We start from the raw sequence: 57,671 nt of genomic DNA on the forward strand, positions 1-57,671 counted from the left end.
ATGGCCGTGCTGATCGCCACCCCAAACTGCTTGGCGGCTCGATTGCGGGACATCCCGCCCTCGATCGCGGACACGACACGCTTACGGAGATCCAGAGAATACGGCTTGCCCATCCATGCTGGCCTCCTATCCAGCCAGCATGGTGAATCAGAAACAAGCTGATTTGGGAATCCCAAATCGATTCAACCTAACCTCATCCCGCTTTAGGACCTTGGTCAGCTTCCCGAAAGTCCGCCGAACTTGACCGTCGAGCGCTTCGCTACACGCAAGTCAGCGCATGCCAGACAATGGCAACACGATTGTCAGGTACGAAAACAGCAGAAGCCTCCGGGACGCGGCTCGGCAAGCGATCGGCGGCCTATCCGGTGAGTAAACCCGAGATCAAAGCTGCCGCGCCAAGACCGAGAAACGACAGGATGACCGGCGGATAGAAGACTACCGCTGCTTCGAAACGTAGAAATTTCGGCTGTTCACCCGCGCGGTTTGGGCGTCCGATCAGGATCAAGACGATTGCAGCTACGATCATGACAGTTCCGATCACCACATTCATGCCCGTCTTGCTTTCCCCGCCCCGTCGCAAAGCGCTCGTGAACCACTAACGTGCACGCTGGCTGCTTGCCGTGGAAAGAAGGATCTGTGCGCTATAGTACCGTGTTTCTTCGAAAGATTGAGTTCGGGAAACAGATCAGATCAGTTCAGAGCTCAGGCGCGCCTTGGCAGCTAAACCAAGAACACGCTCGCGGGTCCGACTTCTCGCCGCGTCGACCAGCATCGCGCCTGCCCAGCGGTACACGTTATGCTCCTTGACTTGCTGCCGCATGAGCTTCATTCGCTCGGCCTGTTCCTGGACCGGCATCATCAGTGCGACTTCAATCGCTGACGCCATTTCTTCCGTGTCATAGGGATTGACGATGAGCGCTTCAGACAATTCTCGCGACGCGCCAGTGAAGCTCGACAAGATGAGGACCCCGGCATTGTCCTCTCGCGAGCTGACGAATTCCTTCGCAACGAGGTTCATCCCGTCGTGCAGGCTGCTGACGACGCAGACATCGGCTGCTCTGAACAAGCGAAAGACGTCCGAAGGCTCGTAATGCCGCGCGATCAGGTGAATCACGGGTTGGCGGCCGGGATGCCGTTGATTTATCTCGGCGGCCAGCGCCTCTGCTTCGGCTTGGAGCTTCAAATATGAGGTAAGTTTGCTGCGCGTCGGCGCGGCGACCTGAACGAATGCAAGCCGGTCTCTCCAGGCCCGATTTCGCGATAGGAGCGCATCCACGGCACGCATGCGGTCAAGAATGCCTTTGGTGTAATCGAAGCGTTCGACGCCGACGACGAGCCGGGTGCCCTCCTCGAGCCCGAACTGCGCGACGACGCTGGATCGGCATTCCGATGGAGCCGGCAGCTTCTCCAGCTCTCTCGGCGGCCATTCGATCGAAATTGGATAGGCGCGGATCCTGGTCTCGTGTCCCCCAAGGCTGATCGCCTGCACCTCGCGATCGATCCTGCTTTCCACGAAGCGATCGACACCCTCGATAAAATTGTTGCAGTGGAACTGGGTATGGAATCCGATAATCGTGCTGCCGAGCATTCCCTCGATGATCTCCCGCTTCCATGGGCATATGCCGAAGGTCTCTGCATTCGGCCATGGAATGTGCCAGAACGTGATGATCGTCGCCTTCGGCAAGCGCTCGCGGATCATTCTCGGAACGAGCGCGAAATGATAATCCTGGACCAAAACGACGGGGTCCTCGGAACGCGCCTCCGCAACGACGGCATCGGCAAAGCGCTGGTTGATCTGACGGTACATCTGCCAATCGCTCAGCCTGAATGTCGGCCGCACAAACACGATGTGACACAACGGCCAAAGCCCTTCATTGGCGAAGCCGTAATAGTAACCGTCCTGCTCTTCCTCGGAGATCCATATCCGTCGAAGCGTATAAGCTGGGGCTGCCTCGGGCACGCGGATTCTATCGTTTTCGTCGACAGCCTCTCGATCGGCGCTGCCGCTGCCGTGGGCGATCCACGTGCCGCCGCACGCTCGCATGATCGGCTCCAGCGCCGAGACCAAGCCGCTTGCCGGCCGCTGTACCACGCTCCCCGCTCCCGACGCGTTGTGGATGTACGGCTCCCGATTGGAAACGACGAGAACCTCGGCCCCCGGCAGGACGCTGTTGAGCACCTCTTGAAGCGATTTTGGCGTCCACTCAACTTGGTTCGTAAGCGGGACCTGATCGGCATTGCGCAGCAGCTTGTGAATTTCGCGATCAATCGACGAACCTCTCAGCTCCAGCGCCCCTCCCCCAGCACCTTGGCGCACCTCGTCGACCGCGCGGCGTAAGGCGTCCATCCACCCTCGCATCATCAGAACGGCAAAGATGATCGTGCCGACGGTCAAAACCAGAACGACGCTGGCAAGCGCGGCGAGGAGATATGCCAGCACCTGGCTGGATCGTGCGGCCGCAAAGCTGAGGTCGGTCAGGATGACGAGATAGGATCGCCCCCTGCTGCTTTGAACCGGAAAGGCAGCGACGAGAATCCGCCGTCCGCCGCTGGTTATGCTCGCGAAGCTTTCGCTCTCCGACTTCGCCGATTTTTCGCACGAGAAGTTCGCCGGCATCTCCGGCGTCGGCGCGATCAACGCCCCCTCCGGATCGCAAAATCCGACCGCGAGAATCTTCTTGTCGAGCGCCACCCGCTTGAAAAGATCCGCCAGGCGATCCCAGGCCCGGTCTTCCACTTCACGGCTAAGCAGCGGCCCGATGGCATTGAACACCAGCTTGGACCTAGCCTCGACATCGCTTCGCGACCATTGCTGTACAATCCCTCCCGTGAAGGGAGAGATTCCGAAAGCGACGATTGCGGCTACCGCCAGGCCGAAAATGCCATAGCGGAACAACTGCTTGTACGAAATCGACATCACTCCGGCTTTACCCCGGCCTTCCACCAATGATTGCTCGGCTCTCCGAACGAGCGCAGCTCTTGTGGCACATGGGCGCTGCCCTGCTGGTTTCGCAGCGTGGCGCAGACGACTGCTAAGCCCGCCCGATCGTTAGCCCGGTTTGACGAATTGCTTAGCTGGCTCGGCCCCGCCACGCTCAACGTTGCAGCTGAGGCAAACCGCACGTGCTACTTGCGCTCCTCGGATGGCCAATCGTTCATGCCGATGCGGCGTCCTTTGCTCGCAAGACGGGCAGTACGCCTGCGGAAATGCGTTCCGTGTCGTTTGGCTCGTTGTGCTGATCATGGAATCCCCCCGCACAGTATCTTTCCACGGCCGACGTTGAGCAAGCCGCGGCTCGCGAGATCGGCGGCCATTGGTACGCAACTGTACCATCTTGTTCCGGCGCATGACTCATGGCTCTGAGTCCCCCTTCATTTCCGCTTCTTCGGGAGCGCGTTCTTCCCGGCGATGGAAAGCGCGATCAAGCTGAAGGTGATCAGCCGCGGGATGAAGTATACGGGCTCGCTCGCATTCGTCACTTGCACCACCGCCAGGATGAATCTCGCAACTGCATCTATCGCGAAGGCCGCGGCGAAGAACAGAAAAAGCACGTCGCCGGTCTTACGCCAGAACTTCAGAAAATATACGCTCGCCAGAAGTGACGCGAACGCCGTCGCTCCTGATAAAACGGGATTTAGGTGGTCCATCACTCGGCCTCCCATACCATGCCGATGAGCAACACCGTCATCGCGAAGAGCCCGATCGATAGACGCAAGGTGGAAAGATCGATCTGAGGAAATACGATCTTGTCGACCCACAGAGCGCCGTTTTCCAGGGTCAGGCCCGCGAAGCAGACCGCGCTCCACAGCAGTAGTTTCGACCTGCTACCGGCATATGCCCGAGCGAGCAGCCACACACAGAAGCCGCTCGTGACAGCGCAAAGACTGTAAATCACCGTGGCCATCACTAGTCCTTTCGAATCCTGAAGGCGTCGGAGAACTCCTGGATGCGGCGCGGCTTGCTATGGATAATGTTAGTGATGGGGATCAGGTGACGTGAATAAGCCTTCGCCAGGCTATCCACGACCAGCTTCAACTCCTTTTGAGGTGCAAACGTGTAGCTCTCTTCGTCGCTCCGCAGAAAGCCGTCCCGCTCCAGGGACGCCAAGGCATTGGCCATTTCCCCCTTACCCGCGTAGAGGCGGGCAGCGAGAGTTTCCACGTTCCAGCTCTCACCGATACTTTTGCGGAAGAACAAGAGAGCCTCCAGCTGCGCCACAGAGTGGATGTAGAGGCGCACCAGCTCTCTTACGTCTTCGGGCAGCTCTTCATCGGACATCATCGACCTCAGCCAGCGCCGCGCAACCTGATCGATTCAAACCGGAAGTTCAAGGCTGCGTTCGAATCAACGCAAACAAGGTCGATCACACACTCGAAGGCAACCGAAGAGGCGGCGTCATCTGCGATGACACCGCCTCGGCCAGCCCGCGATGAAAGTGTGACCGCTATCGGTCTCAGTACTTGAATTCAGGCATCTTCTTCAATTGATCCTTGTCGGCATTCAGAACCACGTGATCCGGATACCAGTTGTCAGTGCGATTTGCCGACGTCGCCGCGCTTCCCGTCGTCACCGAGCTGGCGGTGCCGGTCTTGCCGGTAGCATCGTTCGAAGCCGTCTTCGCCGGCTCTTTCGAGAATTTGAGCTGATCGAAGGTTACGGCAACATTGTGCTCGCCCATTCCAAGGAAGCCACCAACGCCGATCACCACGCTGGCAACACGGCCACTGGAATCCAGAATCAAATCGTTGATGTCTCCGATCTTTTCATTGCTGTTGTTGTAGACGTTCACGCCGACGAGCTTCGACGCACGCCATTCGCCTTGCTTGTGCATCGATGCAGTCGAAGCAGTCGATGACTGCATATTGGGCGCCGTAGCTGTCGCACCACTCTGGGGGGCTTGCGCCATGGCTGGTGTGGCCATCAGCATCGCCGATGCGATAATGCAGAGAGTTCTATTCACGACGATTTCTCCTTCTGTTTTCGGATCATCGTCAACTCATGTCGCGATCGGAAGTTTCGTATCGTCGGATTCGCGGTACGCCCGCGCACATTCATCCGACCAGCTTGAGACGGCAGCGCATTTTTTGGCGCAGCATCGCGCGTGTGACGGAGGGGTTGCAAATGATGAACTCGACCATGGCGATGATGTCATCTCTGGTCCGGTGGCAGGAGGGGTTCTCGTAAGCAGCGAGCAGTCGTTGGGCCTCCTCCACGGCAGCCACCAGGACCTCAGCGTCAGTTCGCATCTTGATATCTTGCGACGACATTTCCCGCCTCTCTGCCAACCTACCCTCGAACCCTCGGCACTGTTCGCATGAACCAGACCGCCGCTACGCTACCGAGAATATGCAATGCGCAGGGGCGGCACCGGACACGGGCGGCTGTGAGCCGCGAGAATGATGCTCTGACAATCGCACGACATCGCCTTGAGCTTGGTCGAGTCCATTACAACCAATCCCGCTCTCCGACATCTGACCACGCCTTCGCGCACCATATCTCCGAGAGCAACCGTAACTCCGGCGCGTCTGACCGCGAGCGCATTGGCGATATAGCTGTGCGTAAACGGCACCTCAAGAGACCCGAGCCTATCGCTCGCAACCAGCAGCCAGCGCGCCAAGCGCTGGTGCAGCGAGTGTCTGGCATTGCAAGCCGACAATTGAGAGCTGTGAATCAGCGTCGCCTGCACGTAGCCGAGAAGCAGCTTCTCGATCTCGACGTCTCGCTTGATCAGGGGGATCAGCTGCTCGGAAGGGATACGCAGCGCCTGACCCCGCGCTCGTACGCTGCAGCGATGCGGCGAGACGTGCATGCCGAGGACAAGCGGCACACCGACGAAATCCTTCATCCCGAGGATATGGATCTCGACGGGCAAGCAGTCGCCCGCTCGGGTCGTGACGGAACATCCGCCCGACTCGATGAAATATGCATATCGCAAAGGCATGCCGCGATCGTAGAGAACTTGCCCCTTGTTCAGAGGTACCGTCTCGCAGCTATCGAGCAGGCGGGACCGCGACGAGGCCGACAGCCGTGCCACAAGCTCGTTTCGGCGAACGACGCAGGAAGTGTCATCTTCGCGGGGCTGCCCCACGTTGAGTTTGTCATCGAGTGACAGCCGCGGCGATGATGAATGTTCCATGTCAAGCCAAATTCTAGACCGCAACAATGATTGCCTGTAGCATGGGCTGGATCGAAGCATCCTGGGAGTCAGGGTGACCATCGGGTATGTCGGGAAAAGCCTGACTTGCAACAGAAGCGTCGAGGAAGAGCCGAAACGTGGTTGTTTGGCCGTCTCACTTGAAGCCTGCCGGCTTGGAAAGGCCGGCGTCGAGCGCCCGGCGCGCGGCGCGCCGCCCCCTGATCCTTGTCTTCATTGCCGCAGCCATGCCCTTGGCGCTTTTTGCAGGGTGGGTCGTATTCCTGAATGCTCAGCAGCAACGCCGCGGCTCGCAGACGGCCGCGGTGGAGACGCTGGACAACGTCGTCAACCGCTTGGCTTCCGAAATAAGTCTTCAGCTCGAGATTGCCGAAACTCTTGCAGCGTCCGCGACGCTCGATAAGCCGGATCTCGATGCATTCTATCGCGAGGCTACCCGCATCAACGAAGCGCGCCTGCTATGGCAGACGATCCAGCTCGTCGACCCCGATGGAAATCAGGTGCTCGACGTTAGCCGCCCGCTCGGAGACGGAATGCGCGTCATCGCCGATCGCGATAATTTCGAGCAAATCCTGAAGACGAGGAAAGCGGCGATCGGCGGAATTGGCCCCCGAAGTCCTCTCACTGGCAAGCGTGTGGTTGCGGTCAGGGCCCCGGTCGAACGCGACGGGCAGTTGAAGTTTGTGTTGACCGTGGCTCTAGTACCCGATGCGATCAACCAGATCTTGAAGAGCGCAGGAGCACCGGCAGGTTGGGTGGGCTTCGTCGTCGATGCCAAGGGCAATATCGTGGCCCGGACTTTCGGCGAGCAATCCGAACTCGGGCAATCTGCAAGCGCCACGGTCCGCGAAGCGATCGCCTCCGCGCCGGAAGGAAGTTACGTCAAGATCACACCCGCCGGCGACCAGGTCGATTCGATCTACAAAGTCATTCCAGGAACCAGCGGATGGTCGGTCCATTTTGGAATACCGACGCAGGAACTCAACGGTCCGGTGCAACGCTCTGCGATTTTTCTCGCCGGCGGAGGAGTCCTGAGCTTCGTACTGGCCCTCACGCTGGCGTGGTACACGATTCGCGACATCTCGCTTCGCCGGCGAGAGCAAGAGGCGCAGGCGGCATTGGCGCTCAGTGCCAGTGAGGAGCGACGCAGGCTGACGATCGATGCGGCAGACCTCGGCGTATTCAGTTGGGATTTTACGACCAGAGAAGCGCTCGTATCGCCCCGCGCACGCGAGATGCTCCAGATAGAAGGCTCGCGCTCTGACGGCGACATGAGCCTGCCCATCGACAGGATGCTGAGCAGCATCGATCCTGCTGACCAACAGAAGTTTGAGGCGTCGTTGCTCAGTTGCCGTTCGGGCAACGTCGCGATAGCCGATTTTCGTACCGCTCCCCCTCATGCCAGATGGCTGCGAGCCAGCGGACGTCTCTCCCGGCGCGACGAAAAAAATCTGGACGTGGTATACGGGGTCATCCTGGATATCGATGAGACCAAGCGGGCCGAGCTGGAACGGCAGCAGTTGCTCCGACGTCTTTCGGAGGCGGAGGAGAACGAACGCCGTCGGATCGCAAGAGAGCTCCACGACCAGATCGGCCAGACGGTCACGGGGCTCCTTCTCGGCCTGAAGGGCCTCGAGCCGTTCTTCGGCGCAAGCCAGAGACGCAAGCTCGGCTTGGAAAAGCTCAATTGGTTGCAAGGGCTGGCAAGGGGGATCGGCCGCGATATCCATCAAGTCGCCGCGGATCTGCGGCCGACTGCCCTTGACGATCTCGGCCTCTACAAGGCCCTCGAAGCGTTTTGTGCCGAAATCCAGCGCCGCTTCGGGATGAGTGTCGATTTTCAGCCGCTGGGCAAAAGGGATTGCCTCGGTCAGGATGTCGAAATAGCGGCCTATCGGGCCGTCCAGGAGGCCGTCAACAACGTGGTAAAGCACGCCCGCGCGAGAAACGTCAGTGTAGTGATTGATCGGCGCACAACAGAGCTGAGGATCGTCGTCGAAGACGACGGCAACGGCTTCGACCTGAAGGGGTTCTCCCGTAGTGACGGCCGCCATGCAAAATTGGGCCTGTCCGTCATCGAAGAGCGTCTGACGCTGCTGGGCGGATCGTTGGCGATCGAATCCGAACCCGGACACGGCACCTCGCTGTTCATGAGAATTCCGCTGCCAGCAGAGGAGATGGGCTATGTGCCCGATCCGGATCACGTTGACTGACGATCATCCGCTGGTTCTGGCGGGGATGAAAGCCCTGCTTCAGGACGTGGATGATATCGAGATCGTTGGCGAGGCCACCGATGGACAGGCCGCGCTCGACGTCATTCGACAGACCACACCCGACATTGCCATCTTGGATATCTCGCTTCCAGGCGTCAGCGGGCTGGAAATCGCCCGCACGCTGGCAACTCAATTGCCCCAGGTCCGTCTGCTCGCGCTGACCGTTCACGAGGATCACGCCTACGTCCAACCCATGCTGCAGGCGGGAGCCCGTGGCTATCTGTTGAAGCGCTCGGCGGCCGACGAACTCGAGCGCGCCGTCCGCGCGATAGCCGGTGGCGGACTGTATCTGGACCCCGCAATCGCGGAGAAGGCTCTTCCATCTACGCAGGGCGCCCATTCGTCTTCGGGCGCCGCCGCAACCAGCGAATTGACACCGCGCGAAAGCGAGGTTCTCAGACTGATCGCACAGGGTTTCAGCAACAAGGAGATTGCCAATCAGCTGAGCATCAGCATCAAGACAGTCGAAACCTACAAGGCGAGGGCCGTGGAAAAACTTGGGCTGTTCACGCGGGCCGACATCGTGCGCTATGGCGTCGCATTAGGGTGGCTGGGTCATCCTGCGAAGAGTGCGGATCAAGTCTGAACCACTCCAGCAGAGCATATCGCCCGGATTGACGTCAGGATTTTCCCGACGAAGCGTGCTCATCTCCCGACTGCCCATTCGTGTCGCACAGACTATCCTTTTCGGTGCGATTGAGACCGACCCGGCTCCTGTGATGGGACCAGTCGTCCCGGCTCAGTCCACTGGGAGGCACGTATGAGAAATGTACTGTTCCGAGGCCGCATGGGGCGACGGTTGTTTGCACGCTACGAAAAGTTGCCCAAGCTTGCCGGCCGGCCGCGGTCCCACGTCGATGATACCATGGTCAGAACCGCCGGCATTTGCCTCGCTTGCGTCTACGTTGCCTGCCTGCTGTTCTCGGCCTTTGCTATTGCTTGATTGCAAATCATCGAACCGCCTATCCGCCATAAACGCCGCCGGATCAGCTTTTGAAGTTCGACCAGACAGGAGACTGTCTCATCATGGATACTATGTGGGCGCTGCTCCTGCTCGGCATGTTGGTTGTGGCCCTCGGCGCTCCGGCCCTGAAGGTCGCGGCTCGACGCTTTTCGAGGGCTTTGCAGCGTCAGCTTCCGATGTAAGCACGTTGCCTTCAGGGCACAGCTGACCTTCAACAACATCGACCCGCTTTGTGCGAAGCTCGTCGGTTAAGAGGGCCGCCGCATCGGCGGCCCCCTCTTCGTTCGCGCCTGTCGACGAACACGCACGTGCTTGACGATTCGCCGACCGTGATACCCGCGCTGCCTATGGTCTTCACCCTGCAGAGCCTCCGATGATGGTGATGATCATATTGGTACCAAAGCTGCAGCGTCTTGCTCGCAGCCGTAGCGCCGACCTGAGGTGCCGATCATCGCGTTCGTAGGAACCAGGGACTGTGCTGCTGCAAGCGAAGCTGCAGCCGCGAGACCCTAGGCAAGTTTCTTCATGATTTTCCCTTGTCGTATGCCCACGTTGGCAGTTCAATGTTGATCCAATGGGTGCGGAGTGAATGAGGATGTAGTCAATCGACGTCGCGATCATTCTTCGCGGGCGCCAAACACAACGCGCTGATCCCGACGCGCCAAGTGTGCGATTGTGACGCGCCGAAACTCTCGCAAGAACGACGGAACACCTGTGCTCTCATTGATGGATATCGCCGCCGTTCTGCTGACGCTCTCAGCAGCCTTCGGCTGGCTCAATCACAAATTCCTGCCGCTGTCCCGCAGCGTCGGCCTCCTCGTGATGAGTGTGCTGACATCATTGCTCATGATCGGCCTGGATGCAGCAGTTCCTACGGTTCACCTGCTAGAGCAGCTTTCTGACGGGCTTCGGCAGATCGACTTTGCGGAAGTCGTGGTCAACGGCATGCTTGCATTTCTGCTGTTCGCCGGCGCTCTCCACGTAGATCTCGAGACACTCAGGAGCCGTGCATTTCCGGTGCTTCTTCTGGCTGTTTTTGGCACTTCAATCTCGACGGCCCTTGTCGGACTGATGTTCTGGACCATTTGCGGGTTCATGGACCTACCCGTCTCGCTGGCGTGGGCATTCGTGTTCGGCACCTTGATCAGCCCGACGGACCCTGTCGCCGTCCTCAGCACGCTTCGCAACACCAACGTGCCGAAAGAGCTGCAGATCGAGACGGAGGGCGAGGCATTGTTCAACGATGGGGTCGGGATTGTTCTGTTCACGATAATGCTTCGCTTTGCCGGCCCTGGTGACGGCGCTCAGGTGTCCGCTGCCGATGTCGCTGAGTTGCTGATTCGCGAAGCTGGTGGCGGAATAGCGCTGGGATTGGTGACCGGCTATGTTGCCTATCGCGCCATGCGGCTCATCGACGATTATGCCATTGAGGTCCTAATCTCTCTCGCGCTCGTGACCGGAACCTACGCACTTGCGCTACATCTGCACGTCAGCGGCCCCCTCTCTATGGTCGCCGCAGGTCTGCTCATCGGAGACCGCGGACCGAGATATGCAATGAGCGAGAGGACCCAACGCTATCTCTTCGCGCTCTGGACGCTCATCGACGAGATCCTCAACTCGGTCCTTTTCCTGCTTATCGGACTCGAAACCTTGATATTGCGCTTTGAGGTCCGCAGCTTCGGTCTCGCGGCAGCCACCGTTCCCATGGTTCTCTTCGCCCGGTTTGTCGCCGTGTCAGTCCAGCCGTTTCTGTTTGGATGGACTCAGCTGCTGTCCCTCCGCAACGCTCCCTTTCTCACTTGGGCCGGCGTTCGAGGCGGGATTTCCGTCGCACTGGCGCTTTCGGTGCCGGATAGCCCGGCCAAGGCCGCCATCCTGGCTTCGACCTATGCAGTCGTCTTGTTCAGCATCATCATTCAAGGCTCGACTCTGGGATGGGTCGCGAAGCGGACGGTAGGACAATAGGTCTCGCCTCGAGAGGCCTGAGCGGCGGGGCGACGAGGCTTCATTACGGGGCTCAATCCTCGTAGCTGTCGATGACGGCATCTGCAATCACCCGTTTCGTGAGGACGCCAGCGATATCGCTCACCCGGGGGCGCGAAGCGGAGCGGACAACGATCGCCGCACCGGCCCGATGGCGTTTCAGCCTGGCAAAAACTAAGCTCAAGAGGTCCTGGTCGCGGCAAATGACCATCCTCCGCTCGACGAATTGCTCGACGACGAGAGCCGGATTCGACTGCGACTCCGGCCGTAAGCCGGAACGCGGCGGAATGAGCCCGACAATCCGGCCTTCCCGCTCGACAACGATAGGAAGTGCGTTATCGATATCTTCCGCCGCCATTGCTTGTTCGAGTGTGGTGCCAACCCGGGCCACGATAAAGCGCTTCTCCATTATGTCTTGAGCCTGCTTCACAAGGTAGAGATTGATATGTCGTTCTTTGGGAATGCGATGCCCGCGGTGTCGCAGTTTGGCCGTGTAGATCGTTTCGTTGACGAGAGCCCTCCTGACGGCCGCCGCCAACGCCACTGCAACGATCACAGGAACGATGATTGCATAATCGCGCGTCATTTCGAAAACCATGACGATTGCCGTCATGACGCCACCCGTCCCTGCGCCGACAATCGCCGCCATCCCAACAATCGCAGCAGAGGATGGCGTCAGCCCCGAATGCGGCAGTATCGAACTGCTTGCAGCTGCAAAAGCGGCCCCAAGTGTAGCGCCGAGGTAAAGCGATGGTGAAAAGATTCCGCCCGACGCACCGCAGCCCAGGCTGACCGTCGTCGCGAGCAGCTTCAGCACGAACAGCAACGCCAATAGCCCCGCCGCGGTCATCTTGTGATCCAGTATCTCCTGAATGACCGAATACCCCACCCCGTCGATATACGAGTGTCCGAACGTATGGGTCAGGAGCACCATCATCAGACCAACGGAGGACATGCCAATGACGTTCTGAACATACTCGTTCTTGGACAACCTCGGAAAACCGTCTTCCATGAACATGAGCAGACGGATGAACGCCCAGGCCGCGGCTCCAGAGATCACGCCGAGCATGACGAACGCTATCGCTTCCTGCCCATTGAACGATGCAACCATGCTGAACTGGACATCCGGCACTGCAAAGGCCGGATCCGGACCGATCAGCACGCGCCCGATGGTGGTCGCAGCGCCGGTGGCGACGACCACCGGAAGGAATGTCCGGTTCGACACTTCCGGCAGGAGAATTTCAAGAGCAAACAGCACGCCGCCGAGCGGAGTGTTGAAAGTTGCGGCAATGCCTGCACCGGCACCGGCGGACAGCAGCGTGATCCTTTGCCGGGTTGAGAGACCAATGAGCTGGGCAAAGGCTGAGCCAAGGGCGGAGCCTATCTGTATGATAGGCCCCTCGCGGCCGGCGGCGGCGCCGCTTCCGATCGAAACCGCGGACGCCAACGCTTTTACCAAAGCGACGGAGCCGCGAATTTTTCCGCACTTGTAGAAGATGGCGTCCATCACTTCGGGTACGCCATGACCTTTGGCCTCCGGAGCGAAGCGCCTGACTAGAAAGACGACGATGAGACCGCCGATCACTGGAGCAAAAAAGACATACGCACCGAAAGGACTGGGACCCTCGCTGATGTTTGCGTCGTAAACGATACTCAGCGCGCCCTTGTACGAAAGATTGTGCACGAGGCTGATCAGAGCGCGAAAGCCAACGGCGCCAAGTCCGGTCATGACGCCAATCACCAAGGCAAGACCACAAAGAGCGAGAAGGCTGACCTTGCGCTTCTCCGCAGACGAGTTGACCCGGCCTCCGATCAACACCTTTCTGGCGCCGTAAGTCAGAACTGAAGGCATCTCGTCCCTCTTGCTCACGATACAACGTCATCAACTGCTGGCTCCGAAGAGCCTGGCGACCAGTCGGGTTAATTCGGTCGCAGCGCGGCCGCTGTAGTTCTAAATGCTGATAGTTGGGTCTCTGTGTTGGGCGCGCCTCTGGTGCTCGGGCCAGCGATAGCTGGGGAGCTCCAGCTCGTCGGCGATGTCTCTTCCGATTGCCAATCTTGCCAACCCGGGTACGGAGAAACTCCGGACCACGAGGTTGCGAAAGGTTATCCCCAAAGGCGTCCGCGGCGCCAGCGCTCCGGCAAAGCGTTGGGCGCCACGCTGCTTTCGTTCGATATAGCCCCGCATCAGGGTCTCGTAACGAGCAAAGGCCTCGGTATATCGGTCACCGGCGGCGGCGAGTTCGCCGGCCAACACATAGGCTGAAATCATCGCCAACGCCGACCCCTGGCCTGCCAGCAGCGATACGCAGAAGGCGGCATCGCCGATGAGAGCCACCCGCCCTCGTGACCAATTCGGCATCCGTATCTGACTGACGGCGTCGAAGTAGAGCTCGCCGGGGCGCTCGAGTTCGGCGAGCATCCGATCGCACTCCCAGCCATCTTCGCCATAGATTCTTCGCAGTAACATCTTCTGCGCCTCCGGCGCTTCCGGCAACGTGGTACGATCGGCAGCGAACACGAGAAGAAACAGAGTCCGATCGTCCCGCAGCGTGAAGCGGCCGATCATCCGTCCCGGTTGGCCGTAGATCAAATAGACGTCTTCGTCACGCGGTCGATAACCGCGAGCCTCAAAGGCCGCCACCACATAGCCCAAATGGCGCTCGAACCTCGTCTCTGGTCCAAAGACGAGCTTGCACACCGCCGAATGCAGTCCGTCGGCGCCAATGAGAAGATCGAACCTGCGCTTGCCACCATGCTTCAGCAGGACCTCGACGCAATCGAGTTTCTCTTCAACGAGCGTGATCTCGTCTCCGAAAATGGCTTCAACGCGCCCGTCGATCCGCTCATACAGCAGATGCGAGAGGCGACTGCGCTGAAGGGTGATGTATTGTCCGCCTGTCAATTCGGCGAAGACGGCGGCGCGAAAGCCCGCCAGCTGATGGCCGGCTTCATCCACGATCCTCAACTCGTGGACGTGGTAGCCGTCGCGATTGATTTCCGCAAGCAATCCCATCCGCTCGGCAATGGTGTAGCCCAGCCCCCAGAAGTCGATGACATAGCCCCCGCTGCGCAGAGCAAGTGCCCGCTCAAGGAGCGTTGGTTCAAAGCCCGCCTCCCTCAGCGAATAGGCCAGGGTCGGCCCTGCGACCCCAACGCCTGAGATTAGAACACGCCTCATGCGCTCTCCTTATGACTCAATCAGCCATTTCAACGCTCAGTTGGGCCCCCGGCCGGGCCTGGGGCTCCAAGTTTTGCGTCACGGCAAGAACAAGTGAGGGAGCCACGGAGTAGTATTAGGAAGTAGCCAGCTCAGTCTGAGGGTGGCGCCGGCTTTCGTGGATATTTGACTACTCGCCTGTGCACCAAGGGAGAAGCCGAGTTTGGACCGTGACCAATGCGGTGAGGAGAGCAATGGAAGGCAAATTGACAGCTCACGTCCGACATATTGAGCGCACCCTCCGAGTAAGCGCGATCGGCCTCTTTCTCGCTGCGTCAATCTGGTTGCTCCGTGACATTCTCTTGCTCACGTTCAGCGCCGTCGTCATTGCTTGCGTTTTACGCGGAGCAAGCAACGCGGTGCAGCGCGCATTGCGTCTGGATCATTACACTTCCCTGCTTTGCGTCATTATCATCACTTGTCTCGTTCTCGGTGCACTGCTCTGGTGGCGCGGGAGCGCTATATTCGCTCAAGCCGACGAAATCGGTCAGCAACTGAGAACTCAGCTGGAGAGAGTATGGAGGGAGCTGGAAGATAGCTCATGGGGCTCGATCTTTGCTCAACAGCTACAAATAGCCGGAAAGTCTCTGCGAGCCGGCCTGACTGGCTACGTCCCGGGTGTCATCGGCTCGGTTCTAGGTATCGGCGGCACTCTTGTCGTTGTGGGGGCGACGGCAATATTCCTGGCTGCATCGCCGCAATTGTACCTTGAAGGCGCGTTGCGTCTGCTTCCTGTCACTTGGCGGCCTCGTGGCCGGGAAGTTGCTCGGGAGCTTGGTTCTACGCTCAGGCTTTGGTTTCTCGGGCAATTAATCGACATGGTGATCGTGGGACTTCTTCTTGGCTTGGGTCTTTTCCTTATCGGCTCGCCACTGGCGCTTTCATTGGCTCTGCTCGCCGGGCTGCTGAACTTCGTGCCTTACATCGGAGCGCTCGCTGGCGCCTTACCGGCGATCCTCGTCGCTCTGGCTCAGTCTCCCACCTTAGCGGCATGGGTCGCTCTAATGTTCTTGTCGATCCAGCTCATCGAGGGAAATGTCATCGCACCTTGGATTCAGAAAAGGACGCTCTCTCTCCCGCCGGTACTCACGATACTTTCCCAGACGGTCCTGGGGACGCTTTTTGGTCTGATCGGATTGATCGTGGCCACGCCTTTGATGGCCGTCTTGCTTGTTGCCGTCCGCATGATCTATGTCGAGGCCTTCTTGGAGCGCGAGAGTAAGCAGGTCACCTGATCAAGAACACCTTCAAACCGTGCGAGCGGTATTGTAGTTGGTACGGTGTCGTACACTCCCCAATCTGCCATCGGCGATCGGCGCGACATAGTGTCCGCGGCTCTTGACTCTAGAAACCGAGATCGAAGGCTGAGGTTGAGACCGCACTCTGAAATCACAGGAGCCACAGATGCGGAGACTCACACTTGCCCTTTCTCTCACCGGTTTGATCGCGATCTCTCCACTCTGCAGTACGCAGGCCGCACCATTGACAGCGCTCTCGGCAGCGGCGCGCTCGCCGGAGCACACGTCGGCGGAGCAGGACAATGTCACGCAGGTGCGCTGGCGTGGCGGCTGGGGGATCGGCGCGGGATTATTTGCTGGAGCGTTAATCGGCTCCGCCATTGCTGGCCCCTACTATTATGAGCCGCCATACTACGGCTACGGCTATGCGTACCGCCCATACGGATATGGTGGATACTATCCAGCGTACGCCTATACGCCTTACTGGGGCAGATACGGCTGGGGCCCCCGACCGTACGCCTGGGGACCGCGCCCTTGGCGTTACAGCTACGGCTGGTCCGCTCCGAGCCCGCGGGAATATACGGTCCGGCGCGTACACCCATGGCGTCACAGCTACGGCTGGGCTCCAAGATCCCATCGCCATCATCATCACGGTGTAATCCGCGCGCATCATCGGTGGTAACTCGCCGATCTCGCGGCAAGGTGCCCGGCGCTCAACGCCAGATGTGCGCCGGGCTGGCCGCGCTTCCGAAATATGTTCAATGCCCTCACCGGCCCGGGCCGGCAGTGTTGGAGAGCGCAAAGGCGGCCAAAAGTCGGACGACAACCGGCACTGCCGTAAGTTTTCGGATCGCCTTGGACAGATTCATGTAGCATCGTGTCGACTACCATCGTCGACGATGCGCCAGCTCCAACGGCGTTCTTCGCTACACCGCCTGGCGATTCTCCAGCAAGAAACGCCGCTCCCATCATCGCCCCAACGCCCGAGAGTTCCGCAATAGCGCTCCACAATCCGAAAATACATGCGGCCGATCTTCCGACCGCACGCATACCGAGCGCATTCGACAGCCCTTCAGGACGTTCGAGAGAAACTAGCAGCGAGCATGGCAATGCTGAGCAGCCCAAGGCCGAGTACCGCTGCACCGACCATCAGCGACGAGGCACCTAGCCATCCCCCAAAAGGCCCGTGTGAAAGCTAATGCCATCGACAAACAAGCCCCTAATTTTTCGGAGCTAAATGTAATCGCGAGAATATGCTGCAGCAGACCACAAGAAAGCGGTCGGCGAACTTTCGGCCAAGGGTTCGGTTGCGCTCCGTAACACGTGCGCGGAGTTCACCAATCCTACATTCGCTCTTTGACGCCGGCTTCTATCAGGTACCAATTCACAGGATAACTCGTGAGAAATCCCGCGATCATCGCGATCTGCATCATGAACCAGAACTCTGGCATTGACGGCTCCAGCCTTACACTGAAGACATTCCTGAAGATCACGAACTGCGCAATCGCCATGAAGCCGTACATGCCGACTTGCCATGCGGTCAGGGACAACGTGTCTGCCTTCACGGCTTGAGCAATCCCCGCCATCGGCGACAAGTTGCGCATTGGTTTGATGGTGAAATATTGAAAAGCGACGCCGAGCAAGAAAGCGAAGAGATAGTCTACGATCCAGACCGCAAACATTTTGTCTGAGAACAGGGTTTTCCAACCAGCCCAAATCGCAATGATTGGAAATGCGAGCGCGAGACTTTCAGCGATAATGTCCCCTAGAGCACATCCGGCTCCACAGTGCATGGCACCTTTGGCGACCATGACAGGAAATGGGGTGGCCTTTTTTCCGTTTGATGGCTTGACCTTAGTCGCATCGCGTGCCGCGAGGCGCCCAAACCTGTAGTACAGCCACAAGGTCAGTACGGTGCCGAACAGACCGTTGACCGGCCAGACAAGATTCATGATCCACATCCGCTGCGGATGGCGCATTGTGTCGATCGCGATGAAAATCGCGCATGCAAATCCGAGGACCAAACAACCGAGCGCGAGAACGTGGAGCCAGTGCGGGACCATAACGACATCTCCCTTTGGAGAAGCAAACGACCTCCATTTCAATTCGTTCAATGCAACTGGGCGCCGCAGCAGCATCTCCGCGAACAGTTGAGGGGCATCCGCCTCGGCGGCCGCCCAAAATCGGTTGGCTTTCGCGACATGCGGGTCGGACTGGCCGGGCGGCCTAGCGATCTTGCGTCATCAAAATGCAGGGGTCATTCGAAGGAGTGTAACAGATGATTACTACCACCATGCGCTCATTTCCCTCGCCGCCTCGATGGGATTCGCCGAGGCGGCTGATAAGAACTACGACACGGGCGCGACTGACGCGGAGATTAAAATAGGCAACATCATGCCCTATAGCGGACCAGCCTCTGCCTATGGAATTATCGGGCGTGTTGAAGCTGCCTATTTCCGTAAGGTGAACGACGAGGGTGGCATCAATGGCAGAAAATCGACTTTATCTCGTACGACGACTCCTACAGCCCACCAAAGACGGTTGAGCAGGTGCGCAAGCTAGTCGAAAGCGACGGCGTACTGCTGATCTTCAATTCACTTGGTACGCCGACGAACAGCGCTATCCAACACTACATGAATCAAAAGGAGGTTCCGCAACTCTTCGTAGCAACGGGAGCAACAAAATGGGCAAATCCTGAGCATTTCCCTTGGACCATGGGTTGGCAGCCGAGCTATCAGACTGAGGCCCGCATCTACGCTCGATACATCATGCAGCAAAAGCCTGGCGCGAAGATCGCCGTGCTCTATCAGAACGATGACTACGGCAAGGACTACTTGAAGGGGCTAAGCGACGGTTTGGGAAATAAGTCAGGCATGATCGTTGCGAAGGACAGCTACGAGGTGTCTGAGCCGACGATTTCGTCGCATATCGTCAATCTGAAAGCGAGCGGTGCAGATACGCTTTTTGTGATCGCAACGCCCAAATTCGCCCCGCAGTCGATCAAAGAGGTGCGTCAACTCAAATGGGATCCCTTATTTATTCTGAACAATCTAAGCGCCTCCGTCGGCTCTGTTCTCAAGCCAGCTGGTCTGGAGAATGCCAAGGGCCTCATTTCGGCGGCCTACATGAAAGACGAGACCGATCCGAAATGGTTGAACCAGCCCGACTCGAAGGCTTGGGCCGCATTCCTCGACAAGCACATGCCAGAAGCTAACAAGACGGATGCCGGAGCGACCGTTGGATATAGTTGCGCGTACGCTCGTTCACGTGCTCAAGGCTTGCGGAGACGATCTCACCCGTAAGAACGTCATGAAAAGCAGCAAATCTCAAGAGTTTCGATCCCGGCCTGCTTTTGCGCGGAATAACAATCAGCACCAGCGCGTCCGATTTCGCCCCCGTTCAGCAACTTCAACTCATGAAGTTCAATGGTAAGTCGTGGGAGTTGTTCGGTCCCGTGATGAATGGCAGCACGGGCTCGTAGGCTCTCTCAAAATGGGCGGCCTCCTGTTGTTCTGGAGGGGGTCGCACCGTTCTAACGAAAGGCGTCTGGCAAGTTCGAGACCCGCAGACGGTACATGCAAAGCGACACCGAGGCCGGTGTTTGGTACGACAACCGGCTCTTCCAATTGAGACTTCTTTTTCTCTTTTGGAAGTCGTGGTTGCCGTCAGCTGGCAGGAATGGGCATCAAGCCAGCTCCCTTGCCGTGGAACGCGGTTCGTCAGGCCCAACCAGCAATATGATCTTTACTCTTGCAGGCAACGGCCGATCTGCCGATCATACTCGCGCTGTATCAATCCAGAACACGAACATGCCAGCTGCTCCAGCTGACCCCGGTCGACCAGAGTTATGGCGGCCCGTGTATTGCGGATGATCCCAGCCTGTTCGAATGTTTCGACGCACTCACTGACACTGGCACGACGTATCCCGAGCAATTGAGCTAAGACGGCATGCGTGATCGGCAATTCGCTGGAGTCCATCGCGTTTGCCGCAACGAGAAGCCAGCGGGCAAGTCGCTGCTTCACCGAATGGAGCGAATTGCAGGCCCCCACTTGCGCCGTCTGAAACAAGACAAGGTTGATGTAACGAAGGATCATGCCGCGAAGAACCACAAGGTCGGTAAGGGCTGCGTGGAAAGCGGCCACGGGAATTCGCAGCGCCGTTCCGCCCACCTGAACGACGCGGCGGTGCGGCGGCGTGGGATCGTCCGGCGCCAGCACGGAAGGGGCCCCGATCATGCCCTCGGAGCCGACCAACCACGCCTCGACAAAGCGACTGGACTCGACTTTGGCGGAGACTGACACGAGCCCATTTGCGAGGAAATAGACGTGCTCCATCGGCAACCGCCAATGATGAAGGACCTGACGGGGCTTCAGCTCGATGTCTGTCCCAATCGAGCGAAGCGCAGTCAGCTCCGAGCTTGGAATGCAACGCAACAGCTTGTTCGATGCAGCCACGGTCGGCCCGAGGCCTTTAAGGGCAATCGACCGCAGAGGAAGAGGGCTCTTCGCCTGACCATCCAGCATTGGTGGTGTTTCTCGGCAATCCCGGGGACCGACTGGAACCGCTCCCGGCTCTGGGGAGACTACGCGGTCGGACCGCCGCGGTTCCTCTTTAACACGTACGACTATTTTCCATGTCCATCACCCCGGTTCGAAGCCTTGTCCTCGAATCGAAGAGCGGCGCGGACCAACGCCAGATGGCTCAATCCCTGGGGAAAATTGCCAGCAAGCCGTCGATCCCGGACGTTGAACTCCTCGGCCAAAAGTCCCAAGTCACTGCGGGCTCGCAAGAGATGCTCGAAGGTCCTTTCAGCTTCTGCGCGTCTTCCCTGCATGAGCTGGCATTCCGTAAGCCATCCGCTGCACGCAAGGAATGCACCCTGACGGATTGCGCTTGACGACCGACGGTGGACATAACCCTCGTGGACCAGTTCGCGTTCTATCGCGGCGATCGTCCTTGCGACGCGCTCGTCCGTGACAGGCAAAAATCCCACCAAAGGGAGCTTCAGCAAGCTCGGATCCAGTCCATCAGACCCGTAGTATTCCACAAACGTCCTCCGTCCGGGGGCAAATCCCTTCTCACATATTTCACCATGCATTCGGCTCCGCAGTCCGGTCATCCGCTCAAGGAACGAGTCGTCCGCCGTCTGGTGAAGATCACGGCGGCGAACGAACCGATCCACCGCGGCCCAGGCAGAGACCTTAGAATAGGTGTAGTGCTGTGGCTCCCCTCTCACTTCCCACAGGCCATGGCCCGGCTCATTCCAGACCCGCTCGACGTGAGCAATTACGGAAGCGAGCAGATCGGCTTCACGTTCGGTCGGCGCTACGCCCGCTTTCGCTGCGGCAGCCACGCAATCCAGGAGTTCGCCGTAGATGTCGACCTGTCGCTGCGCCGCGGCGGCGTTTCCAATTCGCACCGGCTTCGCGCCTCTGAACCCCGGCAGCCAGGATGCGGTCCATTCCTCCAAGCGACGCGAGCCGTCGACCCGGTACATGATCCTGATCTTGTCAGGTTCGCCACCTGCAGCGCGGAGAAGCCAATCGCGGAACGCCTTAGCTTCATCGAGATAGCCGGCGTCAAGTAGGGCCGTCGCCGAGAACGCCGCATCGCGCAGCCAGCAATAGCGGTAGTCCCAATTCAGATCCTCGGCCGGGGCCTCGGGAAGCGACGTGGTCGGAGCGGCAATCATGCCGCCTGTCGCGCGAAAGATCATCGCCTTGAGTGTCAGAAGGGAGCGCCTCACGGCCTCGGGCCACCGCGTTTGGATCGAGAACTTCGCAATCCAATTGAGCCAATATTCCTCCGTCTTGCGCAGAGCTGCCGCGGCGGCAAGCGGCGGAGGCGGCGCACCCGTTGCGCTGCCGTATCGGAGACAAAATGCGATCTCCTCCCCTTCACTCACCTCCACTTCCGATACGATGCAGGAGCCCTGCTGCGAGAGCTGTGCCGGTGCATGCAGAACGACAAGATCCGGTCCCACGAAGGCGACGGCCTGTTGTCGATCGATCTCAACTGCAGGTCTCAAGGATCCATAGTCGAATCGTAGATCCAGCTCGCTGCGCAACTTCACCTTTCCCGCAAGGCCCTGAACGATCCGCATCAAGGTGGAAGCATTGTTCTCAATCGGCATGAAATCGATCAGACGGATACGACCTGTCGTCAATTCAAACTCCGTCTCGAGGATGAGCGTATCCGTGCGATAGCGGCGACGCGATGAAGTGCCGGCTTCGACCGGCTCGAGCTTCCAACAACCGTGCGCGTCCGTGCCGAGCAAGGCGGCAAGGCAGGCGTCCGAATCGAAGCGAGGCCAACAAAGCCACTCGATCGAACCGTCGCGATGCACGAGGGCAGCCGTCTGGCCGTCTCCAATCAGGCCATAATCCTCGATGGATTTCGTCGGCACTGGGAATCTCTCATCCAAGTCGCGCACCGCGTTGACGTCGACGATGTCCGCTGCTCGTGCTTCGAGACGCCCGTGCAGCCACCACCGCCAACGCAGCTGTTCCCAACAGCGCCATGACCGGAGCAATCCGCAGCATGCTTGCCGGTCCGGCAAAAGCGCTATCGACCGCCTCCGAAGCGAAGCTCCCCCTGGTGCGATGAAGGCCGCGTACGGGTTGATCGAGGTTGTCCCGCCGGCTTGGATCGATCGGGCGATCCGTCTGTTGGCCGCTGATACAGGTTCGTGCGAGATAGCGATCCAGCAGCCCCGGCAAGATCATGTTGCCTAGAATAACCTTTAGGGTGCTGAAACCGATCCAATACTCCCTCGCCGGCCTTTGAGCTGCACCGTACACAGTATTCGCGATGACCTCGGGCTCGACCACGGGTGCCACCGGCCTCGGCGTCCGCGGCATATGCGCCCTCGCCCAATCGAATTGCGGTGTGTTGACCGCCGGCAGCTGGAGCATCATCAAATCGATCCTGCTCTCCTCGTGCCTCAGCTCGCTTCGCAGCGAATCCGTGAAACCGCGAATGGCGTGCTTGGCCCCGCAATAGGCCGACTGGAGTGGAATGCCGCGGTAGGCCAGCGCCGATCCGATCTGGATGATCGTGCCCCTGTTCGCGGGCCGCATGTGGCGCAGAGCCGCCATCGTTCCGTGCACGAATCCGAGATAGGTGACCTCAGTGACACGGCGGAATTCATCGGGCGTCATGCGCCACACAGGAGAGAACACCGTCACCATCGCGTCGTTGATCCAGACGTCGATCGGACCCAGCGTCGATGCGATGCGGTCCGCGGCCGCAAAGACGGCGCCGGCATCCGCCACATCCAGAGGCATCACAATCGCCCGTCCTCCGACGTCCTCGATCTCGCGCCGCACATCCTCGAGGGCTTCCGCATCTCGGGCGATCAGACCGATGGAGTAACCGGCGCGGCCGAAACGATGGGCGATGGCCCGGCCAACCCCAGCGGATGCCCCTGTGACCACGACAACCGGGCGGGGACGGACCGGCCCCTCATGCAAGCTCGCTTCGCCATTCATTAGGACATCTCCTCACTCCGGTACTGCCGGGTAGGCAATGGTCGACAGCAGCGCCATTGCTGGCTGGCGCGAGTCGAGCCTGGTATGCTGAACGATCACCGGCTCGCTCGCCTCGATAATTGAAGCGTAACTCGTGTCGCGCGGAACCGGAGCGGGGTCGGTCAGATCATTGAAGCGGAGATGCAGAGTGCGCTTGGCCGGCACCTTCACCCGGTAGGGGCCGACCGGAGCCCTGTTCTCGAAGAACAGCGTAATCCGAACGTCCGCGTCGCGATCGCCCGTGTTCAGGAAGCACGCCGCCTCATGCGACACAAGATCGTGCGCGTCGCTGACGCTGTCGCTTGGGATATAGCCTTCCGGGATGGCCCACATTGTGCGACCGATGCTCTGCATTGTCATCGCTCCAGCTTGATCAACGCCAGCCCCGTCACGGGATCGTGCGCCTTCTGAAGATGCGCGGGATTTTCGGTTACGATCACCTCGAGAGTGGGGCGCACCCGAGCCGATCCAAGGTGGCCGGCGAGAGCGGTGCCGTCGCGCCGCCCGACAACGAGATGGATGTGCACGGAAGGTTCGCCCGACGGCGAAACCGCGATATCGCCGACGAGCGAAGCGACCTCCACCTGTTCGTCCACGCGGTTCTCGAGGTATGTCTTTTTCTCCCAATCGAAGTATTTCAGCACCAGCCCGCTGAAGGCTCCGATGCCGGTGATTTGGGCTGCGGAGATCCGCTGCGCCGCCGCAAAGGACTTGAGGCTTTCCATCGCCTCGTCGCCGCTGTCGAGGATGACTGCAAAGGTTCGCTGCGCGCTGTCGTTGAGGAGCTTGTGCCTCATCGGTATCCTCCTAATTCAATCTGATCTCTCCCACTCGGGACAGAGCCCGAATTCGATCCGCCGTGCGGCAAGCAATCGCCTGAATTGTCAGGGACGGATTCGCGCCGCCCACGGTCGGAAACACGGAGCCGTCGCAAATCCAGAGATTAGGGATGTCCCAGCTGCGGCAGTCCGCATTGACGACGCTGTTGTCCGGCCGATCGCCCATCCGGGCCGTACCGTTGAGATGACAGGTGTCGTCCTCCTGCACCCACAAGTCTTTTGCACCGATCGCGCCCAGAGCCCGGCTCATGAAGGCGACGGAGTGATCAATCAGGCGCTTGTCGTTGTCGCACCAGGAGTAGGTCACGCGCGGAATTCTCAGCCCGTATTGATCGACTTCGTCGGCCAACGTGACGCGGTTGCTTTCCTGAGGCAGCATCTCCCCAACAATCTTCAAGCCCACGACGTGGTTATAACGCTTCATCGCCTCGACCAGTCGCGTCCCCCACAAACCATGCGCCGTCGCCTGCGTATTGGCCCATAGCTGCGGAAGGGGGCCCTGGCTCATGTAAGCGTAGCCACCAAAGAAATCCTTGCCCTCATCCTCGTAATTCCAGTGCTCGGTGATGGCGAGGGACGGAGGTCCCTTGTACGAGCGGACCTCCTCGTCCATCTCGCCCCACACCGCCTGGTTTGCCTGTGCCATGAGATTCTTGCCGACAAGTCCGGACCTGTTTGCCAGGCCATCCGGAAACTTGTCGGTCGCCGAATTCAGCAGGAGCCTCGGTGTTTCGATCGCGTAGCCGGCCACCACCACGTTGCGCGCCTTCTGAAAGCGCCACTGGTTCTGGCGGTGATAGTGAACACCGACGGCGAGGCCATTCGCGTCGGTCTCGATCCGGCCGACCATGGCGAGATCCCGGATCTCGGCGCCGGCAGACAGAGCACGCGGAATCCAAGTCACGAGCGCGCTTTGCTTGGCATTCGTCGAACAACCGGTCACGCACAAGCCGCGATAGACGCAAGGATGTGCGAGGCCGCGCGGCGCAGAGAGGGTTGCGAGCGGCGTCTCGGTCCAGCCGATACCAAGGGCGTCGCAGCCGCGCGCGAGCGCGCGGGCAGCAGCATTGAGCGGATGGGCGCGATAAGGATAGCGCGGACGCGGCGGTCCCCAGGGGTAGTTGACAGGGCCGGAGATTTTGAGGGCCTGCTCGACTTCCGTGTAGTAAGCCCACATCTCGCGCCAATCGATCGGCCAATCCGCACCGTAGCCAAGTTTGGTCCTGGCTTTGAACCATTCCGGCCGGAACCGGAGCGATACCATTGCGAAATGCACCGTCGAGCCTCCGACGGCCTTCCCGCTGTTGTTGCTTCCAAGCTGCAAGGGATTGTCACCATCGACAATACGGTCGTCTGTCCAATAAAGCTTGGTCTGCTCGGACTCGTCGGAGGCGAAATCCTCAAGGGGCCGGAAGTAAGGGCCGGCATCGAGGGCCACCACCGAGAATCCGTATTCGGCCAGCTTGCAGGCGAGCGTCGCGCCGCCGGCCCCGGTTCCGACGATCACGAAGTCGACCTTTTCTTGATAGGCGTATTGCTTCATGCTGACCCAGCCGCCGGGCCGGAACACGTCCGGTGCGCGGCCGTCGCGGGCACGGGGACTATGCCGGGGATCATCGGACATTGCGATTGATCCTCAGAGCGTCAGCCTCCCGGCCTGGCTTGGCTTCGGCCGCCTCCCAGGGATCGCGATCATTGAAATCGAGGCGGACGTAGCCGCGCGGGCTGGCGGGGCCGCCCCACCCCACTTCGCTCCAGGCCATCGGATGGGAATAGTAGGCAAGAACGATGTCGCGTAGCAGACGATGTTTGAAGAACGTCCGCGACGGCATGCCCGACCACGCGGGCGACTTCAATTCGTCCGCCTCGCAGCGCCTTAGAAGATCGTCCTGATAGGACCCGGCGATTGCTGCGAAGCCACGGTCGTGGCGGGCTCTGGCCTCGGCATCAAGGGCCCTCAGTCCCCTTCGCCAAGCTTCCCCGTCGCGCGGCAGGCCAGCTGCGCGATAGCCGTCCAAGACGCCCCCCTGCAGCTTCTGATCGAGCAGCGCAGCAACTGGAACAGGCGATCTCGACGCAGGTTGCGGCACGATGCGATCGGCGACAGCCGTGAGGATTTCGAACTCGTCCGCGGTCAGAAATTGCGGCTCGCCAGCTGCTTTCAAACGGGCCGCAATCACCTCCCTGGTCTTGTCGTTCCAGGATGGGCTCCGCCATTTCGCGAGGACGTCATAACCAGGGTATGGGTCGCCTGCAGCCCGCTTGCTCTTCCGCTCAAGCATCGCATGCCTCCTTCATCAGCTCGAGCGCGGCGAGCCCGGCCAATGCGAGACCTGCGAAACTTGGCGGCGCCGGCAGCGGCGGTCCATTGAGAATATTCTGGCTCCAGTTGCGCCAACCGCCCATGTTTCGCGAGATCCCGTATGCGTGAAAGCCGACCCCCGCAAAGCCCATCCCGGTGAGCAACCGCATCCACCATCGCGCGAGGCGGCGTGCCCGTCGTTCGCCGTTCAACGCGGCACCAGCGAGCAGGCCGGCCCCGATGGGCGGAAGAGTGATGGGAAGAGTCATAAAGGGGTTGTGAAAGGCTCCGCGAAAATGGAGCAGCCCAGCTTCTCCAGTCGTCCCGAGCAGCCCCAGTGCCGTGACCGTCGCGATCATCTCGCCGGCCGGCAGGTTGAAGACCCGATGCGGGCGGCGGCGTCCATTGGAGCGCACCCGTTCCGCGCAAAAGCCCAGCAACCCCGAGAGCAGAATGGCCATGGGTGCGCCGAGGGGAGCACCGTAAAAGAGGTTCTGCCAGCTCCACCCACCCACCTTCTTCGTCACGTTATAAACGTGAAAGCCTGTCCCAAGCAGGCCGGTGGCAGCTGCCAACAAGTACGACGTATCACGCGCTTGATGCGCGACCGGGCGCCTGTCTGCCGTGCCGTGCAGGCTCATTGTCAGCGTCAGCCCGGCGACCACGAGCGGGATGAGCATGGCCTTGTTCTTGAACGAACCCCGGTAATGCTCTACGGCGCTGTCGGCGAGCACCGACGCAGCCAAGGTGCCTGCCGCTCGATTGAGCCTTCGAGCCACAAGAACGGTCTCGGCCTCGCGCTGGCCTAAGCGGGAAACCGAACGAGCTGCGCAAAGCAGACCGGCCCGCTCCCGCCTCGCCTCACCCAACACGGCTTGGGAGACGCCACCTGTTCTCCCTCTTCTCAGCTGGTTAGATCGCATAGCGTGCAGCATCCGCATTCTTGAAGATCAGACCATTGCCTGGCCGCGACAGGTCGGGCTGGATGGCGCCATTGCGTGGAGTGGGCGCGCCATCGAAGAGCATTTGCTCGATCCGAACGTGGTCGTGAAACCATTCCAGATGCCGGAGCCGCGGCGCCGCGCAGGCGGCGTGAAGATGCAGAGTGGGTGCGCAATGGCCCGACAGGTCGATGTGGTGCGCGTCGCAAAGCGAAGCAATCTGCAAGAACCCCGTCACGCCGCCACACCGCGAAATATCCGCCTGCTGCACGTCGACGGCACCGGATCCGAGCATCACGCGAACATAGTCGGCTGTATATGCATACTCTCCTGCAGCAACGTCCATGCCCGCCGGGGCACGGGCACGGACCGCACGCAAGCCTTCAAGGTCGTCCGACGACACCGGCTCCTCGAACCATTTGACGCCGTGCTGTCCGAACACGTCGGCAAGTTGAAGCGCCTGCTTCACCGAATAGGCGCCGTTTGCATCGATGAACAGGGCGGCGCGCTCGCCGATCGCGCGGCTGACGACGCGTACCCGGTGCGGATCGAGATCGGGCTCTGAGCCCACTTTCATCTTGACGTGCTCGCAGCCGTCGTCGGAAACCCACCCGCCGAGCTGATCCGCCAGGTCGCTGTCGGAATAAGTCGTGAAGCCTCCGCTTCCATAGATCGGGACGGCCGTACGGTAGCTTCCGAGGAGCTGAACCAGCGGCACATCCAAGAGCCGCGCCTTCAGGTCGTACAGCGCCGTGTCGACGGCAGAGATTGCGGTCGCAGCAAGCCCTTCGCGGCCCAGATTGCGGACGGCGCGCTGCATCGCACTCCAGACTGCCTGAGGCGCCAACGCATCCTTCCCACGGACGATCGAGGTGAGCTTCTCTGCGATGAGCGCGACGATGCTCCGATCGGAATACGTGTACCCGATCCCGGACTTGTCACCGGCTGCAATCTCGACCAGCACCAGTGTTGTTGAATCCCAACTCATGGTCCCGTCCGCTTCGGGTCGATCGGTCGGGACCTCGAAGGCGCGCGCTTTCACCGCCTCGATCGCAACCTCGACCATTATCCTTTCCCCGGCAGTACGGTCGCAAACAATTCCTTGGCGCTGTTCTTGAGAACGCTCCCAAGCTCGGGCTCGGACGGAATCATACTGACGAAGTTTTTGGCATCCTTCAGGGTGATGTGCGGCGGCAAGGGGGGAACGTTGGGATCGGTGTATGCCTCGAGTACGACCGGACGATCGGCCGATAGCGCTTCGTCCCAGGCGGCACCCACACGTTCGGGATCGTCGACGAAGATGCCCTTGAGACCGATCAACTCGGCATAACGACGGTACGGAAAGTCCGGGATGCTCTGAGTCGATAGCGTCTTCCCTGCCCCGAGTTGGATCCGCTCCTCCCAAGTCACTTGATTGAGGTCGCGGTTATTGAGGACGAGGACGATCAGGCGAGGATTTGACCAGGTTTGCCAATACTTCGAGATCGTGATCAGGACGTTCAGTCCGTTCATTTGCATGGCGCCGTCGCCCATGCAGGCGATCACTGTCCTGTCCGGATAAGCCATTTTGCCAGCCAGGGCGTAGGGCGTCCCGGCACCCAGTGAAGCCAGGCCTCCGGACAACGAGGCTTTCATGCCCCGACGCATTTTTAGGTCGCGGGCATACCAATTGGCAACCGAGCCTGAATCTGCGGTGATGATCGCGTTCTCAGGCAGACGGGGCGAGAGCTCCCAGAATACGCGTTGCGGATTGAGCGGCTCCGCCGAATCCATGGCGCGCTTTTCAAGCGTCTGCCACCATTCTTGCACGCCCTCCTCGATTTCACCACGCCATGAAGATTTTTGTTTCTGCTGAAGATGCGGCAGCAGCGTCTGCAGCGCCAAGGAGCTGTCCCCGACGATGTTGACTTCCATGGGGTAACGCAGGCTCAACCTGGCGCCGTCGATATCGATCTGAACGCCGCGCGCCGCGCCCGGCTCCGGCAGAAACTCGCTGTATGGAAACGCAGAACCGACCATCAGGAACGTGTCGCAATTCTTCATAAGGTCCCAACTCGGCTTAGTGCCGAGCAGCCCGATGGAACCGGTTACAAAGGGGAGTTCGTCCGGGAGAGCTGCCTTTCCAAGGAGGGCTTTGGCCACCCCCGCCTGAAGGCGCTCGGCCACCGTGATGACCTCATCGGTCGCGTTCAAGGCGCCTGCGCCAACCAGCATCGCGACCTTCTTGCCGCTGTTCAGTACCTCGGCGGCGGCGCGCACCAGATCCTCGTCCGGTCGCCTTGCCGGCTCGGCATATCCGACACCCGTGTGGATCGCACCATGCGCGAGAGGCGGATCCTGGTAATCCAGTTCCTGAACGTCTTTCGGTAGGATCACGCAGGTAACGGCGCGCTTGTTGTGCGCAATGCGCACGGCCCGGTCGATCAGGTGACGCACCTGCTCGGGCACGCTTGCCTGTGCGACATACTCGGCAACATCCTGAAACAGGACCTGCAGATCGACTTCCTGCTGATAGCTCGCCCCGATTGCGCTTCTCGCCTGCTGCCCAACGAGCGCAACCACGGGAACGTGGTCCATCTTGGCGTCGTACAGACCGTTGAGAAGGTGAATTGCGCCGGGTCCCGAGGTCGCGTAGCAGAGGCCAACCTGCCCGGTAAACTTTGCGTGGGCCGAGGCCATGAAGGCTGCCATCTCTTCGTGGCGAACCTGCACGTAGTCGAACTTGTCTTTCGCGCCTTCAAGGGCGACGTCCAGGCCCCCTACTCCATCCCCCGGATACCCATAAACCCGGCGCAATCCCCATTCGGACAACCGGTGCCAAACGAATTCGCTGACATTCATTGGATTTTCTCGCGGTTCTTTCGCGCTCGACGTTGGAGCAACGGTCAGGCAACCAGAACGTTTCGGAGTTCGGTTGGCCATCACCTACGATGTGCGTACGCTCCCGTACGTCTCGCTTCGGCGGCACCAGACGAACATCGCAGGGCCTGCTTTTGAGAGCCGCGATGTTCGCCAAGGTGCGAGGATCTACTTGGAGTTGGCGCTGCTGTTTGAAGAGCTTGAGCCCGTCGTCCCCTGAGAGTTAGCTGAGGAGCCGGATCCTGTCGTGGTCGCGTTCATCGCTTCGAACACCGACATGCCATGAGGACCAATCGTCATCACCATGGGATTTCCGTCCTTGGTTTTGGCCTGCACGACGAAGGATTCGGCCACGACTTTGATGTCGGTGAAGCCTGCCTTCTTGAGATCGTCTTGAATTTCTTGTACCGCCGTGTTTTGGCCCGAGTTGGCGGTTGACTGCGTGGTACTTGTGGAATTCGAGCCACCCCCTTGCGCCAGTGCTGGAGTGGCGGCCATCGCGGCGAGCAGGAATCCCGCCAAAAGCGTCGTCTTCATCGCTGTCTCCTTTCAGTTTGGAAAGCCGAACATCACCACAGCGCTTGCCGGCTACAGACGTTCCGACCGAAACGGCGTGCGCGATCTGATGTCAGTACGAGACCGAACGAAGGCACGCTCCCGATTGCCCTCAAGAGCCGAAGTTCAGCGGGAAAGCATCTCAGGAGCTGACCGCTCGACCCCTGCGGAGACCAATTCTTTCGTTTCAAAGAGCAGCCGGCTTGTATGGCTGAATATCTCGTAACCATCGTCACGTGCGACGGCGACGAGCGTAACGCCCGCCCGCTCGGCGGTCTCGATCGCCAGCGAAGTCGGCGCTGACACGGCGACGAGAAGCGGCACGCCCATTCGCGCGGTTTTCTGCACAAGTTCGACGGAGACCCGACTGGTTATGAGGACGGCGCCCTGCGACGTCTCCAGGCCAGCTCTGGCTATCGCACCCGCGAGTTTGTCCAACGCGTTGTGGCGTCCGACGTCCTCCCTGACCAATCGAATGTCATCGCCGCCCCAGAACGCCGCTGCGTGCATCGCGCCCGTCGCCTGGTTATGTTGCTGGAGCGGCCGCAACGAGGCCATCGCCTTCAAAATGTCAAACGGGTGAAATCCAGCGGGGCTGACGACGCGCGCCGGGCGTGGGCAGGCCTGCTCCAAACTCTCGATTCCGCACAGGCCGCAGCCGACCGGCCCGACCATCGCCCTCCGCCTGTTGGCAAGGAGATCAGCGTGCGAGCCGCCGAGCCAGATCCGCAGTTCGCACCCCAGCTCGAGCTCGACGGTGTCGATGCTGAGGATGTCATCACAGTCGTCCACAATGCCTTCGCTTAAGGTAAAGCCGATACCGAAGTCTACGAGATCAACTGGCGAGGCCATCATTACTGCATAGGTCGATCCGTTGTAGGTGAGCGCTATCGGCCGCTCCTCTGCGACTCTGCGCGAAGACGGGATCGGATCGCGCCCTCGCCAGACCAGCTCTGGCTTCTCGAGTGTGCAGCGATCATCCATGGCCGGCTCCGAGATTAGCGTCTGGCAACCTCTGCCGGGCGCCCGGGTTCCTCGCTCCTATCGAACGAACTCGCCCAATCAACATCGCGCGAGTGCGCGATTTCCGGTACGGCAGCGGTCAAACTATCTGTCGCGAATGAGACGCGCCATCCGCCGTCCGATCGAAGACCTTGGTGTCGTTGCCCTTTTCCCGCAGCGCTCTCTCCGTTCTTCGAGTGGCAAGAAGGGCCGAGCCGAGGAACCGCCATCACGAACATACGTTGGCGATGCACCGGGCTGGCGGGTTCCCGAAGAGAAGCAAGATCATGGCGCGACCGAACAAGGCTGGCGACGACACTCCCAATACAGTTGAATACGATGGTCCAGCCGGCGGATGGGGCTCTCTCGAAGGGATTGCCCGGATATTCGGCAAAGAGTGGGATTCGCCGGCGGCGCTGAATACCCTTCGCCGGCAAAACAAGCCGAAAGGCTTCATGTGCGTTTCCTGCTCGTGGGCGAAGCCGGCCGATTACCACACGTTCGAATTCTGCGAGAACGGCGCCAAGGCGACCCTTTGGGAGTTGACCTCACGCCGCTGCACGCCGGAGTTCTTCGCCGAACACACAATCAGCGACCTGCTCGCCTGGAGCGATTACGACCTCGAGCAGCAGGGCCGCCTGACGCATCCGCTGCGCTACGATAGCGCGACTGACACATACGTCGCCTGTTCCTGGGATGAAGCCTTTCAGGCGATCGGGACGCAATTGAAAGTGCTCGATCCCAAGTCGGTGGTGTTCTATTCGTCGGGCCGCGCCAGCCTGGAAACCTCCTATCTCTACGCCCTGTTCGCGCGCGTCTACGGCAACAACAACCTGCCGGACAGTTCGAACATGTGCCACGAGACGACGTCGGTTGCGCTCAAGAAGCTGATCGGCGCCGGGGTCGGGACCGTGGTGTTCGACGACCTCAGCAATTGCGATGCGATGTTCTTCTTTGGACAGAACACCGGATCGAACAGCCCGCGCTTCCTGCATCCGCTCCAGGACGCGGCCAAGCGCGGCGTGAAGATCATCACCTTCAATCCCGTTCGCGAGAGGAGCCTGGAATTCTTCGTCAATCCGCAAAACCCGACCGAAATGCTGACGGGCAAGAGCACCCAGATCAGCAGCCAGTACCACCAAGTGAAAGTCGGTGGCGACATCGCGGTCATCGTCGGCATCTGCAAGCACGTCTTCGCCGCTGACGATGCGGCCAAGCAGCAAGGCAAGCGCGTCATCGATGCGCCCTTCGTCGAACAGCATACACACGGCTTCGAGCAGTTCGAGGCCAAGATCCGTGCGACGCCGTGGAGCGAGATCGAAGCCGCCTCCGCTCTCAGCCGGGAGGTGATCGAGGGAGCCGCCCAAGTCTATGTCGAGGCCGACCGCGTCATCGGGATCTACGGCATGGGGCTGACCCAGCACGTGCACGGCTTCCAGAACGTCGGCATGCTGGTCAACATGCTGCTGCTGAAAGGTAATATCGGCCGCAACGGCACCGGGATCTCGCCGGTGCGCGGGCATTCGAACGTGCAGGGCCAGCGCACCGTCGGCATCTCGGAAAAGCCCGAACTGGTGCCGCTCGACAAATACGCCAAGCAGTTCGGGTTCGAACCGCCGCGCGACAAGGGCATGAACACGGTGGAGACCTGCGAGGGCGTACTCGCCGGCAAGGTCAAGGCCTTCGTCGGCTTGGGCGGCAACTTCGTGCGCGCGATTCCCGAACGCGCCAAGATGGAGCAGGCTTGGCGCGACCTCGAGCTGACGGTGCAGATCGCAACCAAGCTCAACCGCAGTCACCTGATCCATGGCAAGGCCGCCTATCTGCTGCCGTGCCTCGGTCGCACCGAGGAAGACATCCAGGCGAGCGGGCAGCAAGCCGTCACCATGGAGGACACGTTCAGCTGCATCCAGGGCTCGATCGGGCTGCGCAAGCCGGCGAGCGAGCATCTCAGATCCGAAGTTGCGATCGTCGCGGGTCTCGCCAAGGCGACGCTGCGGCCCTACCCGAAATTGACATGGGATGCGTGGGTCGGCAATTACGACCTGATCCGCAACGAGATCGCCGAAACCTATCCGGACGAATTCCACGATTTCAACGCGCGGATGTTCACGCCTGGCGGCTTCTACCGTGGCAACTTGGCCCGCGAACGGATCTGGAAGACCGCAAGCGGCAAGGCCGAGTTCACCGTGCCGGACACGCTGACCTCGACCGGTTTTTCCGATGCGCCCGGCCGCTTCCGCCTGCTGACCATGCGAAGCAACGACCAGTTCAACACGACCATCTACGGCTACAGCGACCGCCTGCGCGGCATCGAGGGTACGCGGGACGTGCTCCTGATGAATCCGGACGAGATCGCGCGCGCCGGTCTGCAGGACGGCCAGATGGTCTCGCTCGTCAGCGACGCCGAGGACGGCGTCTCGCGCGTAGTGGGACCCCTCAAGGTGACCCCGTTCAAACTGCCGGACGGCTGCGTCGGCGCTTACTACCCGGAAATGAATCCGCTGATCCCGCTGTCCCACCACGACAAGCACTCCAAGACGCCGGCGGCAAAATCGGTCCCGGTTCGCATTCGCGCGTGACGGCACGGCTACGGCAGGGGGCCGACGGATGCAGCTTTTTCGTCCCGGCGCGAACACGATCGCCACCCTGGTGATCGCGGCGATTGGAGCAACTCCGGTGCTGTCCGTCGGACTGTCCTATCAACTGATGCGCTCGCCCTACGTCACCGACCAGAACGTCACGCGGAACCAGCCCGTGCCGTTCAGCCACGAGCATCATGTCTCAGGGCTCGGGCTCGACTGCCGCTACTGTCACACCTCGGTCGAAAAGGCGCGCTTTGCGGGCATGCCGCCGACCGAGACCTGCATGACCTGCCATTCGCAGATCTGGACCAACGCGCAGATGCTGGCGCCGGTGCGCGAGAGTCTCGCCAAAGGCCAGCCGATCGCATGGACGCGCGTCCACCGGCTGCCGGATTACGTCTATTTCGATCATTCGGTTCACGTCGCCAAGGGCGTCGGCTGCACCACCTGCCATGGCGAGGTCGGACAGATGCGGCTGATGCGGCAGGCGGCGCCGCTCACGATGCAATGGTGCCTCGACTGCCACCGCAACCCCGCACCGCATTTGCGTCCCGCCGAGGCGGTGTTCGACCCCAACTGGCACGCACCGAAGGACCAGGCCGAGGCCGGCGCGAAGCTCGCCGCGACCTATCACATCCACACGGATCATTTGAAGGACTGCACGATATGCCACCGCTGACCGAATTGCCGACGCGGCCGCAGCCGGCGCGGCGCAGCAAGCTCAACCGGCGCCAGGCCCTCAGCCTGCTGGCGACCGGCATGGCCAGCAGCCTCGCGGCCTGCAGCAAGCCGGACCAGCAGATCCTGCCCTATGTCCGGATGCCGGAGCGGATCGTTCCCGGCGAACCATTGAAATTCGCGACGACGCTCGGACTTGCCGGAATAGGGCGCGGCGTCATCGTCACCGCGATCGACGGCCGGCCGATCAAGGTGGAAGGAAATCCGCGCCATCCCGGCAGTCTCGGCGCCACCGACGTGTTCGCCGAGGCCGCCGTGCTCTCGCTCTACGATCCGGACCGCTCGCGCACTATCCTGCACGAGGGCGCCATTAGTTCGCGCGAAGCGTTGCAGGGCGCGCTGGCGAGCCAGCTCGCCGACGCCCGCAATCGTCAGGGTGACGGCCTGCGCCTGTTGACCAGCCGCACCACGTCGCCGACCGTGCTCCGCCAGATCGATGGCCTGCTCCAGGCGTTCCCCGCCGCAGCGTGGCACGCCTACGATCCGACCGACGACGACAACGCGCGCCAGGGCAGCGAGCTCGCCCATGGCCGGCCCCTTCACGGCGTCGCCGATCTCGCCAAGGCGCGCGTGATCGTCGCGCTGGATGCCGACCCGATCGGACACGGGCCCGACCAGATCCGGCAGGGCCGCGGCTTCGCCATGGGCCGAAGCGATGCCAACAGCTTCTCGCGTCTCTATTGCCTCGAGAGCGGCTTGACGCTGACGGGGGCCAAGGCCGACGAGCGGCTGGCGCTGCGACCCGAGGCCATCGAACGCTTCGCGATGAGCCTCGCGGGAGAGCTTGGTGCAGCTCAAGGGACGACGGAGCTCCCCGAGCACGAGCGCGCGCTGCTGCGCAAAATTTCGGCGGACCTCAGCGCCCACAAGGGCGCAGTGCTCGTCATGGCGGGATCGACCCTGCCGAAGGAGGTCCATGCGCTGGTTCACTGGATCAACGCAAAGATCAATGCGCCGGTCCGTCTCATCGAGCCGATCGATCGCACGCCGTCGGGCAAGCAGGCCGCCACGCTCGAACAGCTCGCGGGCGATCTCGCGGCGGGCCGCGTGCGCCAGCTTGTCATCGTCGGCGCGAACCCTGTCTATGATGCGCCGGCCGATCTGCAGTTCGGCGCGCGGCTGCAGCAAGCGCCGTTCCGTTTGCATATGGGCGAGTATGTCGACGAGACGGCGGCACTCGCAACCTGGCATGTGCCGCAGCATCATCCGCTCGAAGCCTGGTCGGATCTGCGCGCCAGCGATGGCACCGCGAGCATCGTCCAGCCGCTGATCAGGCCGCTCTACGCCAGCCATGGCGTTCACGAGCTGCTGGCGTGGCTCGCCGGACAGCAGGATGCAAGCGCGTATGATCTGGTGCGGCAGACCTGGCAGAGCGCGGCCACCGGCAATTTCGAGGCGTGGTGGCAGCAGGCGCTGCACGACGGCGTCATTGCCGGCACCAGCGCCGCCGCCGCTACCCCGGCTGCGCGGCAACTACCGCCGATGCCGGGCGGCGAAGCACAGGACGCACACGCCGGCGACATCACACTGGTCCTGCGCCCCGATCCCTGCCTGTGGGACGGCTCCTTTGCCAACAATGCGTGGCTGCAGGAATGCCCCAAGCCGCTGACCAAGCAGGTCTGGGGCAATGCGCTTGCACTGCATCCCGACGACGCGGCGAGACTCGGCGTTGCCTCGGGCGATATCGTCACGATCGGCGCCGGCGATCAAACGCTCGACGTGCCGGTTCTGACCGAGCCGGGGTCCGCCGCCGGGATCGGCACGCTCACACTCGGCGCGGGCCGGCACAGCGCAGGCGCGATCGGTGACGGTGTCGGCGCCAATGCATTTGCGCTGCGAACCGGAGAGCATCGCTGGCGCATTCCGAGCGTCTCGATCAAGCCGACCGGGCGGCGGGAGCCAATCCTCGCCACGCAAAACGTGGTGCGGACCCCGGGCGATGTCCGCGAACTCTATCCGCTGTACCAGCTCGGCCATACGCCGGCCGCGGCAGCCTCGGACGCCACGCCGAGCCTGATGCCGAGCACCGTCCAGTCGAGCGACGGCCATGCCTGGGCCATGGTGATCGACACGTCGGTTTGCATCGGCTGCAATGCCTGCGTGGTGTCGTGCCAGGCCGAGAACAACGTTCCGGTCGTGGGACCGGAGCAGATCGCGATGGGACGCGACATGCACTGGATGCGCGTCGATGTCTACGATCACGGCGCGGCGAACGGGATGCTGCTCGGCTTCCAGCCGGTCCCCTGCATGCACTGCGAGCATGCGCCGTGCGAGCCGGTCTGCCCGGTCGCGGCCTCCGTGCACGATCACGAGGGCCTCAACGGGCAGGTCTACAATCGCTGCATCGGGACCCGCTTCTGCGAGGCGAATTGCCCGTACAAGGTCCGGCGCTTCAATTTCTTCGGCTACGCCGACGGCGAGGAGTACGCCAATCTCGGCGCGGACTCCTATCGCGGGCAGAAGAATCCGGAAGTGACCGTTCGCGCCCGCGGCGTGATGGAAAAGTGCACGTATTGCGTCCAGCGGATCAGCGGCGCGCGGCGCAGCGCGGAGCGCGACAATCGTACGCTCGGTCCCGACGAGGTGCGTACCGCCTGCCAGAACGCCTGCCCGACGCGCGCCATCAGCTTTGGCGACCTCAACCACACCGATGCCGAGATCAATCGCGATAAGGCCGATCCGCGCCACTATGCCCTGCTCGGGCATCTCGGCACGCGGCCGCGGACCACTTATCTGGCCGACCTGCGCAATCCCGCGGAGGAGTAGACATGAGCCAAGTCCTCGTGCCGCAACAGCCGCCCGCGCATCGCTGGATTTCGGCGGAGCGCGCCGACGACGTCGCGATCACCCAGGCCATCGCTGACCCCCTGTTCACCGGGTTCGGCAAACGGTGGTGGCTCGCGCTGCTCGCCACCGCGCCGTTCGTGCTCTGGCTGCTGGTCGCGATCGTCTGGCTGTTCTACCGCGGCATCGGCATCTGGGGCGTCAACTCCACCATCGTGTGGGGCGTGGCCATCGCCAATTACGTCTGGTGGATCGGCATCGGCAACGCCGGCACGCTGATTTCGGCGATGCTGCTGCTGACCAGGCAGCGATGGCGAGCCTCGATCAACCGCTTTGCGGAAGCCATGACGCTATTCGCGGTCGCGATCGCCGGGCTGATGCCGATCATTCATCTCGGCCGGCCGATCTATGCCTACTGGCTCGCGCCCTATCCGAACACGATGGCGCTGTGGCCGCAATGGCGCAGCGCGCTGGTCTGGGACTTCTGGGCCATCGTCAGCTATCTGCTGTTCTCGATCCTGTTCTGGTACGTCAGCCTGATCCCCGACCTCGCCACCCTGCGCGACCGCGCGCCGCGGCGAGGGGCCCAGCTCGTCTACGGCGCATTCGCGCTGGGCTGGCGCGGCTCGGCGCGGGAATGGTCGCGGCTCCAGACGCTGCACAGCACGATGGCGGCGCTCGGCGTGCCGCTGGTCTGTTCGGTCCATTCGATCGTCGGCCTCGATTTCGCCGCGAGCCTCATGCCCGGCTGGCAGGAGAGCATCTTCCCGCCCTATTTCGTGGTCGGCGCAATGTATTCCGGCTTCGCGATGGTCGTCGTGCTCGCAGCGGGGATCCGATGGGGGCTCGGCCTCCAGGCCATCATTACGCCCCGGCATTTCGACGCGATGGCCCGCATCCTGTTGATGGCCTCCATCGTGATGTTCTATTCCTATGCGACCGAGTGGTTCATGTGCTGGTATGGCGGCGAGCATGCCGACCGCGCCGTTGTGCGCTTCGAGTTCACCGGCACCTACGCACCGCTGTACTGGGCGCTCCTGACCTGCAACTGCCTCGTGCCTCAGCTCCTGTGGTGGCCGTTCGCGCGACGTTCGTTGCCGGTGCTCATTCTTGTCGCCATCGCGATCAACATCGGAATGTGGCTCGAGCGTATCCTCATCGTCTGGAATACGCTGTCGCACGACTACATGCCTTCGCTATGGCGCAGTTTCCATTTTACCTTCTGGGACTGGAGCTTCCTGATCGCGCCACTCGGCTTCTTTGCCTTCCTGTTCCTGCTCTTCATGCGGCTGATCCCGAGCGTGTCGATGTTCGACATGCGCGAACTCGCCCACGAGGAGGCCGCCGCATGACCGCGACGCTGGTAGCGCAGTTCCTCGACGCCGAAACGCTGCAAGCGGCTTTGCGGCGCGTGAAGAGCACGGGCCATGCCGCATTGGACGCCTTCACGCCCTACCCGATCGAGGGGCTGGCGGAGCAGCTCGGCCTCGATCGCTCGCGGATAAGGGTGGCGATGCTGATCGGCGGCCTCGCGACCGCGGCTTTCGCGTTCGGTCTGCAATGGTACAGCGCCGTGATCGACTATCCGATCGACAGTGGGGGGCGGCCGCTCAATTCCTGGCAGGTGTTCCTGCTCGTCCCCTTCGAGGTCGGCGTCTTTGCCGCCGCCCTCACCGGCGTGATCGCCTTCCTCCGGTCGTGCCGACTGCCGCGGCTGCACGATGCCCTGTTCGAGATCCCGGGCTTCGAGCGCGCGACCCAGGACCGCTACATCCTGGTCGCCGCGTCGGATACCGATCCCAGTGATTTGCGGACGGTGCTCACCGAAGCCGGCGCGGTCGTGGTGACGGAGCTGCGCGCGCCATGACGATCCGTCGGCTGCTCTGTTTGATGATGCTTCCGGCCGCGCTCGGCGGCTGCGGCGACCACTCGATGACGCAGCAGAATCGCTACGGCACATTCGCGAAGGCGGCGCTGTTCAGGGACGGCACCGAGGCCCAGGTCCCGCCGCAGGGCGCGGTGGCGCAGGGTGAGCTCGATCGCGCGCGGCAGGTCGCGACGCCGCCGCCGGTCGACATGGCGCTGCTGGCGCGCGGCCGCGAGCGGTTCGGGATCTACTGCTCGCCCTGTCACGGGCTCTCCGGCCACGGTGACGGCATGATCGTGCAGCGCGGCTTTCCCGCCCCGCCCTCGTTTCATTCGAGCCGGCTGCGCGCCGCCGACGCCAGGCACTTCTTCGACGTGGTCACCAACGGGTACGGCGCGATGTATTCCTATGCCGCCCGCGTCGAGCCGCGCGATCGGTGGGCCATCATCGCCTATATCCGCGCGCTTCAGCAGTCGCAGCGGACCGACGTGGCCGAGGTCCCGCAGCTGAGGAGCAAGCTGCCATGATTGCGGCATCGCATCGACAGACTCTGTCTGCGTTCAGCAACCGGTATGCGGCGGCCGGGCTTGCGCTGCTGACGCTCACGGCCGCGCTGGTGCTCGTTCTCGGGCGGCTCGATGTTGATCCGGCGCTGCTGCAAGGCTGGCTGCTGGCGTTCGCGATCTGGAGCTGCGTCCCGGTCGGCAGCATGAACTTGCTGCTCATCCACCGGCTAACCGGCGGAACCTGGGCCATTGCCGCTGCACCGGTCCTGCGTCCGCTCGCCGCCATGATGCCGCTCGTTGCCATCGCCTTCGTCCCGGTGCTCGCTACCCTGCCGTCGATCTATCCCTGGGCTGCGAATCCCGGCGAGATAAAACCGGATGTCGCGGTCTGGTATCTGAGTCAGGCGTCCTTCATCCTGCGCGCGGTGGTCACCCTGGCAGGATGGTCGGTTCTGGCAGTGATCTTTGCATCCGGCCTCGGCGGCAGGCTATTGGCCGGGCTCGGCCTCGCCTTCTTCGGGCTCACTATCAGCATGGTCGCGGTCGACTGGTTCCTGTCGGTCGAGCCGCATTACGTGTCCACCGACTTCGCGTCGATGATCGCGATCCAGCAGTTGCTGGCGGCGCTCGCCGTGCTTGGCGTCGTCGGGATAGCCAATGTCGCAGGCCGGGCGAGGAGCGACATCGGCAAGCTGCTGATGGCCACGCTGCTGGGCGTCGTCTATCTCACCTATATGACGTTCGTGGTCGCCTGGTATGGCGATCTGCCGCACAAGGCGGCATGGTTCCTCAAGCGCGGCACCGACACATGGGCCGCGGTGCTGGTCGCAACCTTGGTCATCGGCGCGGTTCTGCCGTTCACGATGCTTCTGCTCGCGGGCGTACGCGCCAGCCGTGCCGGCCTGCGTGCCGTCGGTGGTCTCCTGCTGCTCGGGACCGGCCTGCACTTCGCCTGGCTGATCCTGCCGGCATTCGAACGGCAGGCAGCCGCTGCCCTCGCCGGCCTTGGTTCGCTCGTCATCCTGACCGCGTCTTCAGCGCTGTTCGGTCGAGGCCTCGCGTTCGGAGGCGGGCGCCATGCCGGTTGAAGAGATGGGACATCGCGCGCTGCCGCAGCCGGCCGACGTCGACAACCGCGTCGTGCTGGCGGTCGTCGGCGGCTTCCTGCTGTTCGTGGCAGCCGCGATTGCAGGCATCCTGCTGTTCCTGAACGCGCAGGTGCCGGGCGCCTTCTTGCCGCGCGTGGAGCGGCGGTTTCCGGCGCCGGCGTTGCAGACATCCCCGCAGGCTGACCTCGCGCGCTTCGAGGCCGCGCAGCAGGCCCGGCTCTCCGGCTATGCCTGGGTCGATCGCGACCACAACCAGGCGCGCATCCCGATCGATCAGGCGATGCAGCTCGTCGCCGGCCGTGGCCCGCATGCCTATGATGCGATCGGGGATCACGACGCTCAAACGGTCCCCGGCGACGGAGGCAAGCCATGAGGCGGGCTCTCCTCGTTCTGTCGCTTGTGCTGTGGCCAGCGCTCGCGCGGGCCGGATTGACCGAGCAGGAGATCGGGCGCGTCGCCCTCGATCCGCCAGCCGATGCGCATGTCCCGCTCGCCTTGCGGTTCACCGGTCTCGACGGCCGTCCCGTGTCGATCGGCGATGCGATCGCCGGGCGTCCGACGCTGCTGATCCCGGCCGACTTCACCTGCCGGCAGATCTGCGGGCCGGCGCTGACGATCGCCAGCTCTGCCTTGCAGCAGACCGGCCTCGCTGCGGGACGCGACTACAGCATCGTCATCGTCGGGATCGATCCGCGCGACAGCCGCGATGACGCGCGGCGCTTCACGGAGGGACAGATCGGCCAGGCCGGGACATCAGTCCTGACCGGATCGCAAGACAACGTCCAGATGCTGCTCGACAGCATCGGTTATCGTACCGCGTTCGACCGCAGCCGCGACGCCGTCGCGCATCCGGCGGCGTTCGTCACGCTCGCACCGGACGGCCGCGTCGTCCGCTCGCTCTCCAGCCTCGCGCTGCAGCCCGCCGATCTGCGCCTTGCGCTGCTCGAGGCCGGCGACGGCCGCATCGGCGGACTCCCCGGCCGGATCGCGCTGCTGTGCTATGGCTTCGATGCGGTGCACGGCATCTATACCAGCAGGATCGCCGCGATCCTGCAGCTTCTCGGCGCCGCAACAATCGCCGCGATGGCGGGGCTGATCGGGCTGTTGCTGTTGCGCGGCAAACGACGCGGAGCTTCGGCATGAACTCGCTGTTCAGCCTGCCAGAGGCCAGCACGCACGCCGTCACGGTCGATCACATCTTCTACCTCCTGCTGGCGCTGTCCGGTGCGACCGTCGTGCTGGTGTTCGGGCTGATCCTGCTGTTCGCCGTGCGCTACCGGCGCGGATCGAAGGCCAAGCGCGGTCCGATGCCAGAGATTCTGAATCGCGAGTTCGAGATCGGCTGGACGCTCGCCACGCTCCTCACCTTCATATTCCTGTTCTGGTGGGCCTCCTCCGCCGACCTCAGCAGCCTCGCCGCGCCGCCGCACGCGCTCGAGATCCACGTGGTCGCCAAGCAGTGGATGTGGAAGACGCAGCACGCGAACGGGGCCCGCGAGATCAACGCGCTGCACGTGCCGCTGCACCAGCCGGTGCATCTGCTAATGAGTTCGCAAGACGTGATCCATTCCTTCTTCGTGCCGGCGTTCCGCGTCAAGCAGGACGTGGTGCCCGGCCGGGACACCGACATCTGGTTCGAGGCGAGCAAAGCCGGCACCTTCCCGCTGCTCTGCGCCGAATATTGCGGCACCAACCATTCGGCGATGCGCGGCGAGATCGTCGTCATGCGGCCGGAGGATTATGCTAAATGGCTGACCCGCCAGCCCGAAGGCGACGACCTCGCCCATGAAGGCGCCAAGCTGTTCGTCTCGCAGGGCTGCTCGGGCTGTCACGCCGCCTCCTCCAACGTTCACGCGCCGCGGCTTGCCGGCCTCTATGGCCGCGCGGTCCAGCTCGCCGACGGGCGCACCGTCACCGCCGACGATGCCTATCTCCGCGACTCCATCCTGCAACCGAAGCGCGACGTCGTCGCCGGCTTCGCGCCGATCATGCCGAGCTTCAAGGGGCTGCTCGACGACGGCGAGATCCAGAGCCTGACCGCCTATATCCGCTCGCTCGGGGAGGAGCCGCCCAATGACTGATTCCCTGCTCGCCGGAGAGCTGCCGCTGCCGCCGCGCCCGGATTACCTGCGCCACGGATCGACGGTGTGGTCCTGGCTTTCCACCACCGACCACAAGCGCATCGCGATCCTCTACGCGGTGACCATCACCATCTTCTTCTTCCTCGGTGGCGTGGCGATCACCGCCGTGCGGCTCGAGCTGTTCCAGCCCAACGGATGGTTGTTGACCTCGGACACCTACAACAAGTTGTTCTCGTTCCACGGGATCATCATGGTCTGGTTCTTCCTCGTGCCATCGATCCCCAACACATTCGGCAACTTCCTGCTGCCGCTGATGATCGGGGCGCCGGACGTCGCCTTCCCGCGCCTCAATCTGTTCAGCTGGTACCTGACCATCGCGGCCGGCGCGTTCACCGTCTATGCCCTCGTCGCCGGCGGCGTCGACACCGGCTGGACGTTCTACACGCCCTATTCCTCGATGTTCTCCAACACCCACGTGTTCGCCGCCGCGGCCGGCGTGTTCGTGGTCGGCTTCGCCAGCATCGCCACCGGCGTCAACTTCATCGCGACCACCCACATGCTGCGCGCCCCGGGCATGACCTGGTTCCGGCTGCCGCTGTTCGTTTGGGCGATCTACGCGACGTCGCTGATCATGGTGCTCGCGACGCCCGTGCTCGCGATCTCGCTGCTGCTGGTGATCGCCGAGCGGGTGTTCGGCCTGCCGATTTTCGATCCCGCGCGCGGCGGCGATCCGATCCTGTTCCAGCACCTGTTCTGGTTCTACTCGCACCCGGCGGTCTACATTATGGTGCTGCCGGCCATGGGCGTGGTGTCCGAGATCATCCCCTGTTTCGCGCGGCGGCGGATCTTCGGCTATGACTTCATGGTCTATGCCATGCTCGCGATCGCCGGCATCGGCTTCTTCGTCTGGGGACACCACATGTTCGTCTCCGGCCAGTCGCCGCTCGCCAGCCTTGTGTTCTCGTTCCTCTCCTTCATCATCGCGGTGCCGTCGGCGATCAAGGTGTTCAACTGGACGGCCTCGCTCTATCGCGGGCAGATCAGCTTCGAATCCCCGATGCTGTACGCGCTCGGCTTCGTTGGATTGTTCACCACCGGCGGTCTCTCCGGGCTGTTCCTCGCCTCGATCCCGGTCGACGTCCACGTCACCGACACCTATTTCGTGGTCGCCCATTTCCACTACATCATGGTCGGCGGCTCTGTTTCCGCCTTTTTTGCCGCCCTGCACTTCTGGTGGCCGAAGGTGACGGGCCGGCTCTATCCGGAGAGCTGGGCGAAGTTCGCCGCCATTCTCATGTATGCCGGCTTCAATATGACGTTCCTGCCTCAATTCTTCGCCGGTTATCTCGGCATGCCCAGGCGCTATCACACCTATCCGGCGGAGTTTCAGATCTACAACGTGATGTCGTCGGCCGGCGCGGCGGTGCTCGCGCTCGCCTACTTGCTGCCGCTCGGCTATTTGACCTGGTCGCTCTTCTACGGGGGAAAAGCCGCCAGGAATCCGTGGGGCGCCACCGGCCTCGAATGGACCACGAGTTCGCCGCCGCCGCCCAAGAATTTCGACCGGCAGCCTCGCGTCGACCGTGCGCCCTATGACTACCACGCCGAAGGCATGTCCGCCGGTACCGACCCTCCGGAAATGCAGAACGCGAGAGAAACGCGATGAGCGACGAAAGTGCACTGCTGAGAGAACCCTGGATCGATTTCGGCCGGCAGCGTGAGGCGGGCAAGTTCGGCATCTGGGTATTCCTGGCCAGCGAAACGCTGTTCTTTGGTGCCTTGTTGCTAACCTATACCGTGTGCCGGATCGAGCACCCGGACGCGTTCGCGGCCGCCGGCCGCGAAACCAATGTCTGGTACGGTACGATCAATACCGCCGTGCTGTTGACCAGCAGCCTGACGATGGCGGTCGCCGCGCAAGCGGCTGAGGAGTCTGCGCGATTGCGGCGGATTGTCCTCGCGGGCCTCGTGCTCACCGCGATGCTGGGTCTCGCGTTCATCGTCATCAAGGGCTTCGAATACAAGGAGGACATTGACAAGCACCTCGTGCCAGGAGCCGGGTTTGCGTTGCCTCAGCCCGGGGCCCAATTGTTTTACGGATTTTATTGGCTGGTCACGGGTGTGCACGCGATCCACCTGTCGATCGGCCTTGCCCTGGTAAGCCGCTTGATCTGGGTGATCTATCGGCGCGAACTACCTACGAAAGACAATCCCGAAATTGAGGTAATGGCCCTGTATTGGCACCTGGTCGATATTGTATGGATTTTCCTCTACCCTCTCATCTACTTGCCGGGACGAGCATCATGAGCGGGCGAGGCGCATCAGGTTCCGTCCGTCGCCTCTGGGTGAGAAACCTGCTGATCTGGGCCGCGCTACTCCTACTTCTGCTGCTGAGCCTTGTTGCGGCCTACATCCCCATGGGCCGAATTACCACTGCAAGCGGCATCGTCATTGCCGGGACAAAGTCGGCGCTGGTCGTCCTGCTTTTTATGGAACTTGCTTCAGCGAAGCCGTTGATCCGCCTCGCGGCGATATCGGGGTTGATCTTTCTGATCGCGATGTTCGCGTTGACCTTCGCCGACGTTCTCGCACGACCCTGAGCACATGCACCCACTCGGTGAGCAACTACTACCGCTGGTCGGACCAAGACGCTCTGATGCAGCCACGTCCACAGGCAGATTCGAGGAAAAGGAGGACTTTCCGCTGTGAAGGACGTGACTGCACCAGTTCGCTCCGGGCTAATCTGCATAGACGCGCGGCGCAGGACGCTACCCAGATTCAATACCCTCACGAATTTTGAAACTCCTTCATGTCGAGCCGCAGGCCGGCTTTGCTTGCCTGATCTGCCGTGACGTAAGGCAGGCCATAGTAGCTAAGTTTCGGGCTCCATCGCCCGGTTTCACCTGGGTAAGGAAAGGCGTAGGTCCCTCCGCCGGCAGACGCTTCGCAGGATATCACGACTGCCGCAAGCTTGCCGCCGCTGTCGAAAACCAGATCGGAGATATAGCCATAGCCTTGCCCAGCCTGCAGCCGCGCGTAGTCGCCGATGACTTTCGAAATCGAAAACTCGTGCGGCTCCGGCTGCGCCTGGCTGGGATCGACAAACAGGCCGTAATCTCGCGACCTCAAATCGGAGAAGTCGGCAACGATAGCTCCTTCGTGAAGCGGCATCATCACTCGCTTGAAGGGAATCCGCGAGATGAACTCGGGCTCGTCCTTTGTTCTAAAGCCTTCAACCAGAAACGAAACAATCTGCCCGTCGTCCGCAAGGATCATGTTCCGGACGGCTCCCAAATACTCGCCTTTCAAGGAAAACACCGCACTGCCAAGCAAGCGAGAGGCACGGTATCCATCGTAAACCGTTCTGGAGAACTGTGGGGAATGTGCTGATTGTTCTGTCGCAACCGGCGTTGCCGTCTCGGACCACGCAGCGACCGGCAGAACCGAGCTTGAAATTGTGCCTATGAGAATTGCGAGGGCGATCCTGCTCTTTACCCGCATTCCATTGCTCCTGCGATAGGGATTGTTCTGGCATCTTCATCTCATAATCGCTTCCTGTGCCTAGAGTTCGAGGTCGCCTCAACAACGGTCCGCTTCCGTGCCAAGCTAAGCGGGAAGCGCATCATGATTTTGCCGAGCAGTTGCGAAGGCGGCGACAGAATGAGCGGCCCCAGTCAAGCCTGCGTCGGCTCGCTTCTTGCTCCAGTGTTGCGCACGCGCCGCCGATGAGGCCGTAGAGCGAGGCGATCGAAGGTCGCTGTCAGGTTTCTCCTGACACATGGCACCTTTAGCCCGACTGTGATCGGAAGGCCGCGCACCCACATCTCAACAAATGGCCCTTCACGGAGGTTGATATGTTGAGGAATGAAATCGCATGCACCCGTTCGTTTTCTCTCCGCCCGCTTCCACTCGATCCAGCGCAGGGGAGAAAAGAACCGCCGCGCCACTTCGCCAATGATCTGATCCGGCGCCTACCAGACCCATCACGCTCTCTGCTCGTTGGTCGCTGCGACGATGTGAGATTGAAACCGAGGCAAATGTTGCAAGAGCGCAATCTTCCATTGCGGTACGCATATTTTCCAGAACAAGGCGCCGCCTCGCTGACGGCCACGGCCGGGAACTGCTTGCCGGTCGAGATACAGACCGTCGGAGCAAAGGACTTTATCGGCATCCCCCTGATCCTTGGCATGCGAGTTTCCCCTCACCGCTGCATGGTTCAGGTACCCGGCAGGGCCCTTCGGATCGAAGCCGAAGCGCTGATCGAGTTGATCAAGAGCGACGTCGAAATCGAGAAACTACTCCTGCGATACGTCCAGGCTACCCTGATCCACAGTTCCCAGCTCGCCGCATGCAACTCGCGTCACAGCTTGCAACAACGACTGGCTCGGTGGCTGCTCATCGCGGAGGACAAATTGTCATCTCACGAAATCCCACTCACGCATCGATGCATGGCACAAGCCCTAGGTGTTCGGCGCGCCGGCATCACCACGACTATGGGCGACCTGGAAGCGCGAGGCATTATCAAGCAAGGTCGCGCTCAGATCGAACTTCTTGATAAGGCTCGTCTTGAGGAACTGTCATGCAACTGCCATCGGGTGATACTAACGGCACATAAAAATTCTCTCGATGCGACCAATCCTTGGCGGGCAATCAATGCGTGACCTCGAGCCGCGATGCGGATGGTCGCCTTCGAACACCTTGATTCGCTGTATTGTCCGGATACGTACCAACATCGCTCCGGCCCAGCGAACGGAACGCACGTCATCTCGTTGATCTCTTCGAACTGCCTGCAGATTGACCGCGGAGAGCCTTGCGTCGATCAGTTGCAATCCGTCGACGGCGCTCCGTCGAGCCCGCCTAACTGTAAATCGAACAACCGCCAATTTTGGAGAGCGGCCAGGAGCCAGTCACCCGCTTGCCGCCCCCCATCGCCTCGAGGAAAAATAGTGCCTTCGGGAAATACGGCGCCATGGCCCGACTTGCGCCCCTGGTGTTCGTGCTTTTCACGCCGATCGGCGAGTACGTTTTCCATCTTTCGCCGATCTGGATCTTCGGGTCCGGCGTTCTTGCTATAGCCGTGCTCGCGGAATGGATCCGCGTAGCAACAGACCAGCTTTCCTCCCATACCGGCCCTGCAGTGGGCGGCCTTCTGACGGTCAGCCTGGGAAGCCTGGCAGAACTCATTCTTGCGCTGTTCGTTCTCGCTGGGGGGCAGGTGGAGGTTGTCCACGCCCAGATCACCGGATCCATTGCAGCAACCTGCTTGCTGGGGCTCGGGCTGGCCATCGTCACCGGCGGGTTTAATCGCGAGCGTCAAAGTTTCGCCGAAGCGCGCGCTGGATTGTTGTCGAGCATGCTCGTCCTGTCCGTGATCGCTCTGCTCCTGCCGGCCGTATTCGACTACACGGGCCGTAGCGTCCGTCATATCAACGACGTGAGCGCCTCGGACGAACTGCTTAGCCTGGCTGTGTCCGTCGTCCTGCTGATACTTTACTCCGGAAATCTCGTCTTCACGCTAATCACTCACCGGAACGTCTTCGCGACCAATGAGGAGCCTCCTACCACATCTGCGTGGTCCGTAACCGCCTGTTTGATTGTCTTGCTGGCATGCACCGGCGCGGCGGCCCTGCAGAGCGAATTTGTCTCCGGCGCGCTGACGGAGGCGGCCAAATCCACTGGCGTGACGCCACTTTTTCTCGGCGTAGTCGTACTTGCGCTCGTCGGCACCAGTTCGGACATATTTGCGGCTGTCTGGTTTGCTCGACGCGACCAAATGGGTCTCGTGATGACGCTCTGCATCGGTTCAGCGATCCAAATTGCGCTCGTCGTAGCTCCGCTTCTTGTCATTTTCTCCTGGTTGATCGGGAAGCCGATGACCCTGGTGTTTCAGAACCCCGTCGACCTGTTTTCGATCGCGGGCACTGCGTTCATCGTCAATTCAATCACGAGAGACGCCGAGACCACCTGGTTCGAAGGCCTGCTGCTAATCGGCGTCTATATCGTTTTAGCGCTTGCGTACTACTTCTCTTGAATTTCAAACGGAGACAATCTTGATGGCGGCAGCTCGCTAGTCCAGCAGCCGCGAACTGCTCTCTGGCACCCGCACGCAATGCCGGCCCAGCGCCCTCTTCCGCTCATTGGCGATGAGGAGTGCCTTCGATGAGGAGTGCCTTCGCTCGTATCACCTATAGAATGACTTCCCCTGCCAAGACGGCTATGATGACGAAAACCACGAAGATCGCCACAGCCGCGAAAAACAGTCACTTAGCAATCGTGGATGCACCGGCAGCGATGCCGCTGAAGCCGAGCAATCCGGCTACGATCAATATGACAAAAAAGATCAACGCCCATCAGCATGCCAAGCTCCCACAGCTTATGAGGTAACCCGAGTATGTGGAAGCCACCTCCAAAGTGCCACTGGCGACAATCGTCGTCGGGTTTTGGCATCGCACAGCCGCACCGGAAAATTACGTCGCGGTTGGGCTGCGGCTTGCCCCCCCGCGACTTGCACCGGTTCAGTCGGGCTCGAATGTTGGTTCGCGACCGGACCATCATCGAGCCTCGATGTCTCTTGTGGCGGACAATGCGCGTTATATTCCACTTGATTTCAACGAGCGAAGCGAGATCTCGCATGCATCTTCGTTCGGCTTGCCTTCTTCCCTTGCTTGGCCTCGCCGCCACACTCGTGCTCGGCACGACTCCAGCGGTCGCACTCGAATGCCCTGTATACCATCCGAGCGACACCGACGCCGCAATCAAGGAAACGAGAGCTCAAACGGAAAGCTTCTCAGCGATGCTTACGGCGCGTGGCGATCGTGCGACACACAGCATTGTCAACAGCGTACGTATGGCTCATCCGAATGCGTCAGCAGCAGAGATCACCAATTTCGTATTGACGCTCTACTGTCCTTTGGTGCGGCACAACGCAGCTTTGTCCGAGGATCAGAAGCGTGCGCGCCTCAAGTCTTTTTCGGCTGACCTCATGAAGCAAGTGTCGCGGTAACGTTGCCGCAGACGCTACGGGCCGCCGTTGCAGCAACTACTGACCAACGCCGTACCCGCTCCGCGGCGAGCCGTGCACAAGCGCATGGTGACACAAGCGATCAACCACGTCGCAAATTGGAATCGGCTTTTCAAGCACGTACTGGGCAAATCGGCTGGGCATGACTTCGCGGCTGTATCCCGTGTGAATCAGAAAGGTAATGTTTCTTTGCAAAAGGAAATCTGCGAATTCAAACGATGCCCGCGCACGGAGGCCGATATCAAGAAGCGCTGCGTCGATAGCTGCGCTACTCGCTACGTGAAAAGCAGGACTGACCTCGGCAAACGGGCCAATCGGTTCATGACCGCTGCGCCGGATCTCGGCCATGAGATCGTCGGCGACAAGGTATTCGTCTTCGATTATGGCTATTCGCATTGGGCCTCCAATGACCTCCCGGCAAGCCCTGCGAGATTTTTCTTATAGTATCGATGATCCCGCGGCGATCAACCCGGAGACGGATCGTAGAGCACGTAAATTGGTCCGCTGCCGCACGGGGGGCAGCAGCGCTTTAGTCGGGGGGATGCGCCTTCCTTACGAAACAGGCGCCCCGGCGAGGAGGTACAGATCTGTACCAACTGTTTCTGCAACGGCACCGCTGCTCGTGCATTTCCTTTAAGCAATGCAATAGCGAGGAGATGAGCTTATGAAGACAAGCAGATGGCACGTTGCGGGGGCAGTAATGGCACTCGCGATTCCGTTCGGAACGGCTGCGCAAGCCGCACCGATGTTGGCTCCGAGCGGGATGGCCCAGAAACAGGCGGGCCTGGTGGACGTTCAATGGAGGCACGGCCGTGACCATGGTTGGCATCGTCATCACTGGCATGACGGATACCGGCACCGCTATAGCCGCGGCTGGGGTCCCGCGTTAGGTGGCTTCGTAGCCGGTGCGGCGATTGGAAGCGCAGTCGCCAACAGCCGGGCGCAAGCTGCCGAGAACGACGCCTACTGCTCCCAGCGATACAAGTCGTACGATCCAAGCTCCGGGACTTACATGGGCTACGACGGCATGCGGCATCCATGTCCGTGAACTAAACGGGTTCTGCCGGCGCCAGCCTTTGAGAACGCCTTTTCAAACTCAAGCAAAGGAGATTTACACATGAAAGCCACTTCATTCTTGGCGGCGGCTGCTCTTGTTGGCGCGTCATCGCTTGCAATGGCGCAAAGCGCTCCGCAAACCGGCCGTGTGGACCATAGTGCCGCGCAGACCTCGGACCGGAACCAGTCGGCCGACCAACGCGCTGAAAGCAGCATGACAAACAAGGCGGTCGGCAAGGCTGACGCGGCCCAGTCCGACACTCGTCAGGCGGGCGTTCGGCAGCAGATGGTCAACGATCTGCAACAGGCTGGTTTCACCGACGTCAAGCTACGGCCGCAGTCGTTCCTTGTGGAAGCTAAAGATCGGTCAGGAAATCCGGTGACGATGTTCGTTGGTCCGAATACTTTCGCCGAGGTGAAAACGGTCGGCGCCAATGCACAGAAGAGTTCTTCGAACAATTCACCCAGCAACAGCGCCAACGTTACTTCGGATCGTCCCGGCGGAGCCTTCACGTCGGTGCCGCCGAAGGACGGTCTGAGCTCGCAACTGATGGGCCTACAGGTGTACAACGACTCCAAGCAAGACATTGGCACGATCAAGGACGTGGCCCTAAACGAGAACGGCATCGACGGCTACATTCTCTCGGTGGGAGGGTTCCTGGGCATCGGCGACCACTACGTTGCAGTGCGGCCTTCGGCAATCAATCTGAAGTTCGATCACGCGGCCAACAAGTGGACCGCGACCATGGACACCACGGCCGACCAGTTGAAGTCGGCGCCTGAATTCAAGTATCCCAGCAACGGCTAATTTTCCGAGGCAGGAGTGGTTCTGCGGAACCGCTCCTGCCTCCCGCCTGTTGCATTCCAGCTTCGATCCGGTCATTCGGCTCAGATTATGCTCGCCCGCGCTGAAAAAATATTGGCTGATTTGGGCGAGGCGTTCTGGCTGGTGCCCATGCTCATGGTTCTTTCCAGCCTGATCGGCGCCTTCACTCTCGTTCATCTTGACCAAAGCAATGCCGTCTCGCGCTCAGATCTGCAGGGTTGGCTGTACGATGGAGGCGCGACCGGCGCTCGTACCCTGCTCGGCACCGTCGCTGGCGCGACGATCGGCGTCGCAGGCACCGTGTTCTCGATCACCATAGCCGCGTTGTCTCTTGCTGCCGGCCAGATGGGGCCGCGGCTCCTGCGCAACTTCATCCGCGACCGCGGCAATCAACTCACGCTGGGGATGCTGCTCGGCACGTTCTCCTACGCCCTTGTGGTGCTGAGAAGCATTCGAACGGAGCCAGAGGGCGGTTTCGTCCCTCATCTTTCACTGAGCATTGGGATTCTGCTCGCGTTCGCTTGTGTGGCGATGCTCGTCTACTTCGTCGGTCACGTCGCCGGTCGGATCAACGTGGAAACTGTCGTCGAACTCGTCAGTGAAGACCTCCGTAACGCTGTACGCCAGCTAACTGACCGGGAGCCCCACCCGAAACCGCCGCCGGACGAATATTGGATCGGCTCCCTGCCCCTGAAGGACTCGCGGCGCGGCTATCTGCAACATCTCGACGAAGAGGGGCTGGCCACTTGGGCCGGCAAACATAGAGTCACCATTCGGCTATTGATCGGCCCGGGCGACTATGTTTTCCCGGGGGCGGTCGTTGCTCTGGTTAATCCTCCCGTAGATGGCGCCGAAGCGGCTATCCGGAATGCGACAGCGCTGGGCGCAACGAATAGCATTTCTTCCGATCTGCGCTTTGCCGTTCGCCAGCTCGTTGAGGTCGCAGTAAGGGCACTTTCTCCCGGCATCAACGACCCCCACACCGCCCTAGCGGTCCTCGACCGGCTGGGAGCTGCTCTGTGCGATCTTGTACCCCTGTATTTCCCGACGGGAGTGTCAATCAGGGGAAGTCAGCCAGTCCTGGTAGTGCCGCATGTGCAATATGGTCAATTGCTCGGCACCATGTTTCACATGATCCGGCAAAGCGCCGGCGCGCAACCGGCAGTATCGATCCGAATGATCGAGGTGATGACTGAGGTCGCAAGCTGCGAGCGCGATCCCAACAGGCTTTCGGCACTAGCCCACCACGCTGAGCTCGTCCTTGCGGACGCTCGTCGCATGATTGGCACTCCCAGCGATAGGCAGGATGTCGAACGCCGACATCAGCTGTTTACTCAGATGGTCCGGGCAGGTCCGATGGGGCGATTCACCGAACAGCTCTTGCCTTTGCCGGGCGACGATGATCCGCCAAAAGCTATAGCCGAGACAGCCCCCTTCCGATCTCGGCGTTGAGCTCGGCGCCCGCCAGGATGGAATAGGCCGCGACCCAGAGCCATGTCATCAACACGGCGACTGCGCCGAGCGAACCGTAGGTCTTCTGATAGGCGGCGAACGTGCTCACATACGCCGAGAAAGCGTATGAACCGGCAATCAATCCAGTCGTAGCCAAAAGCCCGCCGGCCGAAGCAAGGTCCCATCTTGGTTCAGTTCGATTGGGTGCGTAACGGTAGAGCAGAGCGACGATGGCGATGATCATGCCCACGAGCAGCGGCCACCGTATCCACATCGCGGCAGCCTGCCAGCCGGTCGGTATTGGCACGTAGCTCAGTAGGAGGGGCATCACCGCGATCAGGATCACGGCTCCACCGGCCAGGACGATCAACGCTACCGTCAGCGACAGAGCAACAGCATTGAAGAGGACGATCCCCCTCTCCTCCGGGACCGCATAAGTTACGTTCAGAGCTGTCATGAGCGTGCCGGTCGCGTAGCGCGCACTCCAGATCGAAATACCCACACTCACCATCAGCCCGATGCCGAAGGGCGGACGCGTGCCCTGCTCTAGAGCCTTCAATCGCTCTGAAATGAGTGCCGTCGCTTCTCCCGGCAGGATCACTTGGAGCGAGTTGAGCTGCCGCACGATGTCGTTGGTGTCGGCGACGAGCCCATAGAGTGACACAAGCGCGGCTATGGCGGGGAAGATCGAGAGAAAGGAATAGAAGGCAACGGCGGCCGACAGGATCGAAATGTTGTGATCACCTAGCCTAACCCAAACGGCCATTGCGATGGTGATTAACCTGCGCAGAGGGCCACGGCTACCCGCGTTCAGTGGTTCAGCACTGGTATCGCTTCTGATCACGTCCGTTGAGAACCGCCAAGCTTGAATGAATGACGGAGAACCTCCCGTCGCTGCGCAGGTTCCAAGGTACCTAGCAACGCTCCAAGTGTCCTCGTTAGTTCGCAAACGTACTCACTTGTTGAGGAACCAAGGTATTGGGCTCGCCTTAGATCTTCAGCAAAAGCATGGGTACCGGCATGGCTCAGACGTATCGCGCAGCAGACTGGGCAGCATTCATTCTCGGAGGCGTCATGATCCTCATCGGCCTCGTACTCGGGGCCGGCGGCGCGTGGCTGCTGTGGTTGGGGGGTTCGTTCTATTATCTGCCCAGCGGACTCATGCTGATCGTCTCGGGTGTTCTGTTGGCCCGCCGGCGCGTCGAAGGCGCATGGCTTTACCTTCTCCTCTTCCTGCTCACCCTCGCATGGGCGTTCTGGGAAGTTGGCGCCAATGGGTGGGCGCTGGTCCCGCGGACGGTCGGTCCGGGCGTGTTGCTGATCTTCGTTCTGGCGCTCACCCCGAAGCTCCACCCGATCCGTCACCAATACGAACCTGCGGCGACCATCGTGGTCGGATTGCTTCTGTTGGTGGCTACCACTTTGTTGATGACGGGCGCTTTCAGGCCGGCAAGCGCCGCACCGTCTGTGATGCCCTCGCCGACAAACGCGATGGCCGATCCTTCGCCTCTGAAGGCTGGCGCCGATTGGCCTGCCTATGGCGGCAGCTATAGCGCGCGCCGCTATTCGCCGCTCGACCAGATCAATGCGACCAACGTCGCCAAGCTCACCAAGGTCTGGACCTTCCATACCGGCGACCTGCCGACAAAGAACACGAAAGGCACCTACGGCGCGGAGAACACGCCGCTCAAGGTGGGCGATACCCTCTACGTCTGCACCCCCAAGAACCTCGTCCTTGCCGTCGACGCCAAGAGCGGCAAGCAGATCTGGCGATTTGACCCGCGTGTCCCGGATGAGTTCATTCCGTACACAGCGGCTTGCCGGGGTCTCGCCTATTACGAGCTCCCGAATGCCGTTCAGGGCGCCGCCTGCGACCAGCGCATTATCGAAGGCACGCTCGATGCGCGCCTCATCGCGATCGATGCGAAAACCGGAAAGCGCTGCGAGACCTTTGGCTATGACGGACAGATCGACACCGCGACGGGCGTTGGCCGCCACGATCCCGGCATGTTCGCGATCACCTCGGCGCCGACGATCGTTCGCGGCGTCATCGTCGTCGGGCACGAGGTGCTCGACGGCCAGAAGCGAGACGCGCCCTCCGGTGTGATTCAGGGATACGACGCACAGACCGGCGCCTTGCGCTGGGCCTGGGATATGGTCAAGCCGGACGTGGGCGCGCCGCCCTCGGTGGGAAAGACCTATACCAGGGGCACGCCCAACATGTGGACGACCGCCTCCGGAGACGAGCAGCTGGGCCTCGTCTATCTGCCGCTGGGTGTTTCCGCGGTCGACTATTGGAGCAGCAGCCGCTCGGATCGCGAGAAGGAATTCGCGACGTCCCTGGTCGCGCTCGATGTCACAACCGGCAAGCCGGCCTGGCACTTCCAGACCGTGCACAATGACGTCTGGGACTACGATCTTGGCTCGCAGGCCACGATGGTCGACTTCCCGACCGACAACGGCGCGCCAGTACCCGCGCTCGTGCTGCCGAGCAAGCGCGGCGACATTTTCGTGCTCGACCGGCGCACTGGCGAGCCGCTGGTCGGCGTCGAGGAGAGACCCGTGCCGCAAGGCGGTGTCGAGCCCGCGCAGCGCGCCAAGACCCAGCCATTCTCGCTGTACCATACGCTGCGGAAGGCCGATCTCACCGAGCAGGACATGTGGGGCATGTCGCCGATCGATCAGATGATCTGCCGCATCCAGTTTCGTCGAGCAAGCTACAAGGGCATCTTCACCCCGCCCACCGCCACCCCGCACTGGATCGAATATCCCGGCTACAATGGCGGCTCCGATTGGGGCGGCATCGCCGTCGATCCCGTTCGCCAGATCATCGTCGCGAACTACAACGACATGCCGAACTACAACCGCTTGGTGCCGCGCGACGAAGCCAATCGCAAAGGCTGGGCACCGCGCGACCAAGCGCGCGGCGAAATCGGCGGCCAGGAAGGCGCCGGCGATCCGCAGCTCGGCTCCCCCTACGCCATCAACGTCAATGCGGGCTGGCGACTGCCCGGCACGGGATTGCTGTGCAAGCAGCCACCTTATGGCGGAATTCGCGCCATCGACTTGAAGACCGGAAAGACGTTGTGGGATCGCCCGTTGGGAGAGGCGCGGACGAATGGACCTTTCGGGATCCCGTCGATGCTGCCGATCACGATTGGAACGCCTAATAATGGAGGCGCCATCGTGACTGCCGGCGGGCTGATCTTCGTCGCAGCGACGACCGACAATCTCATCAGGGCAATCGATATCAAAACCGGAAAAACTGTCTGGAAGGACGTGCTACCTGCCGGGGGCCAGGCCACGCCGATCACCTACGAGGCCGGCGGCCGCGAATATCTCGTCATCATGGCCGTCGGTCATCATTTCATGGAGACGCCGATCGGCGATTCCTTGATCGCCTACTCGTTGCCGAGCACCGGCCGCTGACTCCTGACGAGCAGAGGCAGCCTTGGGAAGTGTTGCTATGCAGTCACCAAGAACGGAACGGACTTCGCATGTTGTCGCAGCCGTTGCGTCGCCCTTCAAACGTCCGGTCCGAGCTGGCGGGAATGGAAGACCAACGTTACTCAGTGCACTCGCCACCGCTGCGACGAGGGTAACACAGCGTGCCGGCAACAACTCAGGCTATGAGATCGCGCCAGTTCGCCGGTTCGTCAAAGTCGGCGACTACCGCCTGCGACAAGAAAAGCTTGTACGGCAACGTACTAATCCACCGAATGTCGAAAAGACCCTTGGCGCCTTAGGACTATAGTGAACCAAAAGCAAAGATCCCAGGTAGAGTT

General features: G+C 61.2%; 51 protein-coding genes and 2 pseudogenes. 25 read left to right on the forward strand and 28 right to left on the reverse strand.

Annotated elements, in window-relative coordinates:
- The 9 genes from QY049_RS24150 to QY049_RS24190 all read right to left on the reverse strand — a co-directional run.
- Positions 1-113: IS630 transposase-related protein (locus tag QY049_RS24150; protein WP_301270072.1), on the reverse strand; the 113-nt coding region annotated here is incomplete at its 3' end.
- A gap of 245 nt (positions 114-358) precedes the next feature.
- Positions 359-550 (reverse strand): hypothetical protein, encoded by a 192-nt coding sequence (locus QY049_RS24155; protein ID WP_301269978.1) that lies wholly within the window; start codon positions 548-550, stop codon positions 359-361.
- Between the two features lie 135 nt (positions 551-685).
- Complete coding sequence (locus QY049_RS24160) at positions 686-2,917, reverse strand: trehalose-6-phosphate synthase (protein ID WP_301270073.1); 2,232 nt, start codon at positions 2,915-2,917, stop codon at positions 686-688.
- Positions 2,918-3,372: 455 nt separating this feature from the next.
- Positions 3,373-3,648 carry a DUF5985 family protein gene (locus QY049_RS24165; protein WP_301269979.1) on the reverse strand — a complete coding sequence of 92 codons (276 nt, stop codon included), beginning with the start codon at positions 3,646-3,648 and terminating at the stop codon, positions 3,373-3,375.
- Positions 3,648-3,905, reverse strand: a complete 258-nt coding sequence (locus QY049_RS24170) for a DUF5985 family protein (RefSeq protein WP_301269980.1) — start codon at positions 3,903-3,905, stop codon at positions 3,648-3,650. Before QY049_RS24170 ends, QY049_RS24165 begins: the two co-directional genes overlap by 1 nt.
- Before the next feature lie 2 nt (positions 3,906-3,907).
- Positions 3,908-4,279, reverse strand: a complete 372-nt coding sequence (locus tag QY049_RS24175; RefSeq protein WP_301269981.1) for a hypothetical protein — start codon at positions 4,277-4,279, stop codon at positions 3,908-3,910.
- A gap of 175 nt (positions 4,280-4,454) precedes the next feature.
- Entirely contained in the window at positions 4,455-4,961 is a 507-nt protein-coding gene (locus tag QY049_RS24180; RefSeq protein WP_301269982.1) for a PRC-barrel domain-containing protein, read from the reverse strand.
- Positions 4,962-5,052: 91 nt separating this feature from the next.
- Complete coding sequence (locus QY049_RS24185; protein ID WP_301269983.1) at positions 5,053-5,268, reverse strand: hypothetical protein; 216 nt, start codon at positions 5,266-5,268, stop codon at positions 5,053-5,055.
- A gap of 68 nt (positions 5,269-5,336) precedes the next feature.
- Positions 5,337-6,137 (reverse strand): Crp/Fnr family transcriptional regulator, encoded by an 801-nt coding sequence (locus tag QY049_RS24190; protein ID WP_301269984.1) that lies wholly within the window; start codon positions 6,135-6,137, stop codon positions 5,337-5,339.
- Between the two features lie 158 nt (positions 6,138-6,295).
- On the opposite strand from QY049_RS24190, the gene QY049_RS24195 reads away from it, so the two are divergent.
- The 3 genes from QY049_RS24195 to QY049_RS24205 all read left to right on the forward strand — a co-directional run bounded on the left by QY049_RS24195 (position 6,296) and on the right by QY049_RS24205 (position 11,357).
- Positions 6,296-8,368 (forward strand): ATP-binding protein, encoded by a 2,073-nt coding sequence (locus tag QY049_RS24195; protein WP_301269985.1) that lies wholly within the window; start codon positions 6,296-6,298, stop codon positions 8,366-8,368.
- Positions 8,340-9,014 carry a response regulator transcription factor gene (locus QY049_RS24200; RefSeq protein WP_301269986.1) on the forward strand — a complete coding sequence of 225 codons (675 nt, stop codon included), beginning with the start codon at positions 8,340-8,342 and terminating at the stop codon, positions 9,012-9,014. Before QY049_RS24195 ends, QY049_RS24200 begins: the two co-directional genes overlap by 29 nt.
- A gap of 1,092 nt (positions 9,015-10,106) precedes the next feature.
- Entirely contained in the window at positions 10,107-11,357 is a 1,251-nt protein-coding gene (locus QY049_RS24205) for a sodium:proton antiporter (protein WP_301269987.1), read from the forward strand.
- A gap of 52 nt (positions 11,358-11,409) precedes the next feature.
- Here the strand turns inward: QY049_RS24205 and QY049_RS24210 are convergent, their stop codons facing one another.
- Complete coding sequence (locus tag QY049_RS24210) at positions 11,410-13,227, reverse strand: chloride channel protein (protein ID WP_301269988.1); 1,818 nt, start codon at positions 13,225-13,227, stop codon at positions 11,410-11,412.
- A gap of 99 nt (positions 13,228-13,326) precedes the next feature.
- Positions 13,327-14,556 carry an FAD-binding domain gene (locus QY049_RS24215; protein ID WP_301269989.1) on the reverse strand — a complete coding sequence of 410 codons (1,230 nt, stop codon included), beginning with the start codon at positions 14,554-14,556 and terminating at the stop codon, positions 13,327-13,329.
- Positions 14,557-14,789: 233 nt separating this feature from the next.
- On the opposite strand from QY049_RS24215, the gene QY049_RS24220 reads away from it, so the two are divergent.
- Positions 14,790-15,830 (forward strand): AI-2E family transporter, encoded by a 1,041-nt coding sequence (locus tag QY049_RS24220; protein WP_301269990.1) that lies wholly within the window; start codon positions 14,790-14,792, stop codon positions 15,828-15,830.
- Positions 15,831-17,176: 1,346 nt separating this feature from the next.
- Here QY049_RS24220 and QY049_RS24230 read toward each other — a convergent pair.
- Positions 17,177-17,896, reverse strand: coding sequence for a DUF4396 domain-containing protein (locus QY049_RS24230; protein ID WP_301269992.1), 720 nt, complete (start codon positions 17,894-17,896; stop codon positions 17,177-17,179).
- A gap of 256 nt (positions 17,897-18,152) precedes the next feature.
- Between QY049_RS24230 and QY049_RS24235 the strand changes: the two are divergent.
- Positions 18,153-19,314, forward strand: a pseudogene (locus tag QY049_RS24235) (ABC transporter substrate-binding protein).
- A gap of 263 nt (positions 19,315-19,577) precedes the next feature.
- Here QY049_RS24235 and QY049_RS24240 read toward each other — a convergent pair.
- The 12 genes from QY049_RS24240 to fdhD form a co-directional block, all read right to left on the reverse strand.
- On the reverse strand, positions 19,578-20,357 hold the full coding sequence (locus QY049_RS24240) for a Crp/Fnr family transcriptional regulator (protein WP_301269993.1): 780 nt from the start codon (positions 20,355-20,357) through the stop codon (positions 19,578-19,580).
- Between the two features lie 101 nt (positions 20,358-20,458).
- Positions 20,459-22,258 carry a glycoside hydrolase family 15 protein gene (locus tag QY049_RS24245; protein WP_301269994.1) on the reverse strand — a complete coding sequence of 600 codons (1,800 nt, stop codon included), beginning with the start codon at positions 22,256-22,258 and terminating at the stop codon, positions 20,459-20,461.
- Positions 22,251-23,324, reverse strand: a complete 1,074-nt coding sequence (locus tag QY049_RS24250; RefSeq protein WP_301269995.1) for an SDR family oxidoreductase — start codon at positions 23,322-23,324, stop codon at positions 22,251-22,253. Before QY049_RS24250 ends, QY049_RS24245 begins: the two co-directional genes overlap by 8 nt.
- Positions 23,325-23,336: 12 nt before the next feature.
- Complete coding sequence (locus tag QY049_RS24255) at positions 23,337-23,723, reverse strand: sensory rhodopsin transducer (protein ID WP_194403727.1); 387 nt, start codon at positions 23,721-23,723, stop codon at positions 23,337-23,339.
- A complete protein-coding gene (locus QY049_RS24260) occupies positions 23,720-24,160 on the reverse strand; it encodes a PPC domain-containing DNA-binding protein (protein WP_301269996.1) in 441 nt (146 codons plus the stop codon). Before QY049_RS24260 ends, QY049_RS24255 begins: the two co-directional genes overlap by 4 nt.
- A 10-nt stretch (positions 24,161-24,170) precedes the next feature.
- Positions 24,171-25,826 (reverse strand): GMC family oxidoreductase, encoded by a 1,656-nt coding sequence (locus QY049_RS24265; RefSeq protein ID WP_301269997.1) that lies wholly within the window; start codon positions 25,824-25,826, stop codon positions 24,171-24,173.
- Positions 25,816-26,484 (reverse strand): gluconate 2-dehydrogenase subunit 3 family protein, encoded by a 669-nt coding sequence (locus QY049_RS24270; protein ID WP_301269998.1) that lies wholly within the window; start codon positions 26,482-26,484, stop codon positions 25,816-25,818. Before QY049_RS24270 ends, QY049_RS24265 begins: the two co-directional genes overlap by 11 nt.
- On the reverse strand, positions 26,477-27,250 hold the full coding sequence (locus QY049_RS24275) for a hypothetical protein (protein ID WP_301269999.1): 774 nt from the start codon (positions 27,248-27,250) through the stop codon (positions 26,477-26,479). Before QY049_RS24275 ends, QY049_RS24270 begins: the two co-directional genes overlap by 8 nt.
- A 166-nt stretch (positions 27,251-27,416) precedes the next feature.
- The gene (locus QY049_RS24280) at positions 27,417-28,514 is read right to left on the reverse strand and encodes an enolase C-terminal domain-like protein (RefSeq protein ID WP_301270074.1); all 1,098 of its coding nucleotides are present in this window, start codon (positions 28,512-28,514) and stop codon (positions 27,417-27,419) included.
- Entirely contained in the window at positions 28,511-30,286 is a 1,776-nt protein-coding gene (locus QY049_RS24285; protein ID WP_301270000.1) for a thiamine pyrophosphate-requiring protein, read from the reverse strand. Before QY049_RS24285 ends, QY049_RS24280 begins: the two co-directional genes overlap by 4 nt.
- A gap of 186 nt (positions 30,287-30,472) precedes the next feature.
- Entirely contained in the window at positions 30,473-30,841 is a 369-nt protein-coding gene (locus QY049_RS24290) for a hypothetical protein (RefSeq protein WP_301270001.1), read from the reverse strand.
- A 144-nt stretch (positions 30,842-30,985) separates the two neighbouring features.
- Positions 30,986-31,843, reverse strand: a complete 858-nt coding sequence (gene fdhD / locus QY049_RS24295; RefSeq protein ID WP_301270002.1) for a formate dehydrogenase accessory sulfurtransferase FdhD — start codon at positions 31,841-31,843, stop codon at positions 30,986-30,988.
- A gap of 305 nt (positions 31,844-32,148) precedes the next feature.
- Here fdhD and QY049_RS24300 point away from each other — a divergent pair, with 305 nt between their 5' ends.
- Genes QY049_RS24300 through QY049_RS24360 form a run of 13 tightly spaced genes read left to right on the forward strand, consistent with a single transcriptional unit; the run spans position 32,149 to position 46,131 of the window.
- Positions 32,149-34,443, forward strand: a complete 2,295-nt coding sequence (locus QY049_RS24300) for an FdhF/YdeP family oxidoreductase (protein WP_301270003.1) — start codon at positions 32,149-32,151, stop codon at positions 34,441-34,443.
- Between the two features lie 28 nt (positions 34,444-34,471).
- Positions 34,472-35,125 (forward strand): cytochrome c3 family protein, encoded by a 654-nt coding sequence (locus QY049_RS24305; protein WP_301270004.1) that lies wholly within the window; start codon positions 34,472-34,474, stop codon positions 35,123-35,125.
- Positions 35,113-37,950 carry a 4Fe-4S dicluster domain-containing protein gene (locus QY049_RS24310; protein WP_301270005.1) on the forward strand — a complete coding sequence of 946 codons (2,838 nt, stop codon included), beginning with the start codon at positions 35,113-35,115 and terminating at the stop codon, positions 37,948-37,950. The genes QY049_RS24305 and QY049_RS24310 overlap by 13 nt, the downstream gene beginning before the upstream one ends.
- 2 nt (positions 37,951-37,952) lie before the next feature.
- Positions 37,953-39,320 (forward strand): NrfD/PsrC family molybdoenzyme membrane anchor subunit, encoded by a 1,368-nt coding sequence (gene nrfD, locus QY049_RS24315; RefSeq protein ID WP_301270006.1) that lies wholly within the window; start codon positions 37,953-37,955, stop codon positions 39,318-39,320.
- Positions 39,317-39,835 (forward strand): DUF3341 domain-containing protein, encoded by a 519-nt coding sequence (locus QY049_RS24320; protein WP_301270007.1) that lies wholly within the window; start codon positions 39,317-39,319, stop codon positions 39,833-39,835. The genes nrfD and QY049_RS24320 overlap by 4 nt, the downstream gene beginning before the upstream one ends.
- Positions 39,836-39,837: 2 nt before the next feature.
- Positions 39,838-40,362: a cytochrome c gene (locus QY049_RS24325; protein WP_301270075.1), complete on the forward strand. Its 525-nt coding sequence runs from the start codon at positions 39,838-39,840 to the stop codon at positions 40,360-40,362.
- Positions 40,359-41,429 carry a hypothetical protein gene (locus QY049_RS24330; protein ID WP_301270008.1) on the forward strand — a complete coding sequence of 357 codons (1,071 nt, stop codon included), beginning with the start codon at positions 40,359-40,361 and terminating at the stop codon, positions 41,427-41,429. The genes QY049_RS24325 and QY049_RS24330 overlap by 4 nt, the downstream gene beginning before the upstream one ends.
- The gene (locus QY049_RS24335) at positions 41,419-41,823 is read left to right on the forward strand and encodes a hypothetical protein (protein WP_301270009.1); all 405 of its coding nucleotides are present in this window, start codon (positions 41,419-41,421) and stop codon (positions 41,821-41,823) included. The genes QY049_RS24330 and QY049_RS24335 overlap by 11 nt, the downstream gene beginning before the upstream one ends.
- A complete protein-coding gene (locus tag QY049_RS24340) occupies positions 41,820-42,593 on the forward strand; it encodes an SCO family protein (RefSeq protein WP_301270010.1) in 774 nt (257 codons plus the stop codon). The genes QY049_RS24335 and QY049_RS24340 overlap by 4 nt, the downstream gene beginning before the upstream one ends.
- Positions 42,590-43,531 carry a cytochrome c oxidase subunit II gene (coxB, locus tag QY049_RS24345; protein WP_301270011.1) on the forward strand — a complete coding sequence of 314 codons (942 nt, stop codon included), beginning with the start codon at positions 42,590-42,592 and terminating at the stop codon, positions 43,529-43,531. The genes QY049_RS24340 and coxB overlap by 4 nt, the downstream gene beginning before the upstream one ends.
- Positions 43,524-45,197: a cytochrome c oxidase subunit I gene (ctaD, locus tag QY049_RS24350; RefSeq protein ID WP_301270012.1), complete on the forward strand. Its 1,674-nt coding sequence runs from the start codon at positions 43,524-43,526 to the stop codon at positions 45,195-45,197. Before coxB ends, ctaD begins: the two co-directional genes overlap by 8 nt.
- Positions 45,194-45,838, forward strand: coding sequence for a cytochrome c oxidase subunit 3 family protein (locus QY049_RS24355; protein WP_301270013.1), 645 nt, complete (start codon positions 45,194-45,196; stop codon positions 45,836-45,838). The genes ctaD and QY049_RS24355 overlap by 4 nt, the downstream gene beginning before the upstream one ends.
- Positions 45,835-46,131, forward strand: a complete 297-nt coding sequence (locus tag QY049_RS24360; protein WP_301270014.1) for a cytochrome C oxidase subunit IV family protein — start codon at positions 45,835-45,837, stop codon at positions 46,129-46,131. The genes QY049_RS24355 and QY049_RS24360 overlap by 4 nt, the downstream gene beginning before the upstream one ends.
- 187 nt (positions 46,132-46,318) lie before the next feature.
- On the opposite strand, the gene QY049_RS24365 is transcribed toward QY049_RS24360, so the two are convergent.
- Positions 46,319-47,032: a PRC-barrel domain-containing protein gene (locus tag QY049_RS24365; protein WP_301270015.1), complete on the reverse strand. Its 714-nt coding sequence runs from the start codon at positions 47,030-47,032 to the stop codon at positions 46,319-46,321.
- A gap of 353 nt (positions 47,033-47,385) precedes the next feature.
- On the opposite strand from QY049_RS24365, the gene QY049_RS24370 reads away from it, so the two are divergent.
- Positions 47,386-48,192: a Crp/Fnr family transcriptional regulator gene (locus QY049_RS24370; protein WP_301270016.1), complete on the forward strand. Its 807-nt coding sequence runs from the start codon at positions 47,386-47,388 to the stop codon at positions 48,190-48,192.
- A gap of 308 nt (positions 48,193-48,500) precedes the next feature.
- Positions 48,501-49,562 carry a calcium/proton exchanger gene (gene cax / locus QY049_RS24375; RefSeq protein ID WP_301270017.1) on the forward strand — a complete coding sequence of 354 codons (1,062 nt, stop codon included), beginning with the start codon at positions 48,501-48,503 and terminating at the stop codon, positions 49,560-49,562.
- A 154-nt stretch (positions 49,563-49,716) separates the two neighbouring features.
- Here cax and QY049_RS24380 read toward each other — a convergent pair.
- A pseudogene (locus tag QY049_RS24380) lies at positions 49,717-49,875 on the reverse strand (DUF1328 domain-containing protein).
- A 287-nt stretch (positions 49,876-50,162) separates the two neighbouring features.
- Here QY049_RS24380 and QY049_RS24385 point away from each other — a divergent pair.
- The gene (locus QY049_RS24385) at positions 50,163-50,534 is read left to right on the forward strand and encodes a hypothetical protein (RefSeq protein ID WP_301270018.1); all 372 of its coding nucleotides are present in this window, start codon (positions 50,163-50,165) and stop codon (positions 50,532-50,534) included.
- Between the two features lie 36 nt (positions 50,535-50,570).
- On the opposite strand, the gene QY049_RS24390 is transcribed toward QY049_RS24385, so the two are convergent.
- On the reverse strand, positions 50,571-50,948 hold the full coding sequence (locus QY049_RS24390) for a response regulator (RefSeq protein ID WP_301270019.1): 378 nt from the start codon (positions 50,946-50,948) through the stop codon (positions 50,571-50,573).
- A 367-nt stretch (positions 50,949-51,315) separates the two neighbouring features.
- On the opposite strand from QY049_RS24390, the gene QY049_RS24395 reads away from it, so the two are divergent.
- The 3 genes from QY049_RS24395 to QY049_RS24405 all read left to right on the forward strand — a co-directional run bounded on the left by QY049_RS24395 (position 51,316) and on the right by QY049_RS24405 (position 53,886).
- The gene (locus QY049_RS24395; protein ID WP_367401200.1) at positions 51,316-51,600 is read left to right on the forward strand and encodes a BA14K family protein; all 285 of its coding nucleotides are present in this window, start codon (positions 51,316-51,318) and stop codon (positions 51,598-51,600) included.
- 69 nt (positions 51,601-51,669) lie between these two features.
- On the forward strand, positions 51,670-52,416 hold the full coding sequence (locus tag QY049_RS24400; protein ID WP_301270021.1) for a PRC-barrel domain-containing protein: 747 nt from the start codon (positions 51,670-51,672) through the stop codon (positions 52,414-52,416).
- A gap of 87 nt (positions 52,417-52,503) precedes the next feature.
- Positions 52,504-53,886, forward strand: a complete 1,383-nt coding sequence (locus QY049_RS24405) for a DUF2254 domain-containing protein (RefSeq protein ID WP_301270022.1) — start codon at positions 52,504-52,506, stop codon at positions 53,884-53,886.
- Here QY049_RS24405 and QY049_RS24410 read toward each other — a convergent pair.
- Positions 53,849-54,652: a YihY/virulence factor BrkB family protein gene (locus QY049_RS24410; protein WP_301270023.1), complete on the reverse strand. Its 804-nt coding sequence runs from the start codon at positions 54,650-54,652 to the stop codon at positions 53,849-53,851. The two genes, QY049_RS24405 and QY049_RS24410, sit on opposite strands and share 38 nt — an antisense overlap.
- A 254-nt stretch (positions 54,653-54,906) precedes the next feature.
- Here QY049_RS24410 and QY049_RS24415 point away from each other — a divergent pair, with 254 nt between their 5' ends.
- Positions 54,907-57,315, forward strand: a complete 2,409-nt coding sequence (locus tag QY049_RS24415; RefSeq protein ID WP_301270024.1) for a membrane-bound PQQ-dependent dehydrogenase, glucose/quinate/shikimate family — start codon at positions 54,907-54,909, stop codon at positions 57,313-57,315.
- Positions 57,316-57,671 lie beyond the last annotated feature (356 nt).

It is taken from the genome of Bradyrhizobium sp. WYCCWR 13022, from assembly GCF_030435535.1.
In the GTDB taxonomy this organism is placed as follows: domain Bacteria; phylum Pseudomonadota; class Alphaproteobacteria; order Rhizobiales; family Xanthobacteraceae; genus Bradyrhizobium.

Coding starts and splice junctions, on each gene's coding strand:
- QY049_RS24155 (WP_301269978.1), bottom strand. CDS start 550: ATGAATGTGGTGATCGGAACTGTCATGATCGTAGCTGCAATCGTCTTG.
- QY049_RS24160 (WP_301270073.1), bottom strand. CDS start 2,917: ATGTCGATTTCGTACAAGCAGTTGTTCCGCTATGGCATTTTCGGCCTG.
- QY049_RS24165 (WP_301269979.1), bottom strand. CDS start 3,648: ATGGACCACCTAAATCCCGTTTTATCAGGAGCGACGGCGTTCGCGTCA.
- QY049_RS24170 (WP_301269980.1), bottom strand. CDS start 3,905: ATGGCCACGGTGATTTACAGTCTTTGCGCTGTCACGAGCGGCTTCTGT.
- QY049_RS24175 (WP_301269981.1), bottom strand. CDS start 4,279: ATGTCCGATGAAGAGCTGCCCGAAGACGTAAGAGAGCTGGTGCGCCTC.
- QY049_RS24185 (WP_301269983.1), bottom strand. CDS start 5,268: ATGTCGTCGCAAGATATCAAGATGCGAACTGACGCTGAGGTCCTGGTG.
- QY049_RS24190 (WP_301269984.1), bottom strand. CDS start 6,137: ATGGAACATTCATCATCGCCGCGGCTGTCACTCGATGACAAACTCAAC.
- QY049_RS24200 (WP_301269986.1), top strand. CDS start 8,340: ATGTGCCCGATCCGGATCACGTTGACTGACGATCATCCGCTGGTTCTG.
- QY049_RS24210 (WP_301269988.1), bottom strand. CDS start 13,227: ATGCCTTCAGTTCTGACTTACGGCGCCAGAAAGGTGTTGATCGGAGGC.
- QY049_RS24215 (WP_301269989.1), bottom strand. CDS start 14,556: ATGAGGCGTGTTCTAATCTCAGGCGTTGGGGTCGCAGGGCCGACCCTG.
- QY049_RS24220 (WP_301269990.1), top strand. CDS start 14,790: ATGGAAGGCAAATTGACAGCTCACGTCCGACATATTGAGCGCACCCTC.
- QY049_RS24230 (WP_301269992.1), bottom strand. CDS start 17,896: ATGGTCCCGCACTGGCTCCACGTTCTCGCGCTCGGTTGTTTGGTCCTC.
- QY049_RS24240 (WP_301269993.1), bottom strand. CDS start 20,357: ATGCTGGATGGTCAGGCGAAGAGCCCTCTTCCTCTGCGGTCGATTGCC.
- QY049_RS24250 (WP_301269995.1), bottom strand. CDS start 23,324: ATGAATGGCGAAGCGAGCTTGCATGAGGGGCCGGTCCGTCCCCGCCCG.
- QY049_RS24255 (WP_194403727.1), bottom strand. CDS start 23,723: ATGACAATGCAGAGCATCGGTCGCACAATGTGGGCCATCCCGGAAGGC.
- QY049_RS24260 (WP_301269996.1), bottom strand. CDS start 24,160: ATGAGGCACAAGCTCCTCAACGACAGCGCGCAGCGAACCTTTGCAGTC.
- QY049_RS24265 (WP_301269997.1), bottom strand. CDS start 25,826: ATGTCCGATGATCCCCGGCATAGTCCCCGTGCCCGCGACGGCCGCGCA.
- QY049_RS24270 (WP_301269998.1), bottom strand. CDS start 26,484: ATGCTTGAGCGGAAGAGCAAGCGGGCTGCAGGCGACCCATACCCTGGT.
- QY049_RS24285 (WP_301270000.1), bottom strand. CDS start 30,286: ATGAATGTCAGCGAATTCGTTTGGCACCGGTTGTCCGAATGGGGATTG.
- QY049_RS24290 (WP_301270001.1), bottom strand. CDS start 30,841: ATGAAGACGACGCTTTTGGCGGGATTCCTGCTCGCCGCGATGGCCGCC.
- fdhD (WP_301270002.1), bottom strand. CDS start 31,843: ATGGATGATCGCTGCACACTCGAGAAGCCAGAGCTGGTCTGGCGAGGG.
- QY049_RS24300 (WP_301270003.1), top strand. CDS start 32,149: ATGGCGCGACCGAACAAGGCTGGCGACGACACTCCCAATACAGTTGAA.
- QY049_RS24305 (WP_301270004.1), top strand. CDS start 34,472: ATGCAGCTTTTTCGTCCCGGCGCGAACACGATCGCCACCCTGGTGATC.
- QY049_RS24310 (WP_301270005.1), top strand. CDS start 35,113: ATGCCACCGCTGACCGAATTGCCGACGCGGCCGCAGCCGGCGCGGCGC.
- nrfD (WP_301270006.1), top strand. CDS start 37,953: ATGAGCCAAGTCCTCGTGCCGCAACAGCCGCCCGCGCATCGCTGGATT.
- QY049_RS24320 (WP_301270007.1), top strand. CDS start 39,317: ATGACCGCGACGCTGGTAGCGCAGTTCCTCGACGCCGAAACGCTGCAA.
- QY049_RS24330 (WP_301270008.1), top strand. CDS start 40,359: ATGATTGCGGCATCGCATCGACAGACTCTGTCTGCGTTCAGCAACCGG.
- QY049_RS24335 (WP_301270009.1), top strand. CDS start 41,419: ATGCCGGTTGAAGAGATGGGACATCGCGCGCTGCCGCAGCCGGCCGAC.
- QY049_RS24340 (WP_301270010.1), top strand. CDS start 41,820: ATGAGGCGGGCTCTCCTCGTTCTGTCGCTTGTGCTGTGGCCAGCGCTC.
- coxB (WP_301270011.1), top strand. CDS start 42,590: ATGAACTCGCTGTTCAGCCTGCCAGAGGCCAGCACGCACGCCGTCACG.
- ctaD (WP_301270012.1), top strand. CDS start 43,524: ATGACTGATTCCCTGCTCGCCGGAGAGCTGCCGCTGCCGCCGCGCCCG.
- QY049_RS24355 (WP_301270013.1), top strand. CDS start 45,194: ATGAGCGACGAAAGTGCACTGCTGAGAGAACCCTGGATCGATTTCGGC.
- QY049_RS24360 (WP_301270014.1), top strand. CDS start 45,835: ATGAGCGGGCGAGGCGCATCAGGTTCCGTCCGTCGCCTCTGGGTGAGA.
- QY049_RS24365 (WP_301270015.1), bottom strand. CDS start 47,032: ATGCGGGTAAAGAGCAGGATCGCCCTCGCAATTCTCATAGGCACAATT.
- QY049_RS24370 (WP_301270016.1), top strand. CDS start 47,386: ATGTTGAGGAATGAAATCGCATGCACCCGTTCGTTTTCTCTCCGCCCG.
- cax (WP_301270017.1), top strand. CDS start 48,501: ATGGCCCGACTTGCGCCCCTGGTGTTCGTGCTTTTCACGCCGATCGGC.
- QY049_RS24385 (WP_301270018.1), top strand. CDS start 50,163: ATGCATCTTCGTTCGGCTTGCCTTCTTCCCTTGCTTGGCCTCGCCGCC.
- QY049_RS24390 (WP_301270019.1), bottom strand. CDS start 50,948: ATGCGAATAGCCATAATCGAAGACGAATACCTTGTCGCCGACGATCTC.
- QY049_RS24395 (WP_367401200.1), top strand. CDS start 51,316: ATGGCCCAGAAACAGGCGGGCCTGGTGGACGTTCAATGGAGGCACGGC.
- QY049_RS24400 (WP_301270021.1), top strand. CDS start 51,670: ATGAAAGCCACTTCATTCTTGGCGGCGGCTGCTCTTGTTGGCGCGTCA.
- QY049_RS24405 (WP_301270022.1), top strand. CDS start 52,504: ATGCTCGCCCGCGCTGAAAAAATATTGGCTGATTTGGGCGAGGCGTTC.
- QY049_RS24410 (WP_301270023.1), bottom strand. CDS start 54,652: ATGGCCGTTTGGGTTAGGCTAGGTGATCACAACATTTCGATCCTGTCG.
- QY049_RS24415 (WP_301270024.1), top strand. CDS start 54,907: ATGGCTCAGACGTATCGCGCAGCAGACTGGGCAGCATTCATTCTCGGA.